Origin of the sequence: Roseovarius sp. MMSF_3281 (genome assembly GCF_030733685.1) — a bacterium.
Taxonomy (GTDB): domain Bacteria; phylum Pseudomonadota; class Alphaproteobacteria; order Rhodobacterales; family Rhodobacteraceae; genus Roseovarius.
Map to the genome: position 1 here is coordinate 57,672 of NZ_JASHIM010000012.1, position 56,730 is coordinate 114,401.

Annotated in this window: 50 protein-coding genes and 1 tRNA gene (2 of these 51 running past the window's edge); 37 read left to right on the forward strand and 14 right to left on the reverse strand. The window is 61.3% G+C overall.

Annotation, left to right across the window (positions count from 1 at the left end):
* Positions 1-1,146: the 5' portion of a 4Fe-4S binding protein gene (locus RBB32_RS12520; protein ID WP_306153051.1), read on the reverse strand. Its footprint begins 813 nt before the window's first position; 1,146 of the gene's 1,959 nt are visible here — the first part of the coding sequence; its start codon is at positions 1,144-1,146; its stop codon lies beyond the left edge, outside the window.
* Positions 1,147-1,493: 347 nt separating this feature from the next.
* Between RBB32_RS12520 and RBB32_RS12525 the strand changes: the two genes are divergently transcribed.
* The 11 genes from RBB32_RS12525 (at position 1,494) to recO (ending at position 12,331) form a co-directional block, all read left to right on the forward strand.
* Positions 1,494-2,063 carry a DUF3305 domain-containing protein gene (locus tag RBB32_RS12525; protein WP_306153052.1) on the forward strand — a complete coding sequence of 190 codons (570 nt, stop codon included), beginning with the start codon at positions 1,494-1,496 and terminating at the stop codon, positions 2,061-2,063.
* Positions 2,060-2,686: a DUF3306 domain-containing protein gene (locus tag RBB32_RS12530; protein ID WP_306153053.1), complete on the forward strand. Its 627-nt coding sequence runs from the start codon at positions 2,060-2,062 to the stop codon at positions 2,684-2,686. The genes RBB32_RS12525 and RBB32_RS12530 overlap by 4 nt, the downstream gene beginning before the upstream one ends.
* A gap of 2 nt (positions 2,687-2,688) precedes the next feature.
* A complete protein-coding gene (locus RBB32_RS12535; RefSeq protein ID WP_371931055.1) occupies positions 2,689-3,312 on the forward strand; it encodes a molecular chaperone in 624 nt (207 codons plus the stop codon).
* 50 nt (positions 3,313-3,362) lie between these two features.
* Positions 3,363-3,554 (forward strand): ubiquinol-cytochrome c reductase iron-sulfur subunit N-terminal domain-containing protein, encoded by a 192-nt coding sequence (locus RBB32_RS12540; protein ID WP_306153055.1) that lies wholly within the window; start codon positions 3,363-3,365, stop codon positions 3,552-3,554.
* A 119-nt stretch (positions 3,555-3,673) separates the two neighbouring features.
* Positions 3,674-6,712, forward strand: coding sequence for a formate dehydrogenase subunit alpha (locus RBB32_RS12545; protein WP_306153056.1), 3,039 nt, complete (start codon positions 3,674-3,676; stop codon positions 6,710-6,712).
* 12 nt (positions 6,713-6,724) lie between these two features.
* Positions 6,725-7,318, forward strand: coding sequence for a formate dehydrogenase FDH3 subunit beta (fdh3B, locus tag RBB32_RS12550; RefSeq protein ID WP_306153057.1), 594 nt, complete (start codon positions 6,725-6,727; stop codon positions 7,316-7,318).
* A 120-nt stretch (positions 7,319-7,438) separates the two neighbouring features.
* Positions 7,439-8,641: a formate dehydrogenase subunit gamma gene (locus RBB32_RS12555; RefSeq protein ID WP_306153058.1), complete on the forward strand. Its 1,203-nt coding sequence runs from the start codon at positions 7,439-7,441 to the stop codon at positions 8,639-8,641.
* Entirely contained in the window at positions 8,641-9,939 is a 1,299-nt protein-coding gene (locus RBB32_RS12560; RefSeq protein ID WP_306153059.1) for a c-type cytochrome, read from the forward strand. The genes RBB32_RS12555 and RBB32_RS12560 overlap by 1 nt, the downstream gene beginning before the upstream one ends.
* Before the next feature lies 1 nt (position 9,940).
* A complete protein-coding gene (locus tag RBB32_RS12565; protein WP_306153060.1) occupies positions 9,941-10,078 on the forward strand; it encodes a hypothetical protein in 138 nt (45 codons plus the stop codon).
* Entirely contained in the window at positions 10,075-11,442 is a 1,368-nt protein-coding gene (locus RBB32_RS12570) for a sigma-54 dependent transcriptional regulator (protein ID WP_306153061.1), read from the forward strand. The genes RBB32_RS12565 and RBB32_RS12570 overlap by 4 nt, the downstream gene beginning before the upstream one ends.
* Before the next feature lie 151 nt (positions 11,443-11,593).
* Complete coding sequence (recO, locus tag RBB32_RS12575) at positions 11,594-12,331, forward strand: DNA repair protein RecO (RefSeq protein WP_306153062.1); 738 nt, start codon at positions 11,594-11,596, stop codon at positions 12,329-12,331.
* Between the two features lie 50 nt (positions 12,332-12,381).
* Here recO and RBB32_RS12580 read toward each other — a convergent pair whose 3' ends face one another.
* A complete protein-coding gene (locus tag RBB32_RS12580) occupies positions 12,382-13,947 on the reverse strand; it encodes a 2-isopropylmalate synthase (protein WP_306153063.1) in 1,566 nt (521 codons plus the stop codon).
* Positions 13,948-14,334: 387 nt separating this feature from the next.
* On the opposite strand from RBB32_RS12580, the gene RBB32_RS12585 reads away from it, so the two are divergent.
* Together RBB32_RS12585 and RBB32_RS12590 are read left to right on the forward strand one after the other, a co-directional pair.
* Positions 14,335-15,000 (forward strand): SDR family NAD(P)-dependent oxidoreductase, encoded by a 666-nt coding sequence (locus RBB32_RS12585; protein ID WP_306153064.1) that lies wholly within the window; start codon positions 14,335-14,337, stop codon positions 14,998-15,000.
* A complete protein-coding gene (locus RBB32_RS12590) occupies positions 14,994-16,523 on the forward strand; it encodes a cryptochrome/photolyase family protein (RefSeq protein WP_306153065.1) in 1,530 nt (509 codons plus the stop codon). Before RBB32_RS12585 ends, RBB32_RS12590 begins: the two co-directional genes overlap by 7 nt.
* An 84-nt stretch (positions 16,524-16,607) precedes the next feature.
* On the opposite strand, the gene RBB32_RS12595 is transcribed toward RBB32_RS12590, so the two are convergent.
* Positions 16,608-17,144 (reverse strand): TetR/AcrR family transcriptional regulator, encoded by a 537-nt coding sequence (locus RBB32_RS12595; RefSeq protein ID WP_306153066.1) that lies wholly within the window; start codon positions 17,142-17,144, stop codon positions 16,608-16,610.
* A 166-nt stretch (positions 17,145-17,310) separates the two neighbouring features.
* Here RBB32_RS12595 and phnC point away from each other — a divergent pair, with 166 nt between their 5' ends.
* From phnC to phnE (RBB32_RS12615), 4 genes are all read left to right on the forward strand, one after another.
* Entirely contained in the window at positions 17,311-18,135 is an 825-nt protein-coding gene (gene phnC, locus RBB32_RS12600) for a phosphonate ABC transporter ATP-binding protein (RefSeq protein WP_306153067.1), read from the forward strand.
* A 53-nt stretch (positions 18,136-18,188) separates the two neighbouring features.
* Positions 18,189-19,091 (forward strand): phosphonate ABC transporter substrate-binding protein, encoded by a 903-nt coding sequence (gene phnD, locus RBB32_RS12605; RefSeq protein ID WP_306153068.1) that lies wholly within the window; start codon positions 18,189-18,191, stop codon positions 19,089-19,091.
* Between the two features lie 72 nt (positions 19,092-19,163).
* Positions 19,164-20,036, forward strand: coding sequence for a phosphonate ABC transporter, permease protein PhnE (phnE, locus tag RBB32_RS12610; protein ID WP_306153069.1), 873 nt, complete (start codon positions 19,164-19,166; stop codon positions 20,034-20,036).
* Positions 20,033-21,379 carry a phosphonate ABC transporter, permease protein PhnE gene (gene phnE, locus RBB32_RS12615; protein ID WP_306153070.1) on the forward strand — a complete coding sequence of 449 codons (1,347 nt, stop codon included), beginning with the start codon at positions 20,033-20,035 and terminating at the stop codon, positions 21,377-21,379. The genes phnE (RBB32_RS12610) and phnE (RBB32_RS12615) overlap by 4 nt, the downstream gene beginning before the upstream one ends.
* Here the strand turns inward: phnE (RBB32_RS12615) and RBB32_RS12620 are convergent.
* The 3 genes from RBB32_RS12620 to putA all read right to left on the reverse strand — a co-directional run bounded on the left by RBB32_RS12620 (position 21,376) and on the right by putA (position 26,058).
* The gene (locus RBB32_RS12620; protein WP_306153071.1) at positions 21,376-21,738 is read right to left on the reverse strand and encodes a GFA family protein; all 363 of its coding nucleotides are present in this window, start codon (positions 21,736-21,738) and stop codon (positions 21,376-21,378) included. The two genes, phnE (RBB32_RS12615) and RBB32_RS12620, sit on opposite strands and share 4 nt — an antisense overlap.
* Positions 21,735-22,484 carry a rhomboid family intramembrane serine protease gene (locus RBB32_RS12625; protein WP_306153107.1) on the reverse strand — a complete coding sequence of 250 codons (750 nt, stop codon included), beginning with the start codon at positions 22,482-22,484 and terminating at the stop codon, positions 21,735-21,737. Before RBB32_RS12625 ends, RBB32_RS12620 begins: the two co-directional genes overlap by 4 nt.
* A 139-nt stretch (positions 22,485-22,623) precedes the next feature.
* A complete protein-coding gene (putA, locus tag RBB32_RS12630) occupies positions 22,624-26,058 on the reverse strand; it encodes a bifunctional proline dehydrogenase/L-glutamate gamma-semialdehyde dehydrogenase PutA (RefSeq protein WP_306153072.1) in 3,435 nt (1,144 codons plus the stop codon).
* A 113-nt stretch (positions 26,059-26,171) separates the two neighbouring features.
* On the opposite strand from putA, the gene RBB32_RS12635 reads away from it, so the two are divergent.
* Both RBB32_RS12635 and RBB32_RS12640 read left to right on the forward strand, forming a co-directional pair.
* Positions 26,172-26,648 carry an Lrp/AsnC family transcriptional regulator gene (locus RBB32_RS12635; RefSeq protein ID WP_306153073.1) on the forward strand — a complete coding sequence of 159 codons (477 nt, stop codon included), beginning with the start codon at positions 26,172-26,174 and terminating at the stop codon, positions 26,646-26,648.
* Between the two features lie 101 nt (positions 26,649-26,749).
* Positions 26,750-26,835 (forward strand) — tRNA-Leu (locus RBB32_RS12640).
* 304 nt (positions 26,836-27,139) lie between these two features.
* On the opposite strand, the gene metG is transcribed toward RBB32_RS12640, so the two are convergent.
* Positions 27,140-28,858, reverse strand: a complete 1,719-nt coding sequence (gene metG, locus RBB32_RS12645) for a methionine--tRNA ligase (protein WP_306153074.1) — start codon at positions 28,856-28,858, stop codon at positions 27,140-27,142.
* Between the two features lie 182 nt (positions 28,859-29,040).
* Between metG and RBB32_RS12650 the strand changes: the two genes are divergently transcribed.
* The gene (locus RBB32_RS12650) at positions 29,041-30,306 is read left to right on the forward strand and encodes an MFS transporter (RefSeq protein ID WP_306153075.1); all 1,266 of its coding nucleotides are present in this window, start codon (positions 29,041-29,043) and stop codon (positions 30,304-30,306) included.
* Positions 30,307-30,472: 166 nt separating this feature from the next.
* On the opposite strand, the gene RBB32_RS12655 is transcribed toward RBB32_RS12650, so the two are convergent.
* Positions 30,473-31,030, reverse strand: a complete 558-nt coding sequence (locus tag RBB32_RS12655; RefSeq protein ID WP_306153076.1) for a YceI family protein — start codon at positions 31,028-31,030, stop codon at positions 30,473-30,475.
* Between the two features lie 317 nt (positions 31,031-31,347).
* Between RBB32_RS12655 and RBB32_RS12660 the strand changes: the two genes are divergently transcribed.
* Positions 31,348-32,391, forward strand: coding sequence for an aldo/keto reductase (locus RBB32_RS12660; protein WP_306153077.1), 1,044 nt, complete (start codon positions 31,348-31,350; stop codon positions 32,389-32,391).
* 142 nt (positions 32,392-32,533) lie between these two features.
* On the opposite strand, the gene RBB32_RS12665 is transcribed toward RBB32_RS12660, so the two are convergent.
* The gene (locus tag RBB32_RS12665) at positions 32,534-33,391 is read right to left on the reverse strand and encodes a helix-turn-helix domain-containing protein (protein WP_306153078.1); all 858 of its coding nucleotides are present in this window, start codon (positions 33,389-33,391) and stop codon (positions 32,534-32,536) included.
* A 107-nt stretch (positions 33,392-33,498) separates the two neighbouring features.
* On the opposite strand from RBB32_RS12665, the gene RBB32_RS12670 reads away from it, so the two are divergent.
* Genes RBB32_RS12670 through RBB32_RS12680 form a run of 3 tightly spaced genes read left to right on the forward strand, consistent with a single transcriptional unit; the run spans position 33,499 to position 35,527 of the window.
* Positions 33,499-33,705 carry a DUF2061 domain-containing protein gene (locus RBB32_RS12670; RefSeq protein ID WP_306153079.1) on the forward strand — a complete coding sequence of 69 codons (207 nt, stop codon included), beginning with the start codon at positions 33,499-33,501 and terminating at the stop codon, positions 33,703-33,705.
* A complete protein-coding gene (locus RBB32_RS12675) occupies positions 33,698-34,606 on the forward strand; it encodes a fatty acid desaturase (protein ID WP_306153080.1) in 909 nt (302 codons plus the stop codon). The genes RBB32_RS12670 and RBB32_RS12675 overlap by 8 nt, the downstream gene beginning before the upstream one ends.
* Positions 34,607-34,627: 21 nt before the next feature.
* Positions 34,628-35,527, forward strand: coding sequence for a DMT family transporter (locus RBB32_RS12680; protein ID WP_306153081.1), 900 nt, complete (start codon positions 34,628-34,630; stop codon positions 35,525-35,527).
* 273 nt (positions 35,528-35,800) lie between these two features.
* Here the strand turns inward: RBB32_RS12680 and RBB32_RS12685 are convergent, their stop codons facing one another.
* Together RBB32_RS12685 and RBB32_RS12690 are read right to left on the reverse strand one after the other, a co-directional pair.
* Positions 35,801-36,508 carry an NUDIX hydrolase gene (locus RBB32_RS12685; protein ID WP_306153082.1) on the reverse strand — a complete coding sequence of 236 codons (708 nt, stop codon included), beginning with the start codon at positions 36,506-36,508 and terminating at the stop codon, positions 35,801-35,803.
* A gap of 36 nt (positions 36,509-36,544) precedes the next feature.
* Positions 36,545-36,934: a DUF983 domain-containing protein gene (locus tag RBB32_RS12690; RefSeq protein ID WP_306153083.1), complete on the reverse strand. Its 390-nt coding sequence runs from the start codon at positions 36,932-36,934 to the stop codon at positions 36,545-36,547.
* A gap of 258 nt (positions 36,935-37,192) precedes the next feature.
* Here RBB32_RS12690 and RBB32_RS12695 point away from each other — a divergent pair, with 258 nt between their 5' ends.
* Genes RBB32_RS12695 through RBB32_RS12710 form a run of 4 tightly spaced genes read left to right on the forward strand, consistent with a single transcriptional unit; the run spans position 37,193 to position 39,149 of the window.
* Entirely contained in the window at positions 37,193-37,675 is a 483-nt protein-coding gene (locus RBB32_RS12695; protein WP_306153084.1) for an EF-hand domain-containing protein, read from the forward strand.
* A gap of 37 nt (positions 37,676-37,712) precedes the next feature.
* Positions 37,713-38,282: an RNA polymerase sigma factor gene (locus tag RBB32_RS12700; RefSeq protein WP_306153108.1), complete on the forward strand. Its 570-nt coding sequence runs from the start codon at positions 37,713-37,715 to the stop codon at positions 38,280-38,282.
* The gene (locus RBB32_RS12705; RefSeq protein ID WP_306153085.1) at positions 38,272-38,655 is read left to right on the forward strand and encodes a hypothetical protein; all 384 of its coding nucleotides are present in this window, start codon (positions 38,272-38,274) and stop codon (positions 38,653-38,655) included. The genes RBB32_RS12700 and RBB32_RS12705 overlap by 11 nt, the downstream gene beginning before the upstream one ends.
* On the forward strand, positions 38,655-39,149 hold the full coding sequence (locus RBB32_RS12710) for a periplasmic heavy metal sensor (RefSeq protein ID WP_306153086.1): 495 nt from the start codon (positions 38,655-38,657) through the stop codon (positions 39,147-39,149). Before RBB32_RS12705 ends, RBB32_RS12710 begins: the two co-directional genes overlap by 1 nt.
* Positions 39,150-39,153: 4 nt before the next feature.
* On the opposite strand, the gene RBB32_RS12715 is transcribed toward RBB32_RS12710, so the two are convergent.
* The gene (locus RBB32_RS12715; protein ID WP_306153087.1) at positions 39,154-40,548 is read right to left on the reverse strand and encodes a diguanylate cyclase domain-containing protein; all 1,395 of its coding nucleotides are present in this window, start codon (positions 40,546-40,548) and stop codon (positions 39,154-39,156) included.
* A gap of 87 nt (positions 40,549-40,635) precedes the next feature.
* On the opposite strand from RBB32_RS12715, the gene RBB32_RS12720 reads away from it, so the two are divergent.
* From RBB32_RS12720 to RBB32_RS12735, 4 genes are all read left to right on the forward strand, one after another.
* Positions 40,636-40,920 carry a DUF3572 domain-containing protein gene (locus RBB32_RS12720; protein ID WP_306153088.1) on the forward strand — a complete coding sequence of 95 codons (285 nt, stop codon included), beginning with the start codon at positions 40,636-40,638 and terminating at the stop codon, positions 40,918-40,920.
* Positions 40,917-41,624, forward strand: coding sequence for an HAD family hydrolase (locus tag RBB32_RS12725; protein ID WP_306153089.1), 708 nt, complete (start codon positions 40,917-40,919; stop codon positions 41,622-41,624). The genes RBB32_RS12720 and RBB32_RS12725 overlap by 4 nt, the downstream gene beginning before the upstream one ends.
* Positions 41,609-42,511 (forward strand): DMT family transporter, encoded by a 903-nt coding sequence (locus tag RBB32_RS12730; RefSeq protein WP_306153090.1) that lies wholly within the window; start codon positions 41,609-41,611, stop codon positions 42,509-42,511. Before RBB32_RS12725 ends, RBB32_RS12730 begins: the two co-directional genes overlap by 16 nt.
* Positions 42,512-42,723: 212 nt before the next feature.
* Positions 42,724-44,286 (forward strand): trimethylamine methyltransferase family protein, encoded by a 1,563-nt coding sequence (locus RBB32_RS12735; protein WP_306153091.1) that lies wholly within the window; start codon positions 42,724-42,726, stop codon positions 44,284-44,286.
* A gap of 259 nt (positions 44,287-44,545) precedes the next feature.
* On the opposite strand, the gene argE is transcribed toward RBB32_RS12735, so the two are convergent.
* On the reverse strand, positions 44,546-45,709 hold the full coding sequence (gene argE / locus RBB32_RS12740) for an acetylornithine deacetylase (RefSeq protein ID WP_306153092.1): 1,164 nt from the start codon (positions 45,707-45,709) through the stop codon (positions 44,546-44,548).
* Between the two features lie 374 nt (positions 45,710-46,083).
* Between argE and RBB32_RS12745 the strand changes: the two genes are divergently transcribed.
* The 5 genes from RBB32_RS12745 (at position 46,084) to RBB32_RS12765 (ending at position 55,851) form a co-directional block, all read left to right on the forward strand.
* The gene (locus RBB32_RS12745) at positions 46,084-49,281 is read left to right on the forward strand and encodes an Ig-like domain-containing protein (RefSeq protein ID WP_306153093.1); all 3,198 of its coding nucleotides are present in this window, start codon (positions 46,084-46,086) and stop codon (positions 49,279-49,281) included.
* Positions 49,282-49,355: 74 nt separating this feature from the next.
* Positions 49,356-50,663, forward strand: a complete 1,308-nt coding sequence (locus tag RBB32_RS12750; RefSeq protein WP_306153094.1) for a TolC family protein — start codon at positions 49,356-49,358, stop codon at positions 50,661-50,663.
* The gene (locus tag RBB32_RS12755; RefSeq protein WP_371931056.1) at positions 50,660-52,894 is read left to right on the forward strand and encodes an ATP-binding cassette domain-containing protein; all 2,235 of its coding nucleotides are present in this window, start codon (positions 50,660-50,662) and stop codon (positions 52,892-52,894) included. The genes RBB32_RS12750 and RBB32_RS12755 overlap by 4 nt, the downstream gene beginning before the upstream one ends.
* A gap of 1 nt (position 52,895) precedes the next feature.
* On the forward strand, positions 52,896-54,083 hold the full coding sequence (locus RBB32_RS12760; RefSeq protein WP_306153095.1) for an HlyD family type I secretion periplasmic adaptor subunit: 1,188 nt from the start codon (positions 52,896-52,898) through the stop codon (positions 54,081-54,083).
* Between the two features lie 178 nt (positions 54,084-54,261).
* Positions 54,262-55,851, forward strand: a complete 1,590-nt coding sequence (locus RBB32_RS12765; protein ID WP_306153096.1) for a SulP family inorganic anion transporter — start codon at positions 54,262-54,264, stop codon at positions 55,849-55,851.
* A gap of 402 nt (positions 55,852-56,253) precedes the next feature.
* On the opposite strand, the gene RBB32_RS12770 is transcribed toward RBB32_RS12765, so the two are convergent.
* Positions 56,254-56,730, reverse strand: partial view of a flavin reductase family protein gene (locus RBB32_RS12770; RefSeq protein ID WP_306153097.1) — the 3' portion only. Its footprint extends 126 nt past the window's final position; 477 of the gene's 603 nt are visible here — the last part of the coding sequence; its start codon lies off the right edge, out of view — the gene reads right to left on this strand; the stop codon is at positions 56,254-56,256.

The following is a 56,730-nucleotide window of genomic DNA, read 5'->3' on the forward strand; positions in this document are numbered from 1 at the left end:
TACCTCGAGCGGGATCACATCCGCTGGAAGGCCACGCCCATGCCGTGCGGCAAGCGCGATCATCTCGCGACCGAAGTCGCTGTCATGCACCAGAAGGCGCGGGGTGCCGCCGCCCGCTTTACGATAGCTCGAGGCAAGCGTGTGAATGCGGCGGAACACCATGTCGGGGGATGGTGCATCATAGGTAATAGCGCCCGAAGGACAGCGCGCGGCACAGGCCCCGCAGCCCGCACAGATCATCGGATCGATGCTGACGTCATCTCCATCGGGGCTGATCGCGCCAGTGGGACACAAATCAAGGCATTTGGTGCAGCCGGTCTTTTCGGCCCGCGAATGGGCACAAAGCAAAGGTTCTGTCGCCACATAAAGCGGTTTTTCAAAGGTGCCGATAAGTTGCGAGGCTTCCAAAATGGCATCGGCGACGGCGGGCAGGCTTCCAGGGTCGGACCGGACATATCCTTCGCGCTTTTGCGGGGCCGGGAACAGGGGCGTTCCTCCGGTCAGGTCCAAAATCACATCGCATTCGGTTTGCCCCCCGTCTTGCGGGGCTGTCCAAGTCAGATCACCGCGTCCTGCCGGGTTGACCTGTTGCAGGCCGTCAATCCGCAACTGAAACTGTCCCAAGGCGCCTGTCGCTTGCTTGAGGTGACCGCGGATCACGTCGAAAGCCCTCGTTTCAGGGGGGGCTGCGTCATCCGTCAAAAGCACTGTTACACTCAGGATGGGCGCGAGTTTTTCAGCCGCGCTGATGGCCACATCCGAAGCGCCGATGATCAGGCAAATCCCTTCCGAAACCACGTCAATTGTCTTTTCCGCAGGCGAATTCAGGGTTGCTTCGGCCAGCAATGCGGCCATTTTGGGTATTTTCGACCGGGGGTCGTCACTCCATCCGGCCCGGTCGCGGAGATCGGTAACAGCGGGGGGCGGGACCCCTATATCGGCGGCGATATCGTCGAAAATACGCTGTTCTTGCTGACAACAAATAATCGCGTCTTCGCTTGCGATCTCCTTGGCGGTCAGGTCGGTCTGCGTGGTGCATAGGGCCGAATGGACCTTGGAGCAGGCCAATCCGGTAGCCGCTTCGAGTGCCCCTGAGTCAAGAACTTGTGTTCCAGAACAATTGCACAAAATCAAACGCTTAGCCATGGCATTCCTGTTGTCGTCCGAGTGATAACACAGCGTAAATCGCACCGGTGGAGGGCAAGGTTACACATGATTCGCAGCAGTCGTAAACAGGATTTGCGCGCTCTTTTGTACAGGTCGGACGCCGCCGAGAAGGCAGGCGATTCCCAATTTGGCGCTGATCCCCCGGCGGGTTCAGAAATGCTCACGACGTTCGGCTGGGACTTTTTGTCCGATCGTGCCCGCTGTGGCATGGGGGCCTGCCCAAACTGACCCTCTGTGCCGATTGTGCGCCACATAATGCAGTTTTCGCTTTGTGTGGTCTGAAAACTGTACCAGTCTGGGAATATCCGAAATTGGGGAGGATCGGAGTGGTTCACAATCCGGCACGGTACGAGGTCTTGCCACTTGGCGTGGTGATCCGGCGCACGCCGGGTGCAACCCGTTGGGCCAAGTGGGCGTGGAAGGCTGTTGCCGTATTGCCCGGAGCATCCGATGCCGATTGGCGTGAAATGCGCCGCGAGGGCGATGCCGTCGAATATCACGCCTCGACCTTACTTTTGGAATTGCATGGCGCGGAAACCGATGCCTACCTTCACGGCCTCGCGGCACGCACGCCCTCGATTTACGTGGTTTTACGCGAAAGCGACAATGTCGATGGCCCCCCGTTGGATGCGTTGCTTGTGACGGCCTCGCCCTACGAGGCGCAGGATTATGCCGACAGTGGTGAGGAAATCATCGAGAAGGTGCCTATGACAGAGGGGCTGATTGCTTTTGTGCAGCAATTTGTCGAGACCCACCATGTCGAGGAAGAGTTCAAGAAACGCCGCCGCGATCGCATTCGCACTGACCGTGTTGAGCATGGTGTCGGCGATCCGCGCATTCCACAGCTGAATGATGTCTACACCGCGCCGCAGATGCGGAAAGGGAGGATGAATTGAGCCGCCGCAGCGATTTCTGGTCGCGCCGCAAGGCCAAGGTGCTGGAGGAGCAGCAGGACGATCTGCGCGCCGCCGAAGCGCGCGATGCCGCTGCTCGCGATGCCGCGCTTGAGGAAAAATCCGACGAAGAGGTGTTGGAAGACCTCGGCTTGCCCGATCCCGATACGCTTGAGCTGGGCGATGATTTCAAGGCTTTCATGGCCAAGGCCGTGCCCGACCGCATACGCCGCCGCGCCTTGCGGCGCTTATGGCTATCCAATCCGGCGCTTTCCAATCTGGACGGGCTATTGGACTACGGTGAGGATTTCACCGATGGCGCAACCGTCGTTGAGAACCTGCAAACGGCTTATCAGGTCGGCAAAGGCATGTTGAAGCATGTCGAAGAACTGGCGCGTCAGGCCGAAGCGCAAGAGCAGGCTGAGGAAGCACCTGTGCTGCTTGACGCAGATGAGGAAACCGGGGTTTACGCTGTCGAGGATGAGCATGAGATTGCGCCGGAAAACGAGTGCATCTCGGAACCTTGCCGCACCGATGTCGAAGCCGAGGAGGAGCCATCGTATCAGGTGCCACCGCGCCGCCGGATGCGGTTTTCCTTCGATGCCAAGGCGGGTGCCCAAGCATGAGTATGAGCGAGACAGTCATGGAGAAACCGAACGTGTCTGAGAGCATAGCCGAAGAAGATCGGCTTCGCGCTGACCTTTATGACTTCCTTGGTGTTCTTCTTGCCGGACCGCCCGATCAGGCCTTGCTGGACAAGACCAAGACCCTGAGTGGCGACGAGGGCGATCTGGGTACAGCGATAGGTGCTCTTTCGCGTGTAGCGCGGCATATCAAACCGGTCGCGACCGAACGTGAGTTTAATGCCCTCTTCATCGGTTTGGGGCGCGGGGAGTTGCTGCCCTATGCCAGTTACTACCTGACCGGGTTCCTGAATGAAAAACCGCTTGCAGCACTGCGGCGGGACATGGCCGCGCGGGGCATGACGCGGGCGGAAAATGTTTACGAACCCGAAGACAATATCGCGTCTTGTATGGAGATGATGGCCGGGATGATCCGGGGCCGCTTTGGCAAGCCTGCCTCGTTGGCCGATCAGAAGAGCTTCTTCAACAAGCATGTCGGCCCTTGGGCCGGTCACTTTTTCACGGATTTGGAAGCCGCCAAGAACTCGGTATTCTATGCCCCGGTCGGCGCTGTTGGCCGGGTGTTCATGGAGATCGAGGCCGAGGGCTTTCGGATGAGCGCGGAGTGATCCGCACTAACCGGCGGGCTTGCCCGTCATAACCAGAGAGGAGGACTCTCATGTCGAAGAAAGTTGAGGACGGCACCAGCCGCCGCGATTTTCTCAAACTGGCCGCCACCGGCGCGCCCGCGGTCGCGGTCGTGACGACAGCGACTGGTGGGCAGGCCGAAGCCGCCGAGCCCGACCTGTCATCCGAACGGATGCAGGACACCGCGCATACGCGCGCCTACCTTGATTCCGCCCGGTTCTGAGGCCGGACGAAGTCACTCGACCCGCTGACGACTGGTTGCAATTGGCCCGACTGTTCAGTGGATAACCTTAGTACCCAGCACGCCCTGATCCGGGGCACAGCTCGGGAGGAGATGAAAACATGCTTAGGAAAAAGACCAACGGGGTTGCGAGACGCCCCCAGCGGACAAGTATCCTGTCTGAGGTCGCCGGGACATCCGTCGACCGCCGCGCGTTTCTGCGCGGCAGCGGTCTGGCCATCGGTGGCCTTGCCGCGATCGGGGCCACAGGTGGCACCGTAACCAAGGCCAATGCGGCCACGGCAGCGGATGGCGCTGTCGAAACAGTAAAATCCGTATGTACGCATTGCTCGGTCGGCTGTACGGTCATCGCCGAGGTGCAAGACGGTGTCTGGGTCGGGCAGGAACCCGGTTGGGACAGCCCCTTCAACCTTGGGTCTCACTGCGCCAAGGGCGCATCTGTCCGGGAACACGCCCATGGTGAGCGTCGCCTGAAATACCCGATGAAGAAAGAAGGCGGTGAGTGGAAGCGCATCAGCTGGGAACAGGCCATCGACGAGATCGGCGATCAGATGATGTCGATCCGCGACGAAAGCGGCCCGGACAGCGTGTATTGGCTGGGATCGGCCAAACACAACAATGAACAGGCCTACCTGTTCCGCAAGTTCGCCGCCTACTGGGGCACGAACAACGTGGATCACCAGGCGCGGATCTGTCACTCGACCACCGTTGCAGGCGTAGCGAATACATGGGGCTACGGCGCCATGACCAACAGCTACAACGACATCCACAATTCCAAGGCCATCTTCATCATCGGCGGCAACCCGGCCGAGGCGCACCCCGTTTCGCTGTTGCACGTTTTGAAGGCCAAGGAGCAAAACAACGCCCCGCTCATCGTCTGCGACCCGCGCTTTACCCGCACGGCGGCACATGCCGATGAATATGTCCGGTTCCGGCCGGGCACCGACGTGGCGCTTGTCTGGGGCCTTCTCTGGCACATTTTCGAGAACGGCTGGGAAGACAAGGAGTTCATCCGCACCCGTGTCTGGGGCATGGACCAAATCCGCGAGGAAGTGGCCAAGTGGACCCCTGAAGAGGTCGAGCGCGTCACCGGCACGCCGGGCAGCCAGCTTGAGCGCGTTGCGCGCACCATGGCGAACAACCGCCCCGGCACCGTGATCTGGTGCATGGGTGGCACCCAGCATACCAACGGCAACAACAACACCCGTGCCTATTGCATCCTGCAACTGGCCCTTGGCAACATGGGGACATCGGGCGGCGGCACAAACATCTTCCGTGGCCACGACAACGTGCAAGGGGCCACGGACCTTGGTGTCCTGAGCCATACCCTGCCGGGTTACTATGGCCTGTCGAAAGGCGCATGGGGTCACTGGGCCCGTGTTTGGCAAGAAGATCCCGAATGGCTTGCGGCTCAGTTCCAGACCGTCAAGGACAAGAACGGCAAGGATAAATCGCTTCAGAATCTGACGGGGATTCCGGTTTCCCGCTGGATCGACGGCGTTCTGGAAGATCCTGAAAATACCGATCAGCCCAACCGGGTGCGGGGTATGGTTCTGTGGGGGCACGCGCCCAACTCGCAGACCCGTATGACCGAGATGAAGACGGCGATGGAAAAGCTCGACCTGCTTGTCGTGGTCGATCCTTATCCGACTGTCTCGGCGGTGCTGCATGATCGTACCGACGGGGTTTACCTGCTGCCGGCGGCAACGCAGTTCGAAACCCGCGGATCGGTCACGGCGTCGAACCGTTCGCTTCAGTGGCGCGATCAGGTGGTTGCCCCGCTGTTCGAGTCGAAGCCGGATCAGGAAATCATCGGTCTTTTCGCCAAAAAATTCGGTTTCCACGACCGTTTGTTCCGTAACATCGCACTTGAGGATGACGGAGTAACCCCGGATATCGAAGATACCCTGCGTGAGATCAACAAGGGGATGTGGACCATCGGCTATACCGGGCAATCGCCTGAACGGCTCAAGTTGCATATGGCCAACCAGCATACCTTTGATCGCACGACATTGCAGGCCGTGGGTGGCCCGGCAGACGGCGATTATTATGGTTTGCCGTGGCCAAGCTGGGGTACACCCGAGATGAACCATCCGGGTACGCCGAACCTTTACGATATGTCCAAGCCGGTGGCCGAAGGTGGCCTGACCTTCCGCGCCCGGTTCGGGGTGGAGCGTGACGGCGATAACCTGCTGGCTGAAGGTGTCTATAGCCAAGGGTCGGAAATCCAGGACGGTTATCCTGAATTTACCTACCAGATGCTTGTTGACCTGGGTTGGGACAGCGACCTGACCACGGAAGAAAAGCGGGTGATCGGACGCGTTGCCGGGATCGAGGCAATGGATGCTCTCGGTGAAAGCGATGACGGCGATACCGCTGGCCTCAGTCAATCCGGCGGTGAGCAGGGAAGCAGCGAGGAGGTCGGCGAACAGTCGATGTCGCCTTTCCCATCCGATTTCAACGATAAGGCTTCGAGTATCAACTGGAAGACCGACCTGTCGGGCGGTATCCAGCGGGTCGCGATCAAGCATGGTTGTGCACCTTTCGGCAATGCCAAGGCCCGTGCCGTGGTCTGGACGTTCCCCGATCCGGTGCCGCTCCATCGCGAGCCGCTCTATACCAACCGGCGTGATCTGGTGGCGGATTATCCGACCTATGAAGATCGGAAGTTCTATCGTCTGCCGACGATGTACGCCTCCATCCAGAAGCAGGACTTCTCAAAGGACTATCCGATTATCCTGACCTCCGGTCGCTTGGTCGAATACGAGGGCGGCGGGGATGAAACCCGGTCGAACCCGTGGTTGGCGGAGCTGCAACAGGATATGTTCGTCGAGATTAACACTCGCGACGCCAATAACCTTGGTGTGCGGGATGGAAGCGATGTCTGGGTTGAAGGGCCCGAGGGCGGCAAGGTCAAGGTCATGGCCATGGTCACCGAACGGGTGGGCGAGGGCGTTGCCTTTATGCCCTTCCACTTCGGTGGTCATTTCCAGGGCGCGGATCTGAGGGACAAGTATCCCGATGGTGCCGATCCTTATGTCTTGGGTGAATCGACAAACACTGCCCAGACATATGGCTATGACTCGGTCACGCAGATGCAGGAGACCAAGGCGACTCTCTGCAAGATCAGCGCAGCATAAGGAGAAACAGATATGGCTAGAGCTAAATTCCTCTGTGACGCCGAACGCTGCATCGAATGCAACGCTTGTGTCACTGCCTGTAAAAACGAGCATGAGGTGCCTTGGGGTATCAACCGCCGTCGGGTTGTCACCATCGAAGATGGTAAACCCGGTGAACGGTCGATCTCGGTCGCCTGTATGCACTGTTCCGATGCACCCTGTATGGCGGTCTGCCCTGTGGATTGCTTTTACCAGAACGAGGAAGGGGTGGTTCTGCACTCCAAAGACCTCTGCATCGGGTGTGGCTATTGCTTCTACGCGTGCCCCTTCGGGGCGCCGCAATATCCGCAGGCAGGCAACTTCGGCAGCCGTGGCAAGATGGACAAATGTACATTCTGTGCCGGTGGCCCCGAAGAAAACCATTCCCAAGCCGAGTTCCAGAAGTATGGGCGCAACCGGATCGCGGAAGGCAAATTGCCGATCTGTGCCGAGATGTGCTCGACCAAGGCGCTTTTGGCCGGTGACGGTGACGTCGTATCGGCCATCTACCGCGAGCGTGTTGTCGCGCGCGGTTTCGGTACCGGCGCTTGGGGCTGGGGTACGGCCTACGAACAAAAAGGCGGCTGATCCCGGATGGATCGGGAGGCGCGCGGCCTTGCGCGCCTCATGCCTTTGACAAACAGACGGGCGATATATCTATCGCCCGTCTGGCTGGCCCTTTTAATTCTTGAAACAGGACAGATCGCCATGACACGTCTTCTGTGCACTCTACTGCTGTCTATGCTGTTGTTTGCGCCCGCTTCGGCCCAAGAGGCCAGCGAGGTCTCCCAAATTGATCGCTCGGCCACGGGTGGTGCGCCGACCCTGGAAGATATCCTTGCCCGCCAGCGAGGAGAGAAAGTCGATAACAGCTATCGGCGTGGCGGCGATGAGGATGGCGAAGCCGCCCCCGGGCTTGGTCCGCTTGGGCCGGCCTCGGATGCAGATATCTGGCGTGACCTTCGATTTAACGATGCCAATGTGAAGGTGTCCGCGGGCGGAGAAAAGGCCAAGGTGCTTGTGCAAGATGGCGGCATGGCATGGTTGCAGTTCCGTCAGGGTCCATTGATCACCTACGGCGGCTGGGGGCTTGTCGCCACGCTTGGGCTTTTGGTCCTGTTTTATATTATTCGTGGCCGCATCACGATTGACGGTGACAAGACGGGCCGAACAGTGACCCGTTTCCAGTTCATGGAACGCTTTGCGCATTGGTTGATGGCAGGGTCTTTCGTTGTCCTTGGGATCACCGGCTTGATTTCGTTGATGGGGCGCAAATTCCTGATCCCGACCTTTGGGCATGAAGCCTTTGCAACGATCGCCGTGGCCAGCAAATGGGTGCACAACAATATCTCGTGGGCCTTCATGTTGGGCCTGATTCTGGCGTTCGTTTTCTGGGTTGTTCACAACATTCCGAACAAGACTGACCTGAAATGGTTGGCCGTTGGTGGGGGTATATTCAAGAAAGGCGTCCACCCGCCCGCCAAGAAGTTCAACGCGGGCCAGAAGGTGATCTTCTGGTCGGTGATCCTGCTGGGTGCGTCGATCTCGGTGTCTGGTCTTTCGCTTTTGTTCCCGTTCGAACTGCCGATGTTTGCCAAAACCTTCGCGATTTTGAACGATATCGGTTTGCCGCAACTGTTTGGTTTTGGCGCATTGCCCACCGATCTGGCCCCGCATGAAGAAATGCAATTTGCGCAGTCCTGGCACGCCATTGTCAGCTTTGTGCTCATGGCGATTATCTTTGCGCATATCTATATCGGCTCGGTTGGCATGGAAGGTGCGTTTGACGCCATGGGCTCGGGAGAGGTGGAGGAACAATGGGCACGCGAACACCACTCTCTGTGGCTTGAAGAGTTGCAGGAGAAGGACGAAGCTCCTACCCTGGGCAAGGCATCAACTCCCGCAGAATAATGCGTGTGCTTTGGGCCAGCTTGATCGCGCTGCTTCTGGCCGCCTTCCCGGCGGCCAGTCAGCAGTTCACGACCCTCAAGGGCCATGGAGGCCCGGTGATGGGCATCGGGGTCAATACAAGCACCGGGCAGGTCGCCACGGCCAGTTTCGACAATTCTGTCGGCCTGTGGGAAGGACGTACCCCGGTTTGGCTTGAAGGGCACGAAGCGGCGGTGAATACCGTTTTGTTTCTGAATGATACGAGGCTTGCCTCGGCGGCAGATGATTTTTCCATAATTCTGTGGGGCGCAGATGGTGCGGTGACGACACGGCTGGAAGGGCATAAAGGGAAGGTCATGGATCTTGGGGTCTCTCCCGATGGCGGTACCTTGGCCTCGGCCAGTTGGGACGGAAGTATCGGCATTTGGTCACTGGAAAACGGCGCGCGGCGTTTCCTGCAAGGGCATGAGGCCCCGGTGAACGCTGTTTCCTTTGGCCATGACGGGCGGCTGTTTTCCGCGTCGGCAGATGGGTCGATCCGTATCTGGGATGTTGAAACGGGAACGTCCCGCGTGTTGATCAATCAGGGCTTTGGTGTGAACAGGATCGTCCTTGCTCCTGACTTGAGTTGGCTGGCCTATGGTGCGGTCGACGGGATGACACGGGTGATCGACCCAGAAGAGGGGCACGCGCTTTATGATTTCTCATTGGATCGGCGTCCGATCCTCTCCTTGGCCCATCATGCCCAGACCGGACAATTGGCCGTGGGGGATGGGCATGGCTATATCATGGTGATCGACACGCAAGACTGGCGGATCGCCCGTGATTTCAGGGCCATGCAGCGTGGACCGGTCTGGGCCCTTGCGTTCAGCGCGGATGGACAAAACATTCTGGCCGCAGGCCTGAGCGATGTTGTTTACTCATGGCCCGTGGCCCTTTTGGATACATTCGATCCCGCAGGCCAAGCTGGGCGGAGCTTCTTGCGAGATCCCGACGAAATGCCAAATGGCGAACGGCAATTCATGCGCAAATGCTCGATCTGTCATGCCTTGACGCCGCCGCCCTCGCGCAAGGCGGGACCAAGCCTCTATGGGGTGTTCGGGCGAAAAGCCGGGGCATTGCCGGATTATCCTTATTCGCCCACATTAGAGACTGCAGATATCACATGGACAGACGAAACAATCGACGCCCTGTTCGACATCGGGCCCGACCATTATATCCCGGGCTCCAAGATGCCGATGCAGCGCATATCGGCAGAAACCGACCGTGATGATTTGATCGAATACCTTCGCAAGGCAACCGCCATCAAGGAGAACTAAGATGAAAGCCATGTACACTGCATTCGCTGCGGCGGTGGTTATTACGATTGTTGCATACTATGGCCTCAACGAGGCCGGTTTTTCGTCCGGGGAAGTTTCTGCCGGGAACGCGGTGCGCCTCGGTGATGCTACCGAATGACGGCCCCATTGTCGCAAACAGGGCGTGAAACCAGCGGCGAGTATGGTGAAACCCTTGCCGTTGCCTCGATCCTCGTGATCGATGACGAACCGGGCATGCGCAATTTTCTGACCAAGGTGCTTGAGCCGCATTGCAAGCGGGTTGAGCAGGCAGCGTCGTGTAAGCAAGCGACTGAATTTCTGGATCAATCACATTTCGATCTGGTCATTCTCGACAACATCATGCCGGACGTGACCGGGTTGGATTGGTTGGCCGAACAGCGCCGGATCGGGCTTTTTGCCGATGCGATCCTGATCACGGCTTACGCCGATCTTGATACCGCCATCCGGGCGTTGCGGGCGGGCGTGGCGGATTTCGTTTTGAAACCCTTCCGGGCAAATCAAATCCTGAATGCAGTGTCACGCGCGCTTGATCGCAAGTACCTGCGCCGGGAAAACGATCTTTTGAAGCACGAACTGTCCGAGATTGGCCAGACAGCCCGCGGGCGGCTTTTGGGGAATTCCCCGGCGATTGCCAAGGTCCGTGACATGCTGGATCGCGTCGCGCCTTTGCCGACCTCGGTGCTGTTCACGGGGGCCAGCGGGACGGGCAAGGAAATTGCCGCGCGGACGCTTCATGGCATGTCGGACAGGGCTGAAAAACCATTTGTTGCTGTCAATTGCGCGGCGATTGCGCCGGATCGGATCGCCGATGATCTGTTCGGCGTGATTCAATCGGACCGGGGCCGCAAGGACGGTTTGTTCCTTCATGCCGATGGCGGCACGCTGTTTTTGGACGAGGTGGCGCAATTGCCCGAGCAGGTGCAGGCCAGCCTACTGCGTGTTCTGGAAGATTGCCGAATCCGCCCCACCGGGGCCGAGCGAGATATCCCACTGAACCTGCGCTTTTTCTTTGCCACCAATGCCGACCTTGAGGCCGAAGTGTCGGCGGGCCGTTTCCGCGCCGACCTGTATCACCGCATCAACGTGATGAATATCGAGATGCCGCCGCTGCGCGAGCGTACGGAGGATATCGTCGAACTGGCTGCCTTGTTTATGAGCGATTTTTCCCGTGTCCTGGGCCTGCCTGCGCTGGAGTTGAACGAAGAGGTTTTTCTAAAGCTTAGCCGCTATGACTGGCCGGGCAATGTGCGAGAGTTGCGCAACCTGATCGAACGCTCGGTTATCCTTGGGCAATTCCCTGAAGAATTCGAAGGTTCCGGCCGTGTGACCGGCACAGAGGCCATGGAAACACTGGAACTGGTGGAACAGCGTCATATCATGACCGTCCTGGATGCCTGCGGCGGGAACCGGGCGGAAGCCGCGCGCAGGCTTGGGGTCTCGCGCAAGACCGTGGATCGCAAATGCGCTGCTTGGGGCGTGTAATTTTGCCTTTCCCGGCCTTTGGGTCGGGCTAGAAAGCACGAAGCGCTGTTGGCTGGCCGGTGCCCTTCGGTCATCACCATGCATGAAATGGCCCGGGTGCCGCGAAATTGGGCCCCTTGGCAATATGCTTTGGCTGGTGTCCTATGCGGGCATGGAATGGCGTGATCAGGGCATACTTCTTTCAAACCGGACCCATGGTGAAACCTCGGCGATCATCGAGGTGTTCACGCCGGGGCGCGGGCGGCATGCGGGTGTGGTGCGGGGGGGGACATCGCGCAAATTGGCCCCGGTCTTGCAGCCCGGCGCGCAATTGGACCTGACGTGGCGCGCCCGGCTGGAAGATCATATCGGCACCTTTACGGTTGAGCCTTTGCGCTCACGCGCGGCGTCGTCGATGGGGGATAGGCTGTCACTGGCGGGGTTGAACGCGGTGACGGCGTTGTTGCTGTTTTGCCTGCCCGAGCGTGAGGCCCATGCACGTCTTTATGAAAAAACCGAGCAATTACTTGACCTTCTGGGCCAATCGGAAATCTGGCCCTTGGCCTATCTTCGATGGGAAATGACCCTACTGGATGACATGGGCTTTGGCCTTGATTTATCCACCTGCGCGGCGCTGGGGCGGCGGGCGAATGACCTTAGCTTTGTGTCGCCGCGGACCGGGCGAGCGGTGTCGAGGGCCGGTGCCGGGGAATGGGCGGATAAGCTTTTGCCCTTGCCGCCGTGCTTGTTGGGGGAGGGGCCTGCGCCGGACGCGGAATTGGTCGAGGCGTTTCGCGTGACCGGGCATTTCCTGCAAAATCACCTGGCCTCGGAGATGGGTAACACGCCGCTTCCCGGGGCGCGGCAACGGTTCGTGGACAGGCTTCGTGCAAGGGCGGAAATGGCATAACAAAGCCCGGCAAAATGGGCCGGGCTTTGAAGGTGATCAGGTAGGCGTAATTACGATACGTCCTTGTAATTGATCTCTTTTTCGTCTTCGCCGACACGGCCACGGCGGACCAGCAAACGGTTCAGCGCGTTGACATACGCCTTGGCAGAGGCGACGACGGTATCGGTATCTGCCGATTGGCCCGTGGCGATGTTGCCATCTTCTTCAAGCCGGACGGAAACCGTGGCCTGCGCATCTGTACCTTGGGTTACGGCGTGCACCTGATAGAGCGACAGATGGGCGGAGTTGGGGTGCAACTCACGTACGGCCTTGAAAGTGGCGTCGACCGGGCCGTCGCCGGTTTGCTTGGCGGTCTTTTCTTCGCCGTCGATGGTCATGATTAACTCGGCCTCGGCCGGGCCGCCGGTGCCGCAGGCCACGCGCAGGGATTTGACGACAAGGCGGTCTTTCGCCTCGTCCTCGCCCGCGCGCATCAGGGCGATAAGGTCTTCATCATAAACCTCTTTTTTGCGATCGGCGAGATCCTTGAAGCGCACGAACATGTCATTGAGCTGGTTCTCGGCCAGGTCGTACCCGAGGTCTTTCAACTTCGCGCGCAGGGCGGCGCGGCCCGAGTGTTTGCCCAAAACGATATTGGTTTCAGAAAGGCCCACGTCTTCGGGGCGCATGATCTCGAAGGTTTCGGCGTTCTTGAGCATGCCGTCCTGGTGGATGCCGGATTCATGCGCGAAGGCGTTCTTGCCGACGATGGCCTTGTTGTACTGCACCGGGAAGCCCGACACAGTGGCGACGCGGCGCGAGATGTTCATGATCTTGCGGCTGTCGACATGCGTGAAATAGGGCATGATGTCGCCGCGCACCTTGAGGGCCATGACGACCTCTTCCAATGCAGTGTTGCCGGCGCGTTCGCCCAAGCCATTGATAGTACACTCAATTTGACGCGCACCACCGGCGACGGCGGCCAGTGCATTGGCCGTCGCCATGCCCAGATCGTTGTGGCAATGGGTGGCGAAAACGATCTCGTCGGCACCGGGGACTTCGGCGATAAGCCGTTGAATCAACTCGGCGGATTCGACGGGGGCGGTGTAGCCGACGGTGTCGGGGATGTTGATGGTGGTGGCGCCGGCCTTGATGGCGATTTCGACGACCCGGGCCAGATAATCCCACTCGGTGCGAGTCGCATCCATGGGGGACCATTGCACGTTGTCACAGAGGTTGCGGGCGTGGGTCACCGTCTCGTGAATCCGCTCGGCCATCTCATCTTGGCTGAGGTCGGGGATCGCCCGGTGCAGGGGCGAGGTGCCGATAAACGTATGAATTCGCGGGCTTTTCGCGTGTTTCACCGCCTCCCAGCAGCGGTCGATATCCTTGGGGTTGGCACGGGCCAAGCCACAGATCGTCGAGTTTACGGAATTTTTGGCAATTTCCGAAACTGCCCTGAAGTCCCCTTCGGAGGCGATGGGGAAACCGGCCTCGATGATATCAACGCCCATGTCATCGAGCATGGCGGCGATTTCGAGCTTTTCATCATGGGTCATGGTGGCGCCGGGAGATTGTTCGCCGTCGCGCAGGGTGGTGTCGAAAATCACCACGCGGTCTTTGGAAGTATCAGTCATGTCGGGTCTCGTTCGTTATCCTAAGCCATTGGCGCGAAAGAGAAAAAGCACACCCTCTGAGCGGTCGCGCCGGATGATGGCACGCTCAGAGGCGGCTTAGGAGTAGCAGGAGGGAAACGCAACCCGCATTGCGGGGCGTCTGGCCAGAAAGGATATGGTCCTGCTTCATCATGCGTAAAAGTATAGGGATGATGACGGGCGATGAAAACCCCGAAATGTTTTGTACGTTTTGTACGTTTTGTACGTGAGTTTTGTACGAAAATCGGGGGCGGCGCGAAGACGAACGTACAAGTCGTACAAAATTCTAAACTGTTTCGTTCAAATGTCGGGGTCGTGAAATGGAGGCGGATGCTTGAAGGGGCGCGCCGGCCCGCTAGCTTCCTCCACATGGAAAGAGCATTGATCATCGGCGCCTCGGGCGGGATTGGAACGGCCATCTCGGAGGCTTTGGCCGCGCGTGGTGTCTCGGTCACCGGGCTGTCGCGGCGCGACGATGGGTTGGACGTGACCGATGAAGGGTCGGTCGAGGCGGCTTTGGGCCGGTTGGAGGGGCCGTTCGACTTGGTGTTCGTCGCGACCGGCGCGTTGGAGTTGGAGGGACGGGGGCCGGAGAAATCCCTGAAGCACTTGGACGCAGAGGCGATGCGCGCGCAGTTCATGTTGAATTGCGTCGGGCCCTCCTTGGTGATGAAACATGCCGTCCGCCTGTTGCCCAGGGAGGGGCGGAGCGTGTTTGCTGCGCTTTCGGCGCGGGTGGGGTCGATCGGCGATAACGGTTTCGGTGGGTGGTACAGTTACCGGACGGCCAAGGCGGCGTTAAACCAGATGATCCACACCGGGGCGATCGAGATTGGCCGGAGCCACCGCGACGCGATTTGCGTGGCGCTGCATCCCGGCACGGTGGAAACGCCGCTGACCGAGAAATACGCCAAGGGGCACCCCACCGTCACGGCGCAGGAAGCTGCCGTTAACCTTTTGAGCGTTATTGATGGGCTGACCACGAAGGACACGGGGCAGTTTTACGATTGGGCGGGGAAGCGTGTGCCATGGTGAAACGGTTGGTTCTGGTCCTTGGGGACCAGTTGAGCGCGGGGCTTTCGGCGCTGCGGGAGGCGGATAAGGCGAATGACTTGATCGTCATGGCCGAGGTGGGGGACGAGGCGGGATATGTGCCGCACCACCCCAAGAAGATCGCGCTGGTGCTGTCGGCGATGCGGCATTTCGCGGCTGAGCTGGAAGAGGACGGCTGGCGCGTGGCCTATACGCGGATGGATGACGCGGAAGCCTCGAAATCCATCGTCGGTGAATTGATGCGCCGGGGCCAAGAGCACGGGGTGAGCGCGGTTCTGGCCACCCGGCCCGGTGAGTGGCGGTTGATTGAGGCGCTGGAGAATGCGCCGCTTAGCGTGACGCTTTTGCCCGATGATCGGTTCATCTGTTCGCTTGATGAGTTCGACGATTGGGCCGAGGGGCGCAAAGAGCTTCGGATGGAATATTTCTATCGCGAGATGCGGCGCAAGACGGGCCTGATGATGGAGGAGGGCAAACCGGCGGGGGGCAAGTGGAATTACGACCACGACAACCGCAAGCCTGCCTCGGACGATATGCTGCGATCCCAGCCGATGCAGTTCACGCCCGATGAGATGACCGAGGAGGTGCTTGATCTGGTCGAGGCGCAGTTCGGTGAGAATTTCGGGGCGTTGCGGCCCTTTCATTTTGCGGTGACGCGGGCGCAGGCCCTGCGCGCGCTGGATCATTTCGCCAAGCATTTACTGGAGGGGTTCGGCGATTATCAGGATGCGATGTTGCAGGGGGACAAGTTCCTGCATCATTCGGTGTTATCGCCGTATTTGAACATTGGATTGCTTGATCCTGTGGAAATCTGTGCCCGTGTGGAAGAGGAATGGAAAGCCGGGCGCGTGCCGATCAATGCCGCCGAGGGGTTTATCCGGCAGGTGACTGGCTGGCGCGAATATGTGCGGGGCATCTATTTTCGCGAGGGGCCGGACTATACGGCGCGCAATGCGCTGGGCCACAAGCGCGATTTGCCGTGGATGTATTGGGGCGGTGAAACGCGGATGAATTGCGTCGGCCATGCGGTGGCGCAGACCCGCGAGGAGGCCTATGCCCATCACATTCAACGGCTGATGGTGACGGGGAATTTTGCATTACTGGCCGGGGTCCACCCGGGGCAGCTGCATGAATGGTACCTGGCGGTCTATGCGGATGCGTTCGAATGGGTGGAGGCCCCCAACACCATCGGGATGAGCCAGTTTGCCGATGGCGGGATCATCGCCAGCAAACCCTATGTGAGTTCGGGCAATTATATCGCCAAGATGTCGGATTATTGCGGCGGTTGTGCCTATTCGGTGAAGGAAAAAGTGGGCGAGGGGGCCTGCCCGTTCAACCTTCTCTTCTGGGATTTCATGCAGCGGCACAGGGAGCGGTTCGAAGGCAATCCACGCATGGGCCAGATGTATCGCACGTGGGACAGGATGGACGAGGGCAAGCGCGACGCGGTTTTGGATGGCGCGCGGCGTATTCTGGATAAACTGGACGCGGGCGAGGTGGTTTAAAGCGAGGTCCCGGGTCAGGCCCGGGACGGGTGGCTTGGGGATGTCGCGCCCCGGGCTTGATCCGGGGCCTCGTTTCAAGCGGCGTCAGCGCAGGGCAAGCACCAGATCGACAAGAGAGCCGATGGCGCCGGTATTGTCGTGGTCGTGGATTTCGCCGAGTTGCGCCATGCCGATGCCGCTGGCCAGTATAATGCGGGCCATTTCGGGGTTGGAGATACCGACCTCGGACAAAAGTGCGTGCAGGCAATCGAGCCGGGCGGCATCGACGCGGGCCAGCGTTTCGGCCGCGCCGTCGTGGCCGCGCGCCCATGCGCGGATGGCGGCATCGGCGCCGGCCTGATCGGCTAGGGTTTGGGCGGTGTGGCGCAGGCGGCTTGTGGCCGTGCCAGAGCCGGCCTGAGCCTGTGAGAGGGCGGTTTGTGCGGTTTTCTCCCACAGTTCCAGAAGGCCGCGGTGAAACGCGGGGACATCTTCGAAATGCCAGTAGAAAGAGCCCTTGGTGGTGCCCATGGTGCGTGCCAGCGGCTCGGCCTTCAATGCTTCGGGGCCGTGGGTGCGCAGGGCCGAAAGCCCGGCGGTGAGCCAATCGTCACGGGTCAGGCGTTTGGGGGCGCGTGTCATGGGGATGTCCTACGCCCGGCGCAGGGCTTGGGCAAGGGATGCGGTGACGCGGGGGCGGGGGCGGTGCCTTTTCGCCCATCGCCCACGTTACAAAACTTTCAACGAACTGTCGCAGAGTTGTCAGGCGGGGCACGTAGGTGGGCGCCAAGACAAAGGGGGATGTGCATTGCTGACAGTAAGCAATCTGACGCGCAGGTTTGGCAAGAACACGGCCGTGGATGCCGTTTCGTTCGACGTGGAGCGCCCGGCGATGATCGGGATCATCGGGCGTTCGGGGGCGGGCAAGTCCACGCTGTTGCGGATGTTGAACCGGCTGACCGACGCCAGCGAGGGCAAGATTGCCTTCGAGGGGCGCGATGTAACCGCACTTAAGGGCGCGGATAAGCGTGCTTGGCAATCCGATTGCGCGATGATCTTTCAGCAGTTCAACCTTGTGCCGCGGATGGACGTGGTTTCGAACGTGTTGCATGGCACGCTTAACCGCCGTTCGACCTTGGCGACGATGTTCAACCTCTATCCCGAGGCGGACATTCACCGCGCGATTGATATTCTGGATCGTCTGGGCATTGCCGAACATGCGCCCAAGCGGGCCGAGGCGCTTTCGGGCGGGCAGCAGCAGCGCGTGGCGATTGCCCGGGCGCTGATGCAGGACCCCAAGATCGTTCTGGCCGATGAACCGATTGCCAGCCTTGACCCGATGAACGCGCAGGTGGTGATGGATGATCTGCGCCGTATTCACGAGGAAGACGGGCGCACGGTGATTGCCAACCTGCACACGCTGGATACCGCGCGGCGTTATTGCGACCGGGTGATCGGCATGCTGCATGGGCGGATCGTTTTTGACGGAAGCCCCGAGCAACTGACCACCGGTGTCGCGCGCGACATTTACGGCGCGGATGCCGGGTTTTCCGAGGCCAGTACCTCGACCGCGATCGAGACAATCGAGCGTCCGGGCCGTGCCGCCATCCGCGAGGCCGAGGCCGCGCTTTGAAATTTCCCCGAGCCTTCAACCTAAGACTCACACAATCCAATCGGAGAGAAACCATGAAAAAACTGCTTGCCGCCATCGTGGCCACCACGGCCCTGACCAGCCCTGTGCTGGCCCAGGACATCAGCGAATTCCGCATCGGCATCCTGGGTGGTGAAAACGCCCAGGACCGCATGAATTCAAACGAGTGCCTGCGCGAGAAGACCGAGGAGCTGCTGGGTGTTGAAACCAAGCTGTTCGCGCCCGCCGATTACAACGGCGTGATCCAGGGCCTGCTGGGCGGCACCATCGACATGGCGTGGCTGGGCGCCTCGGGCTATGCCAAGACCTATCTGGAAAACCCCGACGCGGTTGAGCCGGTTCTGGTCAAGGTGAACCTTGATGGCGGCTATGGCTACCATTCGATCGGTTTTGCCCGCAAGGACAGCGGCATCACCTCGCTGGACGACATGGAAGGCAAGGTCTTTGGTTTTGGCGATCCGAACTCGACCTCGGGGTACCTGATCCCGTCGATCGAAATCCCCACCGAGATCAATGCCACCATGCAATCGGGCGATTATTTCGGTGAAGTGAAATTCACCGGCGGCCACGAGCAGACCATCGTTGCAGTGAACAACGGCGACGTGGACGCGGGCGTGACATGGGCCGACGGTCTGGGCAACTGGGAAGACGGCTATAACTCGGGCGCGCTGCGCAAGGCGGTTGACGCCGGCCTGGTCGACATGAACGACCTTGTTCAAATCTGGCAATCCAAGCCGATCCCCGAGGGCCCTGTTGTCCTGCGTTCCGAGCTGCCCGAGGATGTGAAGCTGAAGATGACGGGCCTGATGGCTTCGCTCAAGTCGATGGACGAAGAGTGCGCCTATGGTGTTCTGCAGGGTGACGCGAAAGGCTTCATGCCGATCACCCACGACGCCTACCTGTCGATCATCGAGGCCCGTAAGGCCAAATCGAACTGATCCAGTTTGAATGACAGATGGGTCCACCCGCAAAGGGTGGGCCCTTTTTGATACGCAGCCGGGGGACAGGGCATGGCAGACCTGAGCGCGCAGGCGCCGATCACGACGGATGGAATTCGTAGCGCCTACATGGCGATGACGCGCCGCAGGCGGCTTTATTCCGGTGCGATGCTGGCGATTTTCGTGGCGCTGATGGTGGCGGGGTTCAACCTTGCCGACAGCCGCAATGCCGGTGGCTTTTGGGATGGCTGGCACAATGTGCTGGATTTCCCGGCACAGGTCTGGGGCGAGGCCATCGAGAAGGCCCATGAACTGCCCGGTCATTTCGTGACGTTTTTCCCCGCGCTTCTGGAGACCGTGAATATCGCGGCAGCCTCAACCCTTTTGGGGGCGTTGCTGGGTATCTTGATGTCGCTGTTATCGACGCGGGGCATGGCGCGCTGGCCCCGGATGATCCCGGTGTTCCGGCGGATCATGGATATCCTGCGCGCGATCCCCGAGATCGTGATTGCATTGGTGCTGATCTTTGTCTTGGGCGGCGGTCCGGTGCCAGCGATGATCGCGATTGCGCTGCATACCGTGGGCGCGCTGGGCAAGCTGTTTTCGGAGGTGAACGAGAATGCCTCTCTCAAGCCCGTGGAGGGCTTGCAATCGGTCGGCGCAAGCTGGTCGCAGCGGATGCTTCTGGGGATCATTCCGCAGGTGGCACCGAATTACCTGAGTTACGCGCTGCTGCGGTTCGAGATCAATATCCGCGCCTCGGCCATCCTTGGGTTCGTGGGCGCGGGCGGCATCGGGTACGAGCTTAAGAACGCCATGTCATGGGGGCAGGGCAAATTCGACGAGGCAGCGGCGATTTTCATCCTGCTGTTCCTGACCATCGTCTTTTTCGACCAGATTTCATCCTATTACCGGGATCGCCTGACCAAGGGGGCGCAGCAATGAGCATGACAGCGACAGCCGATTTCAAGGGCGAGGCAAGCCGCCTGTTCCAGCGCAAGCGCCTGTTCAATTTTGGCCTGCCTGCGGTGATCCTAGTCTATTTCGTCTATATCTTCTTTGCCTTCGATATCCCGGGGTTGAGCGAGCGGGCGAGCATCGACAATGCCCGCGCCCTGGTGGCCGATAGCTATAGCCACAAGACCCATGTTTTATACGATGCGCGGTCGGAGAGTATCGAGATTGCCATCGAGGGTGAGCGCAAGGGCACCTATGCCGAGGGCACCGCGCCCGACTGGGTCAACCTGACCGAGACCGGCATGGTGGCGCAACTGGGCCGGGGCCACGTGGTGACCTATGAAGGCGATTGGGTGCGTTACGATATCCCCGAGTTCGGGGTGATCGAGGCACGCCCCTCGCGCAGCGGGGTCGAGATGGTGTTTCCGCAAGGCGACATGGAGGACCAGCCCGAGTGGATCAATGCCTCGAAAAACCGGCTGGCTGTGACCACCGACCGGGGCCGTCTGACGGTGACGCGCACGCGGGCGGAGCTGTTCAAGTATGACATGGGGTGGGAGCTGTTCTTCTTCACGCTGGACAGCCCGTTTCATGGCAAGGGCTTTGGCGAGTTGCTGGGGCTTGCGGTATCGGGCGACCCCGTGCGCCCGGAGGTGTCGAACATCGCGGCCATGTGGCATGATTTCTGGAACAACGCCATGTGGCGGCATTCGGAAGTCATGTGGGCGGTGTTCGAAACCATCCTGATGGCCTTTCTTGGCACCTTCGGGGCCGCCATGCTGGCGCTGCCCTTGGCCTTCATGGCGGCGCGGAACTTCTCGCCCTTCATGGCGGTGCGCTTTGGCGTGCGGCGGGTGTTCGATTTCGTGCGGGGGGTGGATGCCCTGATCTGGACCATCGTGTTGGCGCGGGCCTTCGGGCCGGGGCCGCTGACCGGGGCCTTGGCGATCCTGCTGACCGATACTGGGACGTTTGGCAAGCTTTTCTCGGAAACCTTGGAAAACGTGGATGAAAAGCAGATCGAAGGGGTGCAATCGACGGGGGCCAAGCCGATGCAGCGGTATCGGTTCGGGGTTATTCCGCAGATCACGCCGGTCTTGTTGAGCCAGCTTTTGTATTACCTTGAATCCAACACCCGCAGCGCCACGATCATCGGCGCGATTACCGGCGGCGGGATCGGGTTGTTGCTGACCCAGGCGATCATCACCCAGAAGGATTGGGAAGAGGTGAGTTATTACATCGTGCTGATCGTGTTGATGGTGATGGCGATGGACACGATCTCGGGGTGGTTGCGCCGGCGGCTGATCCAGTCGGACGATGCCGGGGTTTAACGATCCGAGGGGTGGTTGATGCCGTCGCTCCAGGGGATCGGCTCGTAATCGGCGGGGTTTACGCCTTCGATGCAGCCAAGGTTGACGCCGTATTCGTTCGGGTTCGAGCGGCGTTGATGGTGGGTGTAGATGCCGCAGGTTTTGCAAAAATAGTGCTGCGCGGTGCCGGTGCCCCATGTGTAGAGCGTGAGGTTATCGGCGCCGCGCACCACGGTCAGCGCCTCTAGTGGGACCGAGATATTGGGGGCCGCGCGGCGACGGCAGAAGGAACAGGTACAGCGGTGGGCCTGTTGAATGCCGTTCGGCAAATCAAGGTGAAGTTCGACGGCGCCGCAGTGGCAGGTGGATCTGGTTTTCATTTGCGGCGCCTCCTGACGCGGGGGATATGGCTGCGTTGATAGCGGTATTCGGCCTCGGGGTGGGGCGGGTGACCTTCGGTGCGGTCCCAGAACCCTATGCCGCCGCGGCGCAGGAAGACCGGCACGGTCAGGATGGCCCCCACCACGAAGCCGCCCGCATGCGCCCAGTAGGCCACGCCGCCGGTCGTGGGATCGGCCCCGAAACCGCCAAAGAGTTGCATGGCGAACCAGACCGCCAGCATGAGCCATGCCGGGACCGGGATCACCTTGATGATAAAGACGATGAAGACGAAGATATCGACCTGCGCCTTGGGGAACAAAAGCAGGTAGCCGCCCATCACGCCCGCGATCGCCCCCGAGGCGCCGACGGTGGGCACCTCGCTATAGGGGGCGGCGAGATAATGCGCCAGCCCCGCGCCAAGGCCGGAGGCGAGGTAGAAGAGAAGATAGCGGATATGGCCCATCTCTTCTTCCAGGTTGTCGCCGAAAATCCATAGAAACAGCATGTTGCCCAAAAGGTGCATGATGCTGCCGTGCAGGAACATGGAGCTGAACATCGTGCCCCAGGTGCCCTGTTCGGTGACCAGGACCGGGACCATGCCCCATTCGAGAAAGAACATGCTGATGGCGCGGTCGTTCGTGAAGAGGCCCCAGTAACTGAGGAAAATCGCCACGTTCACGGCGATCAGGGCATAGGTGACCCATGGGGTCTGCTCGGACGGGTTATGATCGCGGATGGGCAGCATGCAGGATAGTTGGCCCGCCTGCCGCCCCGCGTCAAGCGCGTGGTGTACGCTGCGAGGTGGGTGCGACACGCCCCGGGCTTGACCCGGGGCCTCTTGGCTGGTCGTGAGGTCCCGGGTCAAGCCCGGGACGGGGGGCGCGTCAGGACATACCGCCCAGCAGGGCAGCGTTGCCGCCTGCGGCGGTGGTATCAACACAAACGTGGCGTTCGTGCAGGGCGTGGCCGGTGTCGGGCTGGCCGGCGATCAGCGGCAGGATCGGCCCCGCGCGGCCGGCAAGCGCCTGCGCATAGGCGCGGGCGGTGGTCTCATCGCCCCACCAAAGCACGCCGGACAGCCCGCCCATGCCGGTCAGCGCCTCGGGCGCGACGTGGCCCGTGGCCTGCACGGCGATGCCGCCCAAGGCTTCGACCAAGCGGGCCTGTTCGGCGGCGGCCTCGGGCCCCGGCCCGAGACACAGCAGCGCCTCGCGCGTGTGGGTGGTCAGGCGGTTGGATTCGCCCGTTGGCCCCGGCAGGACCAATGCGTCGCGGCGCTCGGCCTGATGGGCATTGGCCTTGTCGAGCGCGCCTTGCAGGTCGTCGCGGCCCATGTCGCGCGGCCAGTCGCCGCCCGCCTGCCCGGCAGGGTGCGCCGTGAACCGCGCAAGATAATGCGGGCCGCCCGCCTTGGGGCCGGTGCCGGAGAGGCCCTCGCCGCCAAAGGGTTGGCTGCCGACGATGGCGCCGATCTGGTTGCGGTTGACGTACATGTTGCCCGCATGGATGCGGTCGGTGACATATTGCACGCGGTCGTCGATCCGGGTCATCAACCCGAAGGTCAGGCCATAGCCGGTGCCGTTGATCCGGTCGATCACCTTGTCCAGTTCGGTGGATTTGAAGGTGGCCAGATGCAGGACCGGGCCGAAAATCTCGCGTTCCATATCCTCGATCCCGCCGACCTTGAGCAGCGTCGGCGCGATGTAGGTGCCGGCGTTTGGTGTTTTCAACTCGTGCATCAAGCGGCCCTCGGCGCGGGCGGTCTGGATGTGTTCGGTGATGCCGGAGCGGGCGGTCTCGTCAATCACCGGGCCGACATCGGTCGAAAGGTGCCACGGCAGCCCGATGTTGAGGGCATCCATCGCCCCGGTAAGCATTTCGATGAACGACTCGGCGATGTCTTCCTGCACGTAGAGGCAGCGCAGGGCCGAACAGCGTTGACCCGCCGATTGAAAGGCGGATTCGACGATGGCCTGTACCGCCTGTTCGGGCAGGGCGGTGGAATCGACGATCATGGCATTCAGCCCACCGGTTTCGGCGATAAGCGGCGCGCCGGGGGCAAGGTTTTCGGCCATGGCGGCGCGGATTTTCATCGCCGTGGCGGTGGAGCCGGTGAAGGCCACGCCATTCACGCGCGCATCCGAGGTGAGCGCCGCGCCCACCTCGCCGCCGCCGGGCAGGAGTTGCAGGGCCTCTTTCGGCACGCCCGCCTTGTGCATCAGGTCCACGGCGAGGGCCGAGATGATCGGCGTCTGCTCGGCCGGTTTGGACAGGACGGCGTTCCCGGCGGCCAAGGCGGCGCTGATCTGGCCGGTGAAAATGGCCAGCGGGAAATTCCATGGCGAGATGCAGGTGAAGGTGCCGACGGCCTGCCCTTCGGGCGCATTGGCGGCGTAGTAGCGCAGGAAATCCACCGCCTCGCGCAACTCGGCCACGGCATCGAGCACCATTTTGCCCGCCTCGCGGTGGATCGCGGCGAAAAGCTCGCCATAGTTTTCCTCGTAAAGGTCGGCCACCTTGTTGAGCACCTTGGCGCGTTCCTCGGGTGTTGCGTCCCAGGGTTTGGCCGAGGCGAGGGCGGTTTCGATGTCTGCCGTGCTGGCGGTGGCGACGGTGCCCGGCTGATCGGCGGGATCGGCGGGGTTGATCACCGGCTTTGGAGCCTCGGGCGCGGTCTTGCCCGCAAGGATCGGCCCCACGTCCCACGTATGGTTGGCAAAGGGGTCGCGTGCCGCGTCGATGGCATCGAGCGTGGGTTGGTGTGCTAGGTCAAAGCCCATGGAGTTCTTGCGCTCGGGCAGGAAGAGTTCCGGCCCGGTGGGCAGGTGGGGCGTTTCATCATTGATCGCCTCGAAGGGGTCGCGGGCGACCAGTTCGGGCGGCACGTCCTCATCCACGATCTGGTTGACGAAGCTGGAGTTGGCGCCGTTTTCCAGAAGGCGGCGCACGAGGTAGGCCAGCAGGTCGCGGTGCGCCCCCACGGGGGCATAGATACGGCAGCGGGTGCCTTCGTTCTTCAGGATGATGTCGTGCAGCGCCTCGCCCATGCCGTGCAGGCGCTGGAACTCGAACTCATCCTTTTGATCCTTGCCCATCTCAAGAATCGCCGCTGCCGTATGGGCGTTATGGGTGGCGAATTGCGGGTAGATCCGGTCGGTCATCGACAGGAGTTTACGGGCATTGGCGATATAGCTGATGTCGGTGGCGGGTTTCGAGGTGAAGACCGGGAAACCATCGACGCCTTCGACCTGCGAGAGCTTGATCTCGGTATCCCAATAGGCACCTTTCACCAGCCGCACCATGATCTTGCGATCAAGGCGCGTGGCCAGATCGTTGAGGAAATCCAGAACGTGCGAGGCGCGTCGGCCGTAGGCTTGTACCACCACGCCGAAGCCGTCCCACCCCTCAAGGGCGGGCTCGGACAGCACGGTTTCGATCACGTCCAGCGAAAGCGAGAGGCGGTCGGCCTCCTCGGCGTCGATATTGAGGCCCATCTTGGCGGATTTCGCCAGAAGCGCGAGGCTACGCAGGCGGGGAACAAGGACATCCATCACCTGTTCGCGCTGGGCTACCTCGTAGCGGGGATGGAGCGCTGACAGTTTCACGGAAATGCCGGGGTTGTCACGAATATCGGTTTGCGTGCAGGCATTGGCGATGGCGGTGATGGCGCGCGAATAGCTGAGGTGATAGCGGGTGGCGTCGGCATCGGTGCGCGCGGCCTCGCCCAGCATGTCGTAGGAATAGGAATAGCCCTTCTTCTCCATCCCCGCCGCGCGGTCCATGGCCGATTGGATGGTCTCGCCCAAAACGAACTGCCGGCCCATTTCCTTCATCGCGCGGCCCGTGGCGGTACGGATGACAGGCTCCCCCAAGCGGCGCACGGCCCCGCGTAGGGTGCCGACGATGCCCGGTTTTTCATCTTCCAGCACCTTGCCGGTGAGCATCAGCGCCCAAGTGGAGGCATTGACCAGCGGTGAGGCGGAGTGGCCCATGTGCTTGCCCCAATCCGACGGCGCGATCTTGTCTTCGATCAATGCGTCGATGGTATCGGCATCCGGCACACGCAGAAGCGCCTCGGCGAGACACATCAGCGCGATACCTTCCTCGGTTGACAGGCCGTATTCGGCAAGGAAGACTTCCATAAGTCCGGGGCTGGATTGGCCGCGGATATCTCGGACCAGATCGGCGGCGCGTTCGACAATCTGGGCGCGGTCGGTTTCCGATAGTGCCGCAAGCTCGGTCAGGCGGGCCACGGTCCGGGCCTCGTTGGCATAAGTGCCGAGGTCGATGGCGCGGCGAATGTCGGTGTCATAGGGCATGATTGATCCTCCCGAAAAGGCGATTTGCTCAAGGATATCACCGATATGCGAGTTGTTTTTCCTCAATCTTGCGGTATACATGGTGAAAGTGAGCATAAAAGCGGCCCAAAACAATGCAAAGTGACCAGATAGAGCTTGACCGTTTCGATCGTGCGATTCTCAAGGCGTTGGCGGCGGATGGCCGGATTTCGATCACGGAACTGGCGCGGCAGATCGGGTTGTCGAAGTCGCCCACGCAGGCGCGTTTGCGGCGGTTGGAAAGCGATGGGATCATCACCGGGTACCGGGCGTTGTTCGATCCCATCCGTCTTGGCATGGATCATGTGAGTTTTGTCGAGGTGCGGCTGAGCGATACGCGCGAAGCCGCCTTGGCCGAGTTCAACGCGGCGGTGGCCAGGATCGCCGAGATCGAACAGGTGCATCTGATCGCCGGGAATTTCGATTACCTGATGAAGGTGCGCACCCAGAGCATGAGCGATTATCGACGGGTTCTGGCCGATTACATCTCGACCCTGCCGCATGTCGCGAACACCTCGACCTATGTGGCGATGCAGGCGGTGAAGGAAAAAGCGCTTTCGGACGTGATTTGACCGGCGGCGCCGGGGAAAGACGATCTTTGGCGCTTATCGGGCTTTGCAGCCCTTTTCGCGGCTTTACACCCTGCCAACATCCGATATTGTCCGCGCCGCTGGCCCGCGTGGTGGAATGGTAGACACAGGAGACTTAAAATCTCCAGGCCGAAAGGCCGTGCCGGTTCGAGTCCGGCCGCGGGTACCAGCGGTGTTTCCCGAAAACGCCGCCAAAAGGAGTGGCTGCGCCACGCTGGCTTGAGCGCGCGGGCGCGCACAGGCAAGGGGCTTTGCCCCTCGTTGAAAATGGGATTTTCAACTCACCCCAGGATATTTTTTGGCCAGAAGAAGAGGGGAGGCGCGCTGTGGTTTTTTCTTGGCTTAAATACCCTGAGAACACCGATTGGTTTTGCATGCGGCTGCAATTGATGCGTCAGGTTGGACACAGGTGCGAGCCGGGCGCCAAAGGCGCACTGGCGAGATACCCTGTGCGCGCCTTTGGCGCGCGCTGCTTAATCGCGGGTGCCGGAAAAGCGCGCCTGCCAGTCTTCGCGTTGATCGTCGGTGATCTTGGCAAACAGCACCTCGGGCACGGTGAAAGCATGGCCGGGGGCGAGGGTGGCCAGCGCGGTTGGCAGATCCTCGGGCCAGCCGGTGTCGCTGCTTTGCATCGCCTCTTGCATGGTTTTTGCCGCATCCGGGATGAAGGGGCTTGAGAGCACCGCGTAAAGGCGGATGAGGTTCAGGGCGAGGCGGATTTGCATGGCCGCTGTTTCGGGGGCTTCCTTGAAGGTGGCCCAGGGCGCGGCCTCTTGCAGGTATTCGTTGCCTTCGACCCAGATGGCGCGAAGTTCCTGCGCCGATTTGCGGACATCCATCGCCTCCATATGTCCCTCGTAGGCACGGACGCGGGTGGTGAGGCGGTCGATGAGGGCGGTTTCGCGTTCGCCCAATTCGCCCCCCTCGGGGACGACCTCGCCGAACTTGGAGCGGCAGAACTTGGTCACGCGGGAGGCGAAATTGCCCAGCACGTCGGCGAGGTCTTTATTGACCGAGGACTGGAAGTTTTCCCAGGTGAATTCGGCATCCGAGCTTTCGGGGGCGTGGCTGAGCAGCCACCAGCGCCAGTAGTCGGCGGGCAGGATATCAAGTGCCTGATCCATGAAGACGCCGCGCCCTTGCGAGGTTGAGAACTGGCCGCCGTCGTAGTTGAGGTAGTTGAAGGATTTGATGTAATCCACCAGTTTCCAATCCTCGCCCGACCCCATAAGCGTGGCGGGGAAGGAAAGCGTGTGAAAGGGGACGTTATCCTTGCCCATGAACTGGGTATAGCGGACATCATCGGCGCCTTTCTCGGTGCGCCACCAGCGTTCCCATGCGGATTGATCCAGACCGTTGGCCTCGGCCCATTCGGCGGCGCAGGCGATATATTCGATGGGGGCGTCGAACCAGACGTAGAAGACCTTGCCTTCCATGCCGGGCCAGTCCTCATCGCCGCGTTTGACGGGGATGCCCCAATCGAGATCGCGGGTGATGCCGCGATCCTGCAACCCGTCGCCATCGTTGAGCCATTTGCGGGCGATCGAGGTGGTCAGCACCGGCCAGTCGGTTTTGCTGTCGATCCATTTGTTCAGGGTATCGCGCATCTGGCTTTGGCGCAGGAAGAGGTGCTTGGTTTCGCGCACTTCAAGGTCCGTTGAGCCGGAAATCGCGCTGCGCGGGTCCAGAAGGTCGGTCGGGTCAAGCTGCTTGGTGCAGTTTTCGCATTGGTCGCCGCGCGCCTTTTCGTAGCCGCAGTTGGGGCAGGTGCCTTCGATATAGCGGTCGGGGAGGAAGCGTTTGTCGGCGTTGGAATAGACCTGTTTCTCGGTCACTTCCTCGATCAACCCGGCCTCGTAAAGCTTGCCGGCGAGGTGTTGGGTGAGCTTTTGGTTTTGCGGGCTGGACGAGCGCCCGAAGTGATCGAAGCTGAGCCGGAAGCCTTGGGCGATGTCGGCCTGTACCTTGTGCATGCGGGCGCAATAGTCGGCCACGGGCTCGCCCGTCTTGGCGGCGGCGAGTTCCGCGGGCGTGCCGTGTTCATCGGTGGAGCAAAGAAACAGAACCTCGTGCCCGCGTGCCCGTTGGAAGCGTGCAAACAAGTCGGCGGGCAGTTGGCTGCCCACGAGATTGCCCAGGTGTTTGATCCCGTTGATATAGGGGATTGCCGAGGTGATCAGGTGCCGTGCCATGGTCTGTGTTCCGCCTTTCGCGCCGTGCTGTCTTGGAAGGGGGTTTAATGCCCTTGGGCGCGAAGGACCAGAGGGCGCGGCGCGGATTGCACAAAATCGACATTCCTGTCGCGTTCCGGTTTGACGGTGGGCGCGATGCGCTGCTAGGCGCAGGCAAGACACCAAGGCAGAGGGGCCACGCCATGTTCCAGGTACTTGCCAGCGTTTGGGCCCTGCTTCTGGGGATGATCCTGATCATGATCGGCAATGGCATGCAGGCCACCCTGATGGGTGTGCGCGGGGCCATGGAAGGCTTTGGCACGCTGGAGTTGTCAATCATCACCTCGGGCTATTTCCTTGGCTTCCTGGTGGGCAGCCGCATCGCGCCGGAATTGATCCGCCGGGTGGGGCATGTGCGGGTCTTTGCCGCGCTGGCCTCGTTCATCTCGGCGGGGTTGATCGCCTTTCCGATCCTGACCGATCCGATCAGTTGGACGCTTATCCGGGTGATCCTGGGGTTCTGTTTGTCGGGGGTGTATGTCACCGCCGAAAGCTGGCTGAACAATGCGGCCACCAACCAGACGCGGGGGATGGTTCTTTCGGTCTACATGGTGGCGCAGATGATGGGCCTGATCGCTGCGCAGGGCTTGATGAACCTTGGCGAGGCGAGCGGCTTTTTCCTGTTCGTGATCCCGTCGATCCTTGTATCGCTGAGTTTTGCGCCGATCCTGTTGTCGATCACGCCGACACCGGCCTCGGATACCACCAAGCCGATGAGCCTGATCCAGCTTTACCATAAATCCCCGCTGGCCAGTGTCGGCACCCTGTTGTTGGGCGGGGCCTTTGCGGCGCAGTTCGGCATGGCCTCGGTTTACGGGGCGGCTGCGGGGTTGAGCGTGGCGCAGATCACCGGCTTTGTCGCGGCAATTTTCACCGGGTCCCTGGTGTGCCAGATCCCGGTTGGGTGGCTGTCGGACCGGATGGACCGGCGGCTTTTGATCCTTGCGCTGGCCGCGATCGGTACGGGCGCCACGGCGGTGGGGTTCGTGGTGGGCGCGCAGTATGAAACCCTTCTTGTGCTGGCCTTCGTCGTGGGCGGGGTCGCGAACCCGCTTTATGCGCTTTTCATCGCGTACACGAACGATTACCTGGAAGTGGATGACATGGCCGCCGCTTCGGGCGGATTGGTCTTTGCCTATGGTGTCGGTGCGGTCGTGGGGCCGATGGCGACGGGGCAAGTGATGGAATTGACCGGCCCCAAGGGGTTCTGGTTGTTTCTGGTCGTGGTTTTCACCGCGATCACCCTTTACGCGGGTTGGCGGATGACACGGCGGCCCGGCGTGCCGGTGGATGAAACGGGCAGCTACCTTGGGGTGTTGCCCACCTCCACGGCCGTGGCGGTGGAAGCGGCACAGGAATGGTACGTGGAGCAGGCCGAAGAGGCGGCCGAGGAAGAGGGCGAGGCCTAAAGCGTTCCGCCCTTGGCCCGAGCCGTCATCGAAAGGCGGAACGCGTGCCGAGATTGGGGCTTGGGCCGCATTTCGCGAAACGCTTTGGCCCCAAGGGGGCAAGGATTTTCGAAAATCCTTGTTCAAGCTGTTTCGAAACCGCTTGGGTGTTGTTTCGGCCTTAAGTCTAGCGGCTGATCCGTGCGATGATGCGCAGCCCGATGGTATCGCCCACCATGCCCGAGTATCCCGAAGCGCCGAAGGCCGCGCGGCTGATCCGGCCTGTCAGCAGCACCGCGAGGTTGCGACGGTCGTTCGGGGCGGTGCCGCGTGGCCGGTAGAGCCGGGCGTCGAGCATGACCGGGCGGGTGACGCCGCGCAGGGTCAGATCGCCTTGAACCTTGGCGCCTGAAAGGTCGCCCGTTACTGCGGTTGAGCGAAAGATGATCTCGGGGAAGGCCTTTGTGTTCAAGACCTTGGGGTCTTTCATCGCTTGCGTGGCGATGATGAAGCCGGCGCGCGCGCCGGTGGCGTCAAGCGTGACATGCACGCGGCTGTTGGGCAGGTTGTCGAGGTCAAGCGTGATCTCGGCGGATTTGACGGGCATGGTGCCTTGGGCCGCTGCGCCGTCGATGTCGTAGGAAAAGCCGACGGTGGAGCGCGCCGTATCAAGGCGATAGGCCTGTGGCGCGGCCATGCTGAGCGTGGCAGTAAGGATAAGGGCAAGGGCAAGCAGGTTGCGCATTGGGTGAAGATAGGGGCAATCCGGCGGGCTGACCATTCACCTTTGCGTCACATGCCAGTGGCCCGGTCGCCCGGTGGGCACCAAGATGGCGGGAGGCGCACCTGTGGTCGGGGCCGTGCCAGCCAGCACCGCAAGCGCCGGGCAGGCATCGTGGGTTTTGCGAGACAGTCGTGGGGCGATCATGCGGACAAGATATGATGTTCATCAAGTGTTCTCAATCCTGAAGTCCGAAAGCCCTTTCGAAAAACCGGGGTGACGCGGGCGGGAAAACCGCTAGGTTCAGCGCCGAACACGAGGGACAAGGGACACCGACAAAGATGAAGAAAAACCAATTGGGCCGCACCGGAATCGACGTAAGCGCATTGTGCCTTGGGTCGATGACATGGGGCAGCCAGAATACCACCGACGAAGGCCATGCACAGATCGACCGTGCCTTGGAACGCGGCATCAACTTCATCGACACCGCCGAGATGTACCCGGTGAACCCGGTGGCCAAGGAAACCATCGGCCGCACCGAGGAGGTGATCGGCGATTGGTTTGCCAAGAGCGGGCGGCGCGATGCGGTGGTTCTGGCCTCGAAACACTCGGGCGAGGGGATGGCCCATGCGCGCGATGGCGCGCCGATCAGTTCCAAGACGATTCCCGAGGCGGTGGAAGGGTCGCTGCGGCGGCTGAAAACCGATTATATCGACCTTTATCAGTTCCATTGGCCCAACCGGGGCAGCTACATGTTCCGTAAAAACTGGACCTACGATCCGTCGGGGCAGGACAAGGCCGAGACCCTGGCGCATATGGAAGACGCGCTTGAGGCCCTGCAAAAACAGGTGGACAAGGGCAATATCCGCGCCTTTGGCCTGTCGAATGAAAGCGCATGGGGCACGGCGCAGTGGTTGCGTCTGTCTGAAGAGAAGGGCCTGCCGCGGGTGGCGAGCATCCAGAACGAATATTCCCTGCTGTGCCGGCTTTACGACACCGATCTGGCCGAGCTGAGCGTGAATGAAGACGTCGGATTGCTGGCTTTCACACCGCTGGCGGCGGGGCTTTTGACGGGCAAGTACCAGGGCGGCGCGATGCCGGACGGATCGCGCATGACGCTGAACGAGAGCCTTGGCGGGCGCAAGACCGAGCGCGCCTTTGAGGCGGTCGAGGCCTATTTGGGTATTGCCGCAAAGCACGGGTTGGACCCGGCGCAAATGGCGCTGGCGTGGTGCATGACGCGGCCCTTCATGGGCTCGGTGATTTTCGGTGCGACCTCGGTTGCGCAACTGGACATGGCGCTGGATGCTGCGGATGTGACGCTTTCGAATGAGGTGTTGCAGGAGATTGACGCGGCGCACAGGGCACATCCGATGCCGTTCTGAGGATAGGCTGTTAAAGCCCTGAAAAACCGGGAAAATCGCCGTCGGTAAAACGTTGGAATTTTGTCGGTATCGCGTCAGTATGAGTGGTGCCGAAATCTTGAAAAGATTTCGGTCCGATTTCTTTTGAAGAAATCGGCGCCCGCTACATATCGGCCATCAGCGCGCGCAGGTGATCGGGGAACTGGCGTGCCGTCACCTGCGCCTCGCGCACCAGGTGGTCGAAGTGCTGGGTCAGGGCCTGCACCCTCTCGGTATCGCGGAAGGCCATGTAGGTTTGCCCGATGTACAGCACCGCCATTTTCGGCCCGAAGATGGTGATCGGTGCCGAGTAGAGGCGGCGCGCATCGAAGAGGTAGAGGCGCAGGCGCGGGTAGAGGTCTTGGCTAACCTCGATCAGTCGCTGCGCTTGGGCTGTGCGGATATTTTGCGGCAGGTCGGCGTAGTAACCTTCGCCGCGTATCATCGAGAAAACCTCGTAGAGCGGCATGGCGATTTCATAGTCGGATTGCGTGCTGCGCATCCAATCCAGCCGGTCTTGGGAGGCGCCGATGGCCTGTTGCGTGCTGCGGCCAAGATGCGGGGTGTATTCCCATTCTAGCATCTCGTGCGTTTTGAGCATATCCGACAGGCCCGCGGGAACGTGGCGGATTTTGAAACCCGCGGCCTCTTGGTGCCAGCGGAAGATTTGTTCGTCCACAAGGGCGCGGGGGGCTTCAGTCAGCGAAAGCGTATTGGCCAGCAGATCCGCGGCGGTTTCGGGCCGGTCGGTCAGGCCCAGAAGCCAATCGGCCGAAACCCCGAGCGTGCGGGCGCATTCGCCAACCACCTGCGCGTTGGGCAGGCGCGCGCCGGTGCCCTTGAGCAATTGCGAGATGGTGGAGCGATCCACGCCCACGGCGCGGGCGAGGGCGCTTTGATTTGTACCGCGATCCGTCATGGCCTGTGAAAGCCGGGCACGGAAGAGATCGGCGCGTAGGCGTTTGTCGGTTTTTTCCATCATTGATGACAAATATCACCAATGCGAAAAAATGTTAACTACATTCGGACTGCGACGCGGCGCGATTTTCACGTAGCCCTGTCCCTGCACTCAGACAAAGGAGGGACGACATGGAGACGCGTCGGCGTACGCTGGTCAAGGCCGTATTGTGGAATGTCATGGGCTTGGCGACGATGGCGATTGTAGGGCTGATCATGACCGGGTCCGTCGCCGTCGGCGGCGCGATGGCGGCGATCAACACGGGTATCGGCCTGACCATGTATGTCCTTTACGAGCGTTTTTGGTCACGGATCAACTGGGGCCGCATCTATGGGTAAGGCATTCATGGCACGGCTGCGCGAGGAGTGGCCGACAATTGCATTGCTTGTGGTCTGCTATGGCGGTTGGGCCGTGGCCACCACGTGGCTGGCGGCCCTTTGGTTGCCCTTGGGCGTTGTCGCGGCGGGAGTATTCGCGGCGCTGCATTCCTCGCTTAGCCACGAGATTTTGCACGGCCATCCGACAGGCAATGACAAGATCAACGAAGCGCTGGTTTTCCCCGCGTTGAGCCTTTTCGTTCCCTACCAACGGTTCCGCGACACCCATCTTGCGCATCACCGCGACGAGTTTCTGACCGACCCCTACGATGACCCGGAAAGCAATTACATGGACCCCACGGTTTGGCGACGGCTTCCGGGGTGGGTGCGACGTATCCTGTTGATGAACAACACGCTTTCGGGGCGCATGGTCATCGGGCCGGTGGTATCGCAGGTGGTCTTCCTGCAGGGCGATTGGCGGCTGATCCGGGCCGGGGTGCGGGGTGTCTTGCGCGCATGGCTGTGGCATATCCCGGCGGTGGCGCTGGTGCTTTGGTGGATCGTGGCCGTTTCGGAGATGCCGGTTTGGGCCTACGTGATTTCGGCCTATATCGCGATCTCGATCCTTAAGATCCGCACCTTCCTTGAACATCGCGCCCATGAAAAGGCGCGCGGGCGGACCGTGATCATCGAGGATCGGGGCCTGTTGGCATTGTTGTTTCTGAACAACAATTTCCACGTGGTGCATCACATGCACCCCAAGGTGCCGTGGTACAGGTTGCCCGGGCTCTACCGCGCGCGCCGTGCGCATTACCTTGAGCGCAACGATGGCTATCGCTATGCCTCTTACGCTGAGATTTTCGCGCGGCATTTCCTGCGGTCGAAAGACCCGGTCCCGCATCCACTCTGGCCCAAGCGGTAAAAACCGTGCATGAGGGCCTTCATGGAGGCCTGGATCATCCTTTCGGTTGCGGCGGCGGCGTTTCAGACGCTGCGCTTTATGCTGCAAAAACAATTGAGCCTTGGCACGCTGAGCGCGGGCGGGGCCACTCTGGCGCGCTTTGCCTATTCGGCGCCTTTCGTCGTGGGGTTGGCCGCCGGGTACCTGGTGAGTCAAGGCGAAGGCCTGCCCCGGTTGAACGGGTTTTTCTGGGCCTATGCCTTGGGCGGGGCCCTGGCGCAGGTTTTGGCGACATGGTGTGTCGTGGCCTTGTTCGCGGCGCGGTCTTTCGCGGTGGGCATTACCTTCAAGAAAACCGAGGTGATCCAGACCGCGCTGGTCGGGTTCATTGTGTTGGGCGACCGGGTGAGCGCGCCTGCCATGGCGGCGATCGTTCTGGGCCTGGCCGGCGTTTTGATCCTGTCGGACAACGCGGGGCTGCCGGGGCTGAGCCTGCGGCGGGTGGCCAACAAGGGCGCGGGGCTTGGCCTGTTGTCAGGGGCGTTCTTTGCCGTCTCGGCAGTGGGCTATCGCGGGGCGACCTTGGAGATTGACAGCGGCGACCCGCTGTTGCGGGCCGGGGTGGCCTTGGCAGTGGTCAGCACGGTGCAGGCGCTGGGCCTTGGCCTTTGGCTGGCGTGGCGCGAGGCGGGACAGTTGCGCGCGGTGTGGCAGGCGCGGCGCGTGGCGATCTGGATGGGTCTCACGAGCATGGGCGGCAGCCTGTGCTGGTTCACCGCCTTCACCCTGCAATCGGCGGCCTTGGTCTTTGCCGTGGGGCAGGTCGAGGTGATCTTCTCGGTGCTCGCCTCGGTCTTGGTGTTCCGTGAGCGGATCACGACCCGCGAGGTCTGGGGCATGGGATTGCTGACGGTCAGTATCCTGGTGCTGGTCTTGATTTGAGGGCGACGAAGTCTTGAAAAGACTTCGGTCCGATTTCTTTTGAAGAAATCGGCGTCTAAAGCGTTTCCCGTTATTCTTGCATCACCAATACCCTGCCAGGCCTGCGGCCTTCTCGGGACATTGGTGATACAATTTGGTTCAAGGTAAACTGGAGACGCTCTAAAGCGTTCCGCCTTTAACCCGAGACATCGGCGAAAGGCGGAACGCGTGCAACGATTGAGCGGAGCACTGCGTTTCGCGAAAATCTGTAATTCAGGTTTTTCGCGAAACGCTTTAGCTTAGCGGGCTTTGCCCGGCGAGGCGCAGGAAGAGGCTTTCTTCTTCGTCGTTGCGGAAGAAAGGCACCGATGTTGGCGGGCCTGTTTCCGCCGCGCGGGCGGTGATTTCGGCCAGCACGACCTCGGTGATGAAGGGCAGGTCAAACTCGCGCGCCTTGGCCAGCGGGATCCATTGCAGGTGGGAAAGCTCTTCGCAGGCGGCGGAGAAATCATCGGGGTCCGAGGCCAGTTCATCGGCATCGACAAGGAAGAACCGCGCATCGAAGCGGCGGGGGCGGCCCGGCGGCGTGATGGCGCGGAAGACGAACTGCAGGGCATGGGCCGTGGGCAGGTAGCCGCGCGCGGCAAAGGTTTTCCAATCCTCCGGCACCTCGCCTTGCCAGGTGCCGGGAGTGCCCAGCAGAAGGCCGGTTTCTTCCCAAAGCTCACGAATGGCGGCGGCGGCGAGGGCATGGGACAGATCGGTTTTGCAATCCTCGCCCAGGCGTTTGGCGCAAAGGCCGGGCAATGGGCGGGCCAGCGGGATCTCGGCGTCGCCCGCATCCACCGCACCGCCGGGAAAGACGAACTTGTTCGGCATGAAGGCCGCTTTCGATCCGCGCTGTCCCATCAGGACATGCGGATCGTTATGCCTGTCGCGCAGGGCAATCACCGTGGCGGCGTTGCGGATGGCTGTTTTGTCGATGGTCTGTTCGCTGCTCATATCCGTCCCCTTTGCGCGCGCATGCGCGGTGAAGGATCAGGTGGCGGAGCCGAAGCCATGCATCAGGCGTGCCCATTGGAAGCCCACGATCATCCCCTTCATTCTGGGCAGAAGGTATAGCGAGAGCGTGACGCAGCCAACCGCGAAAATCGTGAACAGCACCAAGGGTTCGGGCCGCCATGCCACGAATACGATATGCAAGAGCGGGGCCATCAGGTGCCCGACGATCAGGATGGTCAGGTAGGCAGGCCCGTCATCGGCGCGCGCATGGCTGAGGTCTTCGCGGCAAACGGTGCAGGTGTCGCGCAGCTTGAGATAGCTTTTCAGCAACGGACCGTTGCCGCAATTGGGGCATTTGCGGCGAAAGCCCTTCCAGACGGCGGGCCATAGTTCGCGTTCTTCGCCGTGATGTATGGTATCTGACATGTTCAACCTCGTGCCTCGTTATCGCGTCAATCTGAGTGAAGTGAGGACGGATTAAAAGGTGGCACCGTGCCCTTGCGGCGCCATGTCGCAAACTCATTCGGCCCTCACGGTTTCGTGAAATGAAATTTGTGCCAAGGGCGACGGAATAGCGCCCTGACCGCGTGAAAGAAGGGTCAGCGCAAGGTCATCGGGGCCTTGGCGCGGGGCGGAATGGAAGGGGGCGCGTCGTGCGCCACCCCGGAGAAATGGAGAGAGCAGATGCAAGCAAGGACCATGATTTTGAGTGTGATTGGTGCCGCGATGGTGGTGACCGCCGGAGCCGGTGCCATGGCTCAGGGCAAGCACGGCGATCACAAGCGCCCGTCGTTCGAAGAGGTCGATGCCAACGGCGACGGCAAAGTCTCCCGTGACGAGATGCAGGCCCGGGCCGCGGCGCGGTTCAATGACGCCGACAGTGATGGCGATGGCGCGATCAGCCGCGATGAAATGATTGCCCGGGCGATGGCGCGCGTGGAAAAGCGCGTTGACCGGATGATGAGCCGTTTGGATGCCGACGACGATGGCATGGTGACCGAGGCCGAGATGCAGCAGATGCGCGACAAGCATATGGGCAGGATGTTCAAACGTATGGACAAGGACGGCGACGGCGCCCTGAGCAAGGAAGAATTTGCCCAAGGGCATCGCAAGGGCCATCATGGCAAGCACGGAAAAGGTAAACATCGCATGGGCGATGATGACTAACCCGTGATTTGGGACAGGGACCGTGCCGCTGGACGATATGCAGGATGTGAGTGACGAAGCCATGTTGGTGTTGTTTGCCAACGGTGATCCTGCGGCGGCGCGGGCCCTGACCCTGCGGTTGACGCCACGGGCCTTTGGCCATGCGATGCGCCTTTTGGGCAATCGCGCCGAGGCCGAGGATGTGGCACAAGAAGCCATGTTGCGGCTGTGGCGCGTGGCGCCCGAGTGGCGGCAGGGCGAGGCCAAGGTGACCACCTGGCTTTACCGGGTGGTGGCCAACCTGTGCACCGACCGGTTGCGCCGGTCGGGCCGGGGCGTGGCCTTGGAGGCCGTGCCGGAACCCGAGGACGACGCGCGCGGACCGCATGAGCGCATGCAAGAGGCCGCGCGGCTTGATGCCTTGCAAGATGGGTTGAACATCCTGCCCGAGCGGCAGCGTCAGGCGGTTGTCCTGCGCCATATCGAAGGGTTGTCCAACCCCGAGATCGCCGACGTGATGGAAATCAGCGTGGACGCGGTGGAGAGCCTGACCGCACGGGGAAAACGGGCATTGAGCGCGGTTCTTGAAGGGCGGCGCGAGGAGTTGGGATATGCCGATGACCGATAAAGCGAAACATGACAGCACGCTGGACGCTGCGTTTGCCGCGGCACGGGCGCAACAGCCCGAGCCTTCGGCAGAGTTGATGGCGCGGGTGCTGGCCGAGGCCGAGGATGTTCAGGCCGGCCTGGCCCGCCCGCCCGAGAGATCACGGCCCAAGCGTGGGTATTTGCGGCAGTTCCTGGATGCCATGGGCGGCTGGCCGGCGATGACGGGCCTTGCCGCTGCGGGGGTCGCCGGGGTTTGGCTTGGCATCAGCCCGGTTGTCGGCGTTTCGGATGCCTTGGTCAATTACCTGGGGACGGGCGATACCTTGGGGTATGCGGTGGATGTGATGCCCGGGGCCGAACTGGGCCTGGCTTGGGAAGAAGGGGCGCTGTGATGGGTGACACCGGCGAAAAGAAGGCGGGCATGCGCGGTTGGCTCAAGGTGGTCTTCGGCCTGTCCTTGGCATTGAACCTTCTGGTTCTGGGGGCGATCGGCGGTGCCGTGTTGCGCCATGGCGGGTTTGAAGGGCGCCATCACATGTCCCGGGGCGATATGGCCGGCGGGCCGTTGACCCGGGCGCTGACAAAGGATGAAAGGCGCGCTGTGGCGCGCGAGATGCGCCGCGCCTTTCGCGAGGCGGGGCACGCCGGGCGCGCCTCCTATCGCGAGACCATGCAGGGGTTGCTGGTGGAGTTGCGCGCGCAGCCTTTCGATCCGGCCCCCGTGGCGGCGCGCATGGAAGCCATGCGCGGTATGATCGGCCAGCGCATGGATGTTGGTCAAACGGTGCTGTTGGAGTATTTGACCGAGATGGAGCCGGAGGCGCGGCAGGCCTTTGCCGCCCGTCTGGAAGAGGCCTTGGCGCGGCGTTACAAATCCCGCAAGTAGGCGATCAGGCGGCGGGCCGGGTGGCGCAGAACGACACCGTGTCGCGCCCGCCCGCCTTGGCCCCGTAAAGGGCGCGGTCGGCCCTTGCGATCAGGGTTTCGGCATCAGCACCTGCCTGAAGCGATGTTGCCTCGACCTGCGCGACCCCGATGCTGAGGGTGACATGCACCGGCGCGCCATGTCCGTCCAGGACGAATGGGGTTTCGCGAACGCAGTGGCACAGCCGCCCGGCAACGCGCTTGGCGCGGTCGCGCGGGGTATCGGGCAGGGCGATCAGGAATTCCTCGCCTCCGATGCGCGCGACAAGGTCGTCGTCGCGCAGGGTGTTGCGCATGATATCGGCCACCCGTCGTAAAACCGCATCGCCCGCGGCGTGGCCAAACCTGTCGTTGATCTGCTTGAAGTGATCGAGATCGGCCACCATCACGGCAATCGGCTGACCGGATGTTGCAGCCTGGGCCAGCGTACGGGACAGATGGGTCATCGCGTAGCGGCGATTGTAAAGGCCGGTCAGCGGGTCTGTGACGGCCGCTTGCAGACCGGTCTTCAGCTTGGCGCGTTGGTTGTCCTCGTCGCGTTTGTGCCGCATCTGGTTTTGCAACCGCAGGGCCAGTTCACGGGTGTCGGCTGTGCCACAGATGATGTCATGCGCCCCCATGTCGAGAACGGTCCCGGCCATGGCGCGGACCTCGGGGCAGAGCACCGCGAGGATGCGGCAATTCTGTGTGGTTGCATCGGCCCTGAGATCGGCCATGAAACGCAGGCCAAGTTCACGGTCGGCGGCCCCGATCCGCAGCACGACCACGTCGGGCGGGGGCACGAGATCGGATAAAGCCTCGGGCGCGTCAAAGGTAAGAATGGCCATTTCGTGGCCTGTGCGATGCATAAGATCGGCCCGCAATTGCATCGCGGCGGTGGCAGGTTGTGCGACGATGGCGATACGCCCCGGCCCATGGAAGGCGGCAGGTCTTTCGCCAAAGCCCAAGGCGACCGCCGTGTCGGCATGCATGCCGAGTGCCTGATCGGAATGGTGCTGTCGCAGCAGGCTGCGCAGGCGGGCAAGGAAATGACTGTCGTCCAGTGGTTTCGTCATCACGTCATTGGCACCGGCGCGCAGCGCGTCAAGCCGACCGTCGGGGTCGTCTTGGGAAAAAACAAGCACGATGGGCGGCTCTGGCGCAGATGCGGGGCCGCGCAGGGCTTGAACGATCCGGGCCGAACTGCGCCCGGCAAGATCCGCCGAGGCCAGTATGAGATCGGGCGCGTCCCGGGCAATAAGCTTGCGCGCCTCGGACAGGGAGGCGGCCTGCAAAACGCCATACCGCGCGCCAGACAGTTTGACCTTGAGGACAATCCTGTTGGTGGCGAGTTCGTCGACAATCAAAACGTTCCGTGGCATACGCACATGCCTTTCCGACTTGCTCTTTTACCTCTGTCGACTATCCATGGCATTGGTTAAGAAATCCTTTCCGGGAGCGTAACACTCTTGAACATCACGCGAGATTCCGCCGAGACAGTGGCACTGCAATGTCTGGCCTGGCTGGCCGGAAACGAGGAGTTGCTGCCGGTTTTCATGGGGGCCACGGGAGTGTCCGAGGCCGAGCTGCGCGAACAGGCGCAAGACCCTGTTTTCCTTGGCTCCGTTCTTGATTTCCTGTTGATGGACGATGCCTGGGTCATCGCCTGCAGCGAGGCGCAGGGCTTTGATCCGCAGCTTCCGCAACAGGCGCGGGCGGCCTTGCCGGGCGGTGAGCAGGTGAACTGGACATGATGAACAGCGCGGCAAGAAAAGTTGACGGCATCCTGTTCGACAAGGACGGCACGCTGTTCGATTTCCATGCCACCTGGAACGTCTGGGCCGCAGATACGATCCGCGATCTGGCAGACGGCGAGGCACAGGTGATGGCGCGGATCGCCGATGCGATCGACTTTGATCTGGATGTCTCGTCGTTCCGGCCGACAAGCCCGGTGATCGCGGGCACCAACCGCGAGGCCGCGGAATGTGTGGCCAGTGCCCTGCCGGGGCGCAGCACCGATGAGATCGAACATTTCCTGATGGTCACCTCGGCCAATGCGCCGCTTGCTCCGGCGGTGCCGCTGGCCCCCTATCTTGCTGATCTGGCGGCGCGCGGGCTGGCCTTGGGCGTGATGACCAACGATAGTGAATACGGCGCGCGCAGCCATCTGGAAAGCGCGGGCATCGCGGCGCAGTTCGACTTCATTTGCGGATTTGATACCGGCCATGGGGCAAAGCCCGCACCGGGGCCGCTTTTGGCCTTTGCCAAGCATGTGCAACTTGCGCCGGAACGATGCGTCATGGTGGGCGACAGCGCCCATGACCTGATCGCGGGGCGCAGGGCCGGGATGCAGACGCTTGCCGTGCTGACGGGCATGGCGGGCGAGGCTGAACTTGCCCCACTGGCCGATGCGGTGTTGCCCGATATCGGCCATATTCCCGCATGGTTGGGCGCGTGAGGGCGCATCCGCTTTACGGCTTGGCATTGGCCGGGATCGGTACGCTGGTTCTGACGCCCGATTCCCTTTTCATGCGCCTGTCGCAGATGGACGGCTTTCAGATGACAGCATGGCGTGGCCTGTTGATGGGGGCCGTCATGATTGGGCTTTGGGCCATTCTGAGCCGGGACAGGGGCGGTGAATTCCGCCAGCTTTTCACCCGGGCGGGGGCCTTGATCGTGATCTGCCAGTTCTTCAATTCCCTGCTGTTTTGCCTTGGGATCGCGATGGCCCCGGTGGCGGTCGTCCTGTTCGGTCTGGCCACTGTGCCGGTCTGGGCCGCGCTTTTGGCGCGGCTTATGCTGGGCGAGGCAACGCGACTGGCCACTTGGATCACCATTGCGGCGGTGATGACGGGGATCGGCATCGCCGTTCTGGGCGGCGAGGGCGAGGGGGTTGAGCTAAACCTTGCGGCCTTGGCGGGCGCGGGCCTTGGCCTTGGGGTGGCTTTCGTTCTGGCGCTGAATTTCGTTGTCATTCGGTCGGCTCCTCAATTGCCCATCATGCTGGTGATCGGTGCGGGGGCCCTGTTGGCGGGTGGTTTCGGCCTTGCGGTGACAGGGGGCGAGCGGATGGGCGACGGCCATGTCTGGGCCATGGCCACGACGGGGATCGTGGTTCTGCCGGTGTCGTTTTTCCTGTTGTCGCTGGCCTCGCGCTATACCCATGCGTCGAACGTCAGCCTCTTGATGTTGCTGGAAACCGTGCTTGGCCCGCTTTGGGTCTGGCTGGGTGTGGGCGAGGCGCCAACGATGATGATGATCCTTGGAGGCTTCATCGTGGTGGGAAGCCTTGCGATCTACATTCTTTGGACGGGTCGGCGCCGCCGTGGCGCAGTCGCCAACTAAAGCGTTTCGCGAAAAAACCTGGATCACAGATTGTCGCGAAACGCAGTGCTCCACTCAATCGTTGCACGCGTTCCGCCTTTCGCTGATGCATCAGGTGAAAGGCGGAACGCTTTAGCCGATTTCAAAAACGACACGATCCGTCGCAAAGTGGCAAACCATTTGGCGAATCCAGTGTTTCCTAGAGGAAGAACGCATCAGGAGGCTTGGAGTCCATGGCAGCAGAGGCGAAACGCAGGCGGCGCGGCGGGGGCCGCGCGGGCAATGCCGAACGGCGCGGCACGGCAGTGATCGACCAGATGCCGTGGAGCCCGCCCATCAACATCGACCGCCCCGTCGAACCTTTGACCGACGAGGGCGTGGCGGCCATTCACGATGGGGCCATGCGCATTCTCGAAGAGATCGGGATCGAGTTTCTGAACCCCGAAGCGGTTGAGATTTTGCGCGGCTCGGGGGGCTGCACGATTGATGGCGAGAACGTGCGGATGGGGCGCGATTTCGTCATGGAGATGATCGGCAAGGCGCCCGAACAATGGACCATCACCCCGCGCAATCCCGCGCGCGAGATCACCATGGGCGGGCCGCATCTGAATTTCGGCAATGTCTCTTCCCCGCCCAGCTATTGGGATCTGACCACGGGCCGAAAGGTGACGGGTACCCGCGAGATGTGCCAGAACCTTTTGAAATTAAGCCAGTATTTCAACTGTATCCATTTCATCGGCGGCTACCCGGTGGAGCCGCAGGACATCCATGCCAGCGTGCGGCATCTGGATGTGCTTTATGATAAGCTGACCCTGACCGACAAGGTTTCGCATGCCTATTGCCTTGGCAAGGAGCGGGTCGAGGACGTGATGGAAATGGTGCGCATCGCGGGTGGTTTGACGGACGAGGAATTCGAATCCAAACCGCATATGTTCACCAATATCAACTCTACCTCGCCGCTCAAGCATGACTATCCGATGTTGGATGGGTGGATGCGAATTGCCCGGCGAAACCAAGGGCTTGTGGTGACGCCCTTCACGCTTGCCGGGGCCATGGCGCCGGTCACGATGGCCGGGGCCGTGGCGCAATCGCTGGCCGAGGGGCTTTGTGCCGTGGTCTTGGCGCAGGTGATCCGGCCCGGGGTGTGTTGTGCCATCGGCACCTTTACCAGCAACGTCGATATGAAATCGGGCGCGCCGGCTTTCGGTACGCCGGAATACATGCGCGCCACGCAAATGACCGGACAGTTGGCGCGCTTTTACAAGCTGCCGATGCGGGCCAGTGGCGTTTGCGCGGCCAATGTGCCGGACGGGCAGGCGATGTGGGAAACCTCGAACAGCCTGTGGTCGGCGGTGCAGGCGCGGGCCAACATGGTCTATCACGCCGCTGGATGGCTGGAGGGCGGGCTGATTGCCAGCCCGGAAAAATTCGTAATGGATTGCGAGATTTTGCAGCATATTCAACGGTATATGGACCCGATGCTAACAGCCACCACGCCCGACGACATCGCCATCGAGGCGATCCGCGAGGTGGGCGACCAGGGGCATTTCTTTGGCATCCAGCACACGCAAGACCGCTATACCACGGCCTTCTACCAACCCTTCCTGAGCGATTGGCGCAACTTCGAGGCATGGCAAGCGGCGGGCGGCACGTGGACCGCCGAGCGCGCGCATCAGACCTATCACGATATCCTCGCCAACTTTGAGGCCCCACCGATGGAGGAAGCGATCCGCGAGGAACTGGCCGGTTTCGTGGAGCGGCGCAAGGCAGAGGGCGGCGCGCCGACGGATTTCTGATCCGAAGCGGGAGCGGCGCGGGGTGAACCCGGGCAGGACGGTGATAAAATGTTGCCTTGGATCTCTAAGCCGATGTCAGTTGCGGTCGGGCAAAAAGACTGCTTCGGCATGACGCCGCCCCGTCGCCCCAAAGGGGCAACCGACCCTAAAGCGTACCGCCTTTAACCCGAGACATCGGCGAAAGGCGGAACGCGTGCAATGATTGAGCGGAGCACTGCGTTTCGCGAAAATCTGTTACTCAGGTTTTTCGCGAAACGCTTTAACTTGCCAGTTTCTTTCCCAACCGGCCCAGCATGTCGATGCATTGCTGCAACTGGTCGAGCGAGACAAATTCGTCGGGTTTATGCGCCTGGTCGATGGAGCCGGGGCCACAGACCACCGCCGACATGCCGTAGCTTTGGAAAATCCCCGCCTCGGTGCCGAAGGGGACCACGTCGGCGGCATTCGAGCCGGTGAGCTCCATCATGATGTCCTTGGCCTCGTTCAATTCGGCGGGTTCCAGGCCTTCGACTTCGCCGATCACCTCGGTGGTGATCTCGGCCTCGGGGCAGATGGTGCGCATCGTGGGCAGTAGCACGGTTTCGCAATACTGGCGCAGGTCGTCCTTGACGAATTGCGCATCCGAGGCCTGTACGGGCCGCATTTCCCATTCGATCGAGGCGTTGGAGGCAATGACGTTATGGGCCACGCCGCCCTTGAGGCTGCCGGTGTTGATCGTGGTCCATGGCGGGTCAAAGCGGCTGCCCGAGGGGGCGCGGGCGCGCAGGGCATCCTTGAGATCCAGCAGGCGATTGACGTAGCGCGAGGCATATTCCACCGCGTTCACCCCGCGATCCGGGGCCGAGCCATGACCCGCCATGCCGCAAAAATGCGTGGTATATTCATAGCAGCCCTTGTGCCCTTCGATGATCCGCATCGACGTGGGTTCGCCGATGATGGCGACGCCGGGGCGGATGCCCTTTTGCTTGAGGCTGTCGACAAGGGCCTGTGCGCCGAAACAGCCGACTTCCTCGTCATAGGTGAAGGCGAAGTGAACGGGGCGGTCGCGGACGTGTTCGGCGAAATAGGGGGCCATGGAGGTGGCCGCGGCGATAAAGCCTTTCATGTCGCAGGCGCCGCGCCCGTAAAGGCGGCCCTCGTGTTCGATCATCTCGAAAGGGTAGCTGGCCCAATCCTGTTCGGCGACGGGCACCACGTCGGAATGGCCGGAAAGAACAATGCCGCCATCGTTCTCGGGCCCGATGGTGGCGAAAAGGTTGGCCTTGTGGCCGATCTCGTCGTGGAAGATATCGACAGCGGCGCCCGCGCTCTCAAGTTGGTGGGCCAGGTAGGCAATCATGTCGAGATTGCTGAGCTCGGAAATGGTTGGAAATGCGATCAGTTCCCCCAGAAGGGCAACGGTATCGGAGAGCTGTGTCGTCACGGCGCAATCGTCCTTTGAATTTTGGGGTTTAGGCGACCTTGTGGAGTCGTGTGCGCCCCGTCAAGCGCGAAGTCGGTTTTGTCGCGTTACAACCTGGTTTCAGGTTCAAGTGGCTGTTTGAAACCGACATCCAAGGTCGTTTTTCGATGGTGGGCCGAGGGTCGGCAAAAAAGCCGTGTTGCACAAAAGACTCAGAAAATTCGCTACTTGCGCGCTTTTTGCACGCCGTGCGCGAATTTCGCGTGGCTATCCCCTTTGGGTCGCGGGGATCGAAAAAATATGTAGCGAGGGTGTCTGAAAAGCGGTATTTATTTGGCAGAAAAAAACAAGACGGCACGAAAAGATGCCGTTATCTGAGGTAGAGTGGTAGTGTTATGAAGGCGATTGATTATGTCGCCCGCACAAATGCGGGTGTTTCGCAGCGTGGTTCGGTTTCTGAAGGCAATGACGTCAGTGTCATTCCGGCGGGTAACGGACAGGAAATTTCTCTGAATCTTCGGCAGATCGACATCGCGAATTTTGATCGCGATGGCAGCAATCTGGTGATCAATCTGGCCGATGGTCGGGTTGTTGTCCTTGAGGGGTATTTCGGTGAGGATGGCACGGCGGAAAGCCGGTTGTTCATCAGTGCCGATGGTTACCTGAACGAGGTGACCCTGATCGAGGGTAGCGAAGGGTCGATTTATGCCCAGTACGGCCCCACCGAAACATGGGGCAAGTGGAGCCCGTCGGACGACCTGATCTTCCTTGACGGGAGCGAGGTTGCCCCGGCGGTCTCGGGCGAGGAAGAGGTCTCGATGCTGGGGGCCGGCCTGTTGGGCGGTTCCGGCCTGATGAGTGCCCTGGGTCTTGGGGCCGCCGGTGTTGCGGCGGCTTCGGTTGTGGCTTCTGACGACGGAGATGGCGGGCCCACGCGCATCGAGCCGAAGGTCAACGAGGACGCGCCGATTGTGGTTGGCGGTGATGACACCACCGAAGACGACAAGTCGATCACCATCACCGGAGAGGCCGAGCCGGATTCCGAAGTGACCGTCACGATTGGGGATGAGTCGCAGACCACCACCGCCGATGAAAACGGCGAATGGGACGTGACCTTTGAAGGCGAAAATTTTCCCGACGATGGCGACTATGCCGTCGACGTGACGGTGACCGAGCCCGATGGCACCGAAACCGAGCTTGATGGCCCGTCGGTTTCCATCGACACCACCCCGCCCGAAACATCGGTCGAGGAAGGGACGCTATCGACGACCGGCATCGTCAACGATGACGATTTTCAGGACGGTGTCGATATTTCCGGCACTGGCGAGGCCGGATCGAGCGTTTCGGTCACCATCGAAGAGCATACCGAAACCGTCACGGTGAGCGAGGATGGCACCTGGAGCGTCACCTTCGACCCCGCAGATTTGCCGGAAGGCGATTACGAGACCGAGATGACCGTGGTGTCGACCGACAGTCTGGGCAATTCCAGCACGATCACCGAAACGGTTTCCATCGACACGGTTTATAACGCTCTTGAAATTACGACAGGGTCGAGCAGTTCCAACAGCCTGATCAATGCGGAGGCGGTGCAATCCGAGGGCGGCGTTGTCATCACCGGCACGACCGAACCGGGCGCAACCGTGATCGTCGACGTCGGCGGCACCTCGCAAGAGGTTACCGCGGATGGCGACGGCAATTGGCAGGCCACATTTGACCCCGCCGATTTACCAAGCCAGCAATTCGAGGCGACCGTGACGGCGACGACCACGGATGAAGCGGGCAACACCACGACCACAAGCAACACGGTCGAGATTGACCTTGTGGTGCAGAACTTCAGCCACGAGGCCGATATCGGCGGCGACGACAATGTCATCAGCGCCAGCGAGGTCGCAGATGGCTTTACCCTGACCGGTACGGTCGAGCCGGGTTCGACCGTGAAGCTGGAGTTCGAGGGCAGTACGGTCTGGGCCGACGTGGACCCCGAGACAGGCGCCTGGACCGCCAGTTTCAGCGGTGCGCAAGTCCCCGGTGGCGATTATTCCAGCGATGTGATCATCACCGCCACGGATGCGGCCAACAACGTGCAGCAACTCAGCCAGAGCGTGCGGGTGGATACCGACCCGGGCAGCCTGACCATGAACGGGATCGGCGATAACGGCGTGATCAACTTCGATGCCTATGACGCGGGCATCGAGGTGACCGGCACCGCCAACCCGAATGCGCAGGTCGAAGTGAATTTCAACGGCGTGGTGCATACCGTCACCGCCAACGGCAGTGGGCAGTGGACAAGCACCTTCACCAAGGCCGAATTGCCTTCGGGCGATTATGACGCGCAGGTGACGGCCACGGTGGGCGATGTCTATGGCAACTCCTATTCGGTGGACCAGACGGTTGATATCGACACCATCGTCGAGAACCTGACCGTTGAAACCCCCGAGGGGATGCCGACAACGGCCGAGGGCCTGAGCGTCATCAACCAGGACAAGGCCGACGGCGGTTTCGAGATCACCGGGACCGTTGAAACCGGATCGACCGTCTGGGTCGTAATCGACGGGGTGCGCCGTCAGGCCGAGGTGGACGAGGAAACCGGCGAATGGGTTGCCCGTTTCGAACCCGGTGCCATGGACGGCCATCAGGGCGAAGTGGACATGGTTGTCGAGGTGGAAGACGGGGTCGGTAACCTTGATACCATCCCAAGCCGCGTTTTGATTGACACGGTTGTCGATAATCTGGGCACCGAAGGCTCCCCCGAGACAGTCAACGGGGTTGTCGGTTTGGACGCGGCACGCGACGGTATGGAACTGACCGGCACCGCCGAGCCGGGTTCGGCCATCGCGGTGTCACTTTTCAACCAGAGCTACACCGCCACGGCGGATGCCAGCGGCAATTGGTCCTTGATCGTGCCGCACGGCGATATTCCCGCCGCCGAGGACGCGGCGCAGTTCACCGTTCAGGCGACGGATATCTACGGCAACGTCGACACGACGCAGGGCAGCGTGACCTTTGATATGGTCGCCCCCGATCAACCCGATATCGTGGGGTATTTCCGCGAGGGCGGCGGGTATCGTTACGTGACCACCATGACCAATGAGGAAGATGTGACCATCCATCAGGTCGAGGGTGGCGGTATCAACGAATTGTCGATCCATGACGATGTCAGCACCTTTACCGGGGAAACTGATCACTTCTTCCTCAATGACGCGGGGCAGGCCACGTCGATCCCCGATGGATCGCAGTTGATCGTGACCAACACCGATGACGCGGGCAACGCTTCGAGCACCTACGTGGTGCTGGACGAAGTCACGACGACGGTGGTGGACCTGTCGAACGGCAACCTGAACGACTTCCAGATCGAAACCGTCGATCTGCGCTTTGGCGACCAGTCGGAAATGACCATCACCGAAGAGCAGCTTCTGGCGCTGTCGGATAATACCGATACGCTGATCGTGGAAGGCGGGGCCGATGACACGGTGACCATCACCGGCGCGAACAAGGTGGATGGCGGCGCGGATGAACCCGCAGGCTATGACATCTACAGCCTTGGCGACGATGCCACCCTCGTGGTCGACGAAGATATCGAGATCGTCACCTGACAAGGCGAGTGCGGCGCGCATCCAACGAGGTGCGCGCCGGTTTTAAAAGACAAGCTACCGGTCAAGGGGCGGTCATGGGGCAGAGGTACGGAATGGGTGTCCGGGCGATTGGGTTGATGGCCCTGCTTGGTTTGGCGGGCTGTATGTCGACGGGCGGCGGCGAGGTGTCGCGCTTTATGTCGAAAGACCCCGCGCCGAAGATGACCGCGGCCGAAAAAGAGGCCGCCGAGTCAGCGATCATTTCCGATTTGCAGGCCCGGCGCAGCGTGCTGCCCCCGGGCAGTGCCTATGCGCAGGTGGTGGCGCCCGTGCTGGAGGCTTACAGCCGCCCGGCCGAGGCCGAATTGCGCAGCGCGCGGTTGCGCGCGAAGGCGGCTTCGAAGAACTGGCTACCGCGGATCGGGCCGAACATCAGCCTGACCAGCCTGAGCGATATCGTGGCGCAATTGGTTGTTGAACAGGTGTTATTCGACAATGGCCGCAAGAAGGCCGAGCGCGCCTTTGCCAAGGCCGATGTGGAGGCCGCCGCGGTGACGCTGGCCGAAGACACCAACGAAAGGGTTTTGACGGCCCTGACCCTTTATCTGGACGCCGCCAAGGCGCGGGAGCGGATCACGCTTGAGCATGCGACGCTCAAGGATATGAAGCATTTCGAATGGGTGATGAACGAGCGCGTCAAGGGCGGCGTGTCGGATATGTCGGACCTCAACGTGCTGCGTCAGAAACTGGCCGAGATTCAATCCACCCTGTCGGCCAAGCAGGAAGAAGAGGCCACCGCGCTGGCCGAGTTGAACGCCATGTCGGCACGGCCTTTGAACGAGGTGTCGGGCCTGGGAGATCTGGCCGTTTCGGGCATCGTTGCCAAGCCGCTTTCGGTTTTGCAGGCCGAGGCCGAGAAAGACCGCGAGATCGCCAGCGCCAAGATGGAGCGCGCGGGCCTTTTGCCGGGGGTGACCGCCGGTGGCACGCTGGGCGATGGCGGAAGCGGTATCGGCGTGAACGTGAAATCCGATCAATTGCTGGGCCTTGGCACGGTGGACAGCATGAAGGCGCTGGACGTGGCACGCGAGGCCGCGAACCGCCGTGTGGGGCAGGCTGAGGAAGACGCCAACCGCCGTCTGCGCCGCTTGGAAACGCGCCTGAGCGCGCTATCGCGGCAGGTGAGTGAGGCCGGGGCCTTGGCGCAACAGGCCAAGGCCAATCTGGACCTGTTCCAACGGCAGTATGATGCCGGCCAGCGGCAGGTCATGGATGTGGTCGGCGTTTACGAGACCTTCGCCGCGCGGCAGGCGGCGCAATTGGACCTTAAGTACGACTTGGCCCGCACGCGATTGGAACTCGCCCGCGAGCGGGGCCTTTTGGCGGATGGGAGCAGCATTTGACGAAATCCCCCGTCGCCTTGACAGTCACCTCTGGCACCGGGCCAAAGCTGCGCCCGGTGAATGACCCAAATGCGCCGGTGGCCGAGGTCCCGGCGCAAGCGCCTTTGCAATCCCGTTTTGGTGAGCGGGCGGTGGCGCGGGCGGAACTGGGGGCGACCTATGCCGCCGTTCTGGGCCAGGAGGTGATGGCGCGCGATATCCTCGAAGCGATGATGGCGAGCGAACGCACCGACGATCAGCCACAGCCCGAGGCGCTGGCCGAAGGGCTGGCCGCCGTTGGGCTGCTGACCGAGGTGGGAAGCGTGGCGCATTGCATGGCGCATCACTGGCCCGCCCTGGCGCAGATGACCAGCGGGCAATTCGTTCTGGTGCTGGCGCAGCAGGGCCAAGAGGTGGTGATCTACGACACCACCTGCACCGACAACCGGGCCTATGTGCCACTGGCCGAGTTCGAACCCTATTTTACCGGCATCCTGGTGCAGGCCGAGGCACCGATTCAGACGATTTCCAAGGCCCATACCGAGGAAGCCGCCCCGTCGCATTGGTTCTGGGGGCAGTTCGCGGGCTTTCGGCGACAGATCGGCGAGATCGTTCTTGGCTCTTTCGTGGCGAACCTTTTGGCAGTGGCCGTGGCCTTGTTTGCCTTGCAGGTCTATGACCGGGTAATCCCGCATCAATCGGAAGCCACGCTTTGGGTGCTGGCCGCCGGGGCCGGTTTGGCCCTGATGATGGAGGCATTTTTGAAAATCGCGCGGTCGCGCCTGATGGACGGGGCCGGGCGGCAGATTGAATTGAACGTGCAGGGCCTGTTGATGAACCGGGTGCTTGGCATGCGTTCGGAACAGGCGGGGCGCGCGCCCAGTCAGTTGTTCAGTTCCATGCGCGAGTTCGGCTCGGTCCGGGAATTTTTCACCGCCTCGGCCATCGGCACGCTGGCCGATGTGCCTTTTATCTTCATATTCCTGTTGCTGGTGGCCTCGATCGCCGGGAACGTGGTTTGGGTGCTGGTTCTGGGCGGTATCCTGATGGTGCTGCCGGGGTTCTTCCTGCAAAAGAAGATGATCCGCCTGACCCAGGAAATGCAGGGGGCAAGCGCCAAATCCTCGCGCCTGTTGCACGAGGCGATTTTCGAGTTGGATACCCTCAAGACCCAGCGGGCCGAGGATCGGTTTCGCCGCCTGTGGATGGAACTGACCACGCTTCAGGCCGTGAAATCCAGCGATCAGCGCAAGCTGGCCTCGACCCTCACGTTCTGGAGCCAGGCGGTTCAGCAGGCGACCTATATCACCGCGATCATCACCGGCACCTATCTGGTGTTCGCCGGTGAATTTACCGTGGGGTCGATCATCGCGGTCAGCATCCTGACCAGCCGCACCCTTGCCCCGCTGACCCAGCTTTCTGGCACCATGGCGCGATGGAGCAACGTGAAATCGGCGCTCAACGGCTTGGACACGATTGCCAATGCCGAACAGGACAGCGCCGAGGGCCGGACGTATATGCGCCGCGAAAGCATTAACGGCGGGTTCGAACTGCGCGAGGTGCAATTTGGTTATGACGAAGGGACGGCGCCGGTTCTGGACATTGCCGCGCTGTCGCTGAAACCGGGGCAGAAGCTGGCCATTCTGGGGGCCAATGGATCGGGTAAATCCACCTTCCTCAAGCTGCTGTCGGGGCTTTATTCCCCGGCCAAGGGGCGGGTGTTGTTGGATGGCGCGGATATGCATCAGATCGAGCCGCGCGATTTACGCCGCTTGATCGGTTATCTGGGCCAAGACGTGCGCCTGTTTACCGGAACCCTGCGCGAGAACCTGAATCTGACGCTTTTGGAACGCAACGACGACCGGCTGTTGCAGGCCTTGGATTTCGCCGGGCTGGGCCAATTCGTGAAAAGCCATCCCAAGGGGCTGGACCTTGAAATTCGCGATGGCGGGCAGGGATTGAGCCAAGGACAGCGGCAATCCATCGGTTGGGCGCGGCTGTGGCTGCAAGACCCCAAGGTGTGCCTGCTGGATGAACCGACCGCAGCGCTTGATCAGACGCTTGAGAAAACCTTGGTCAGCCGCTTGGAAAGCTGGCTGCAGGGGCGGACGGCGGTGATTGCCACGCACCGGGTGCCGATCCTGCAACTGACCGACCGGACGATGATCTTGCAAAACGGGCGTCTGGCCGTCGATGGGCCGCGCGATCAGGTGCTGGCGCATCTGGCCCAAGGCGGCAAGGGAGGTGCCTGAGATGAGCGCAAGCAGCACGAACCTTGCCGTGCAGTTGAACGAGCGGCTACGCGGCCCCAGCCTGACCATATGGCTGTGCGCGATCACGGTCTGGCTGTTCATCCTTTGGGCGGCCTTCGCATGGGTGGATGAGATCGTGCGCGCCGAAGGATCGTTCATTTCATCCTCGCGCCCGCAGATCATTCAGAACCTTGAGGGCGGTATCTTGTCGGAATTGATGGTGCAGGAAGGTGACATCGTGCAGCGCGGCGATGTGCTGGCCCGGTTGCATGGCACGCAATTCAAATCCTCGGTCGAGGATCTGCGCGATCAGATCACGGCGTTTGAAATTCGGCGCTTGCGGTTGGAGGCCGAATTGGCCGGGCAGTATGATTTTACCGTGCCCGATGACATGGCCCTGCGCAGCCCCGAGATGGTGGCCTCGGAAAAGGCCCTTCTGAAGGCGCGGCAGGAGGATTTCGTCAAGCGCAGCGAAGGCGCGAAACAGGTGATGGAGCAGGCGGGCGAGGAAATGCGCCTGTTGGAAAACCTGCTGAAGAAAAAGATCGTGGCCTTGATCGAGGTGACCCGCGCGCGCGGCGCCTATGCCGATGCCAAGACCCGCTATGACGAGATCGTCACCCAGACCGAGTTGGAGCGCGCCAAGGAATATTCCGAGACCTTGAAGGAATTGGGCACGCTCAAGCAGAACCTGAAATCCAGTCAGGACCAGTTGAACCGCACCGTGCTGGAAAGCCCGATGCGCGGGATCGTCAATAACCTCAACGTCACGACAATCGGCGGCGTGGTGCGCCCCGGCGAGCAGATTCTTGAGATCATTCCGTTGGACGAGGAATTGTTCGTCGAGGCCAAGGTGGCCCCGGAAAACATTGCCAACATCCGCAAGGGTCAAGAGGCGACCATCAAGCTAACGGCCTATGATTACACGATATTCGGATCGCTCAAGGGGGTGGTGGATTTGATCTCGGCCGATACCTTCGAGGATGAAAAGGCCCGCGACCCGGATGGTAACCCGCATTACAAGGTGACGCTTCGGGTGGATACCGACAACTTGACGCCGCGGCAGGAACGTATCGAGATTCGCCCGGGCATGCAGGCGCAGGTGGAGCTGCACACCGGCGAAAAGACGGTGCTGCAATATCTGCTCAAGCCGCTGTACAAAAGCCAAGAGGCCTTCCGCGAACCGTAAAGCCACAGTTTTGCAGGTGCAGCATTCCATGGCTTGAGCGCAATTCAGATATCCTTTAGGGGCGGTTCCCAACCGGTGTTGGCCGCTGTAAAGCGGGTGTTTGACGCCGCAAACGATACGCTGACAGGATCGCGCTTTGAAACATGCACTCCTTTCCGGGTTTGCCAATCGCCTTGGTATGCCCGATCTTCGCCTTATGCCACGTGAGGGGCTGACGCTCGCCCGTGTGCGCATTGAACTTTTATCGGGTCTTACGGTTGCCCTGGCCTTGGTGCCCGAGGCGGTGGCCTTTGCCTTTGTCGCCGGGGTTCACCCGTTGGTGGGGCTTTACGCGGCCTTTCTGGTTGGCCTGATCACCGCGCTTATCGGCGGGCGGCCCGGGATGATCTCGGGGGCGACGGGGGCCTTGGCGGTTGTCATGGTTTCGCTCGTGGCGCAGCACGGGGTGGAATACCTCTTTGCCACGGTGGTTCTGATGGGGGCCTTGCAGATCATCGCTGGTGTCATGCGCTGGGGCAAGTTCATCCGGCTGGTACCGCACCCCGTGATGCTGGGTTTCGTGAACGGTCTGGCGATCGTGATTTTCCTGGCCCAACTGGGGCAATTCAAGGTGCCCGGCACCATGGAGAACACCGGCCATGGCATGAGCGGCGGTGAGTGGCTTTCGGGCATGGCGATGTGGACCATGCTGGGCCTTGTGGCGCTGACCATGGCGATCACCTGGATCATGCCCAAGATCACCCGGATTATCCCCGCGCCGCTGGCGGGGATTGCGGTTGTCGCCGGGCTGGTGATTGCCCTTGGTCTGGATGTGCCGCGGGTGGGCGACCTGGCCTCGATCCAGGGGGGATTGCCCAGTTTCCATATCCCCACCGTGCCTTTGACGCTTGAGACCTTCGAGATCATCCTGCCCTATGCGGTGATCCTTGCCGCCATTGGCCTGATCGAAAGCCTGCTGACCCTGAACCTCGTGGGTGAGATGACCGGCGAACGCGGCGGCGCGAGCCAGGAATGTATCGCGCAGGGCATCGCCAATACCGTGACCGGGTTCTTCGGCGGCATGGGCGGTTGTGCGATGATCGGGCAGTCGATCATCAACGTGAAATCCGGTGGGCGGATGCGCCTTGCGGGGGTTGCGGCGGCGCTGTTCCTTCTGATCTTTATCCTGTTTGCCGCGCCGGTGATCGAATTGATCCCGCTGGCCGCGCTGGTGGGTGTGATGTTCATGGTGGTGATCGGGACATTTGCTTGGAACTCTCTCACCATCCTGCGCAAGGTGCCGTTGACCGATGCCATGGTGATCGTGCTGGTAACGGTCGTGACAGTGAAATACGACCTTGCGATTGCCGTGGTCGTGGGGGTGATCGTGTCGGCGCTGGCCTATTCGTGGAACAATGCCAAGCGTATTCACGCGGTGACCGATATGCAGGACAATGGCACCAAGGTGTACCGCGTGCAGGGGCCGCTTTTCTTTGGCTCTGCCGAAGGCTTCAACGAGATGTTCGACCCCAAGAACGACCCTGAAACCGTGGTGGTCGATTTCGCCGACAGCCGGGTCGTGGACCAATCCGCGCTGCAGGCGATCGAGGCGATGGCCGCGAAGTACGAGGCGGCGGGCAAGCGGCTTCAACTGCGGCACCTGACGCGCGATTGTCACAAGCTGCTGACCAAGGCGGGGCATCTGGTGGTCGATAGTGACGACGACCCCGATTATGCCGTCGCGGCGGATTACAGCGTCAAGACCGGCATTCTGGGTGGCGGTCACTAAGGCGCAATGCGCAAAAAAATGCTTGGGCCGGACTCTTTCGAAGATTTCGGCCCGATTGCTTTCCGGAGGCTGCGACACGCGTTTTTCCATCCGCCCAGCCCGGCGGATACACCGGGCTGGGCCTGCCCCCTCGGCAGGCGCAATCAACGTTGCAAAACATTGAATCGTATGAATTTTACCGAGACACGCGCAAATTGCTTCGTGCCGCGCAAGCGCCTAAAGCGTTTCGCGAAAAACCTGAATCACAGATTTTCGCGAAACGCAGTGCTCCGCTCAATCGTTGCACGCGTTCCGCCTTTCGCTGATGCATCAGGTTAAAGGCGGAACGCTTTATCCAAGCAGGCGCAGCCCGCTTTTCAATGCTCCAAAGGGGGCAGAGGTCTCTTTCAAGACATCGGGTGCTCATCCCGGACGTTTGAGCGAGAAGGTCTCGCGCACCACCGTGTAATCCTGGTAACCCATCCGCGCCAGTGGCCTGTAGGCGGCGGGATCGAACAGCCCGTCACGCAGGCAATCGTCACGCATATGGATGCCCGTCACCTCGCCAAACACCACGAAATTCGCCTTGCCCGGCAGGGTGACGATCTGGGTCAGTTTGCACTCCAGCGCGGCGGGGGCCGCGGCCACGCGGGAACAGGCGATGGTTTCGCAGTCTGCCTTCTCAAGGTCCGCGTCGATGAATTCATCCACCTCGCGATCCCACGCGCCCGAGGTGCGGTTCATGGCGTCGCGCAGATCTTCGCCAAGAATATTGACACAGAACACGCCGGTGTCGCGGATATTGGCGACGCTGTCCTTGGTGTCGTCCCGGTCGGGCTTGGCCGAGGTGGAGGAGAACATCACCTGAGGCGGAACATAAGCCACCGCGTTGAAAAACGA

Bases quoted from the DNA above. Each gene is read 5' to 3' on its own strand.
- RBB32_RS12535 (WP_371931055.1), top strand. From the start codon at position 2,689: ATGAGCGAGACAGTCATGGAGAAACCGAACGTGTCTGAGAGCATAGCC.
- RBB32_RS12540 (WP_306153055.1), top strand. From the start codon at position 3,363: ATGTCGAAGAAAGTTGAGGACGGCACCAGCCGCCGCGATTTTCTCAAA.
- RBB32_RS12545 (WP_306153056.1), top strand. From the start codon at position 3,674: ATGCTTAGGAAAAAGACCAACGGGGTTGCGAGACGCCCCCAGCGGACA.
- fdh3B (WP_306153057.1), top strand. From the start codon at position 6,725: ATGGCTAGAGCTAAATTCCTCTGTGACGCCGAACGCTGCATCGAATGC.
- RBB32_RS12555 (WP_306153058.1), top strand. From the start codon at position 7,439: ATGACACGTCTTCTGTGCACTCTACTGCTGTCTATGCTGTTGTTTGCG.
- RBB32_RS12560 (WP_306153059.1), top strand. From the start codon at position 8,641: ATGCGTGTGCTTTGGGCCAGCTTGATCGCGCTGCTTCTGGCCGCCTTC.
- RBB32_RS12565 (WP_306153060.1), top strand. From the start codon at position 9,941: ATGAAAGCCATGTACACTGCATTCGCTGCGGCGGTGGTTATTACGATT.
- RBB32_RS12570 (WP_306153061.1), top strand. From the start codon at position 10,075: ATGACGGCCCCATTGTCGCAAACAGGGCGTGAAACCAGCGGCGAGTAT.
- recO (WP_306153062.1), top strand. From the start codon at position 11,594: ATGGAATGGCGTGATCAGGGCATACTTCTTTCAAACCGGACCCATGGT.
- RBB32_RS12580 (WP_306153063.1), bottom strand. From the start codon at position 13,947: ATGACTGATACTTCCAAAGACCGCGTGGTGATTTTCGACACCACCCTG.
- RBB32_RS12585 (WP_306153064.1), top strand. From the start codon at position 14,335: ATGGAAAGAGCATTGATCATCGGCGCCTCGGGCGGGATTGGAACGGCC.
- RBB32_RS12590 (WP_306153065.1), top strand. From the start codon at position 14,994: ATGGTGAAACGGTTGGTTCTGGTCCTTGGGGACCAGTTGAGCGCGGGG.
- RBB32_RS12595 (WP_306153066.1), bottom strand. From the start codon at position 17,144: ATGACACGCGCCCCCAAACGCCTGACCCGTGACGATTGGCTCACCGCC.
- phnD (WP_306153068.1), top strand. From the start codon at position 18,189: ATGAAAAAACTGCTTGCCGCCATCGTGGCCACCACGGCCCTGACCAGC.
- phnE (WP_306153069.1), top strand. From the start codon at position 19,164: ATGGCAGACCTGAGCGCGCAGGCGCCGATCACGACGGATGGAATTCGT.
- phnE (WP_306153070.1), top strand. From the start codon at position 20,033: ATGAGCATGACAGCGACAGCCGATTTCAAGGGCGAGGCAAGCCGCCTG.
- RBB32_RS12620 (WP_306153071.1), bottom strand. From the start codon at position 21,738: ATGAAAACCAGATCCACCTGCCACTGCGGCGCCGTCGAACTTCACCTT.
- RBB32_RS12625 (WP_306153107.1), bottom strand. From the start codon at position 22,484: ATGCTGCCCATCCGCGATCATAACCCGTCCGAGCAGACCCCATGGGTC.
- putA (WP_306153072.1), bottom strand. From the start codon at position 26,058: ATGCCCTATGACACCGACATTCGCCGCGCCATCGACCTCGGCACTTAT.
- RBB32_RS12635 (WP_306153073.1), top strand. From the start codon at position 26,172: ATGCAAAGTGACCAGATAGAGCTTGACCGTTTCGATCGTGCGATTCTC.
- metG (WP_306153074.1), bottom strand. From the start codon at position 28,858: ATGGCACGGCACCTGATCACCTCGGCAATCCCCTATATCAACGGGATC.
- RBB32_RS12650 (WP_306153075.1), top strand. From the start codon at position 29,041: ATGTTCCAGGTACTTGCCAGCGTTTGGGCCCTGCTTCTGGGGATGATC.
- RBB32_RS12655 (WP_306153076.1), bottom strand. From the start codon at position 31,030: ATGCGCAACCTGCTTGCCCTTGCCCTTATCCTTACTGCCACGCTCAGC.
- RBB32_RS12660 (WP_306153077.1), top strand. From the start codon at position 31,348: ATGAAGAAAAACCAATTGGGCCGCACCGGAATCGACGTAAGCGCATTG.
- RBB32_RS12665 (WP_306153078.1), bottom strand. From the start codon at position 33,391: ATGATGGAAAAAACCGACAAACGCCTACGCGCCGATCTCTTCCGTGCC.
- RBB32_RS12670 (WP_306153079.1), top strand. From the start codon at position 33,499: ATGGAGACGCGTCGGCGTACGCTGGTCAAGGCCGTATTGTGGAATGTC.
- RBB32_RS12675 (WP_306153080.1), top strand. From the start codon at position 33,698: ATGGGTAAGGCATTCATGGCACGGCTGCGCGAGGAGTGGCCGACAATT.
- RBB32_RS12680 (WP_306153081.1), top strand. From the start codon at position 34,628: ATGGAGGCCTGGATCATCCTTTCGGTTGCGGCGGCGGCGTTTCAGACG.
- RBB32_RS12685 (WP_306153082.1), bottom strand. From the start codon at position 36,508: ATGAGCAGCGAACAGACCATCGACAAAACAGCCATCCGCAACGCCGCC.
- RBB32_RS12690 (WP_306153083.1), bottom strand. From the start codon at position 36,934: ATGTCAGATACCATACATCACGGCGAAGAACGCGAACTATGGCCCGCC.
- RBB32_RS12695 (WP_306153084.1), top strand. From the start codon at position 37,193: ATGCAAGCAAGGACCATGATTTTGAGTGTGATTGGTGCCGCGATGGTG.
- RBB32_RS12700 (WP_306153108.1), top strand. From the start codon at position 37,713: ATGCAGGATGTGAGTGACGAAGCCATGTTGGTGTTGTTTGCCAACGGT.
- RBB32_RS12705 (WP_306153085.1), top strand. From the start codon at position 38,272: ATGACCGATAAAGCGAAACATGACAGCACGCTGGACGCTGCGTTTGCC.
- RBB32_RS12710 (WP_306153086.1), top strand. From the start codon at position 38,655: ATGGGTGACACCGGCGAAAAGAAGGCGGGCATGCGCGGTTGGCTCAAG.
- RBB32_RS12715 (WP_306153087.1), bottom strand. From the start codon at position 40,548: ATGCCACGGAACGTTTTGATTGTCGACGAACTCGCCACCAACAGGATT.
- RBB32_RS12725 (WP_306153089.1), top strand. From the start codon at position 40,917: ATGATGAACAGCGCGGCAAGAAAAGTTGACGGCATCCTGTTCGACAAG.
- RBB32_RS12730 (WP_306153090.1), top strand. From the start codon at position 41,609: ATGGTTGGGCGCGTGAGGGCGCATCCGCTTTACGGCTTGGCATTGGCC.
- RBB32_RS12735 (WP_306153091.1), top strand. From the start codon at position 42,724: ATGGCAGCAGAGGCGAAACGCAGGCGGCGCGGCGGGGGCCGCGCGGGC.
- RBB32_RS12745 (WP_306153093.1), top strand. From the start codon at position 46,084: ATGAAGGCGATTGATTATGTCGCCCGCACAAATGCGGGTGTTTCGCAG.
- RBB32_RS12750 (WP_306153094.1), top strand. From the start codon at position 49,356: ATGGGGCAGAGGTACGGAATGGGTGTCCGGGCGATTGGGTTGATGGCC.
- RBB32_RS12760 (WP_306153095.1), top strand. From the start codon at position 52,896: ATGAGCGCAAGCAGCACGAACCTTGCCGTGCAGTTGAACGAGCGGCTA.
- RBB32_RS12765 (WP_306153096.1), top strand. From the start codon at position 54,262: ATGCCCGATCTTCGCCTTATGCCACGTGAGGGGCTGACGCTCGCCCGT.